Here is a 57,671-nt window from a genome sequence, read left to right as displayed (position 1 = left end):
CGATGTAGCAGTTGCTTCTACTTCCTCTGCACTTATCTGCGCTTCCGGTTCCTCAACAGGAAGCGATGTAGCAGTTGCTTCTACTTCCTCTGCACTTATCTGTGATTCCGGTTCCTCAACAGGAAGCAATGACGCATTTGCTTCTACTTCCTCTACACTTAGCTGTGCTTCCGGTTCCTCAACAGGAAGCGATTTAGCATTTGCTTCTACTTCTTCTACACTTAGCTGTGCTTCCGGTTCCTCAACAAGAAGCAATGACGCATTTGCTTCCACTTCATCCACACTTAGCTGCGCTTCCGGTTCCTCAACAGGAAGCGATTTAGCATATGCTTCTAATTCCTCTGCACTTAGCTGTGCTTCAGGTTCTTCAACAAGAAGCAATGACGCATTTGCTTCCACTTCATCCACACTTAGCAGAGCTTCTGGTTCCTCAACAAGAAGCGATGTAGCACTTGCTTCCACTTCATCCACACTTAGCTGTGCTTCAGGTTCTTCAACAGGAAGCGATGCAGCATTTGCTTCTACTTCCTCCACACTTAGCAATGCTTCCGGTTCTTCAACAGGAAGTGATGCAGCATTTGCTTCTACTTCCTCCACTCTTAGCTGTGCTTCCGGTTCTTCAACAGGAATCGATGTAGCACTTGCTTCTACTTCCTCCACACTTAGTTGTGCTCCCGGTTCTTCAATAATTAGCGATGTAGCACTTGCTTCTACTTCCTCCACACTTATCTGTGCTTCCGGTTCCTCAACAGGAAGCGATGTAGCACTTGCTTCTACTTCCTCCACACTTAGTTGTGCTCCCGGTTCCTCAACAGGAAGTAATGAAGGACTCGCTTCCATTACCGCTACACTTAGTTGAGCGCCAGGTTCCTTGATAGTAGGTGACGAAGACTCTGCTTCTAGTACTGCTGTACTTAATTGAACGTCCGGCCCCTTAACAATGGATATCGAGACTCTCTTATTCGTGCCCTGTGAATGATTCTTTATATACTTTGGTGTTGATTTATGTTTGAAGTTCCCATTCTTCTTTCTCATCTATCCTAGTCCTCTCGTTGTGGATTCGATGCCCTCAGGTTCACTAAGCTAAAGCCTAAATCAATTTATTCAAGGGGGCCCATAAATGTACCTTGTTTTAAGGGAAGCTGCGCACGCAGCTGCAGCCAAGACCGTGATAATTGTTTTTCTTACTTATAAAAAAATAACCGCCCCAATGAAAAGGACGGTTATTGGCTATATATTTCGCTGTTTTCGTTCAATCAGGATTGTCTTCTTAGTGCTTGGCCGCAGCGGGCACAGTAGCGGGCATCCGGAGGTGACTGCGTTTTGCATCCTCCGCAAATAAGAGGCTTGGCTTTCGGAGCATCCGCCGCAGCGGCTTCGATCAGCAATTCATTCTGTAGAAGCGGATTCAGTGACGTAATGGCATAGCTTTCTTCCATCGTTCCTTCACGAAGGAGTCCGTACAGAAGAAGCAATCCTCCCGCTCCGACGGCAACCATCGATAGCACTCTCCATAAGCCTTCTACGAAATGGAAGTCCCATAATGTATGAAGTGCCACGGCCGATAACAAGAGAGCTGCGGCCAGCCCTTGCCGTCGGCGCACGAACCGCGTCCTCTGTACAGCATGGCGCCTGTTTAGTCCGTACCAGACCCCGGTGGCGGCGATGGCCGTCCAGGTTCCGTGCCCAAGCGGAGAGAGCAGTGCTCTAACCCACAATACCGCAAGCATCTCGCCGGTCGAGCCCTGCTCCAGATACGACCAGCCGTAAATCATGCTTTCAACGGCGGCAAAGCCCATCCCGGCTGCTGCCCCGATCACGACGGCATCCATCAGAAACCGCATTCGTCCTCCTCTGAGGAGTATCGCGCATAAGATCAGCTTTGCGCCTTCTTCAATCAAGGCTACCGATAGAGGCACGCTCAGCACTGTAAAGCCACCAGCAGCCCTATCGACACCGAAGAGCCATTGCCGCTCCACTACCCAGGCAAGAGGCACCGCAACAGCCGCCGACAAGACGAATATCCATGCCAGACGTACTTTGGACAATCCAAGCTGCTGTGAGCTTCGAATATAGGCTACGTAAGTTATCGGCCCGACCAGCCCGCCTGCCAGCAATGCCGCCATTTGCCATAGCTGGTTATGCAGCCAGACGGCCATGACCGTGCAGACAGCGAAAAGACCCCCAAGCAGAAACAGCAGATCGATCCATCTGGTCGATCGGATAGCGCCTGCTTTCTCCACAGTCAGCAGGTCGTGTTCCATGCCCGATTCCATCTCATCTCCCTCTGCCGCCGCAAAAGAAGGAGCTATCGCGAGATCCGGACGCCGGATTCGCATCACCTCCGCAAATTGCCGTCTCACTGGTGCATAATGCTGCCAAATCGCCTGAAATTCGGCGCTTCCCATAACGAGCAGCTCGCCGTCTTCCATGGCAGTGACCGTCACTGATTGAGGCTGCTCCGCCAGCAGCGCGATTTCTCCAAAAAAATCTCCCGTCTCCATGACCGCGCGTTGCTCAGCCGAGGTTATCTCGAATCGCCCGCCGCTTACCATATAAAAATTCCCCTTGGCATCGCCTTCCCTCAAAATGGTTTCCCCTTGCGCCACATTCCTTCGCATTGTAATTTCCGCTAATCCGCGCAGCTCGGAATCGGGAATGGACGACCAGATTGATGCTTTGCGCAGCAAGCCGTGCTTCATGCGAAGCTCTGCCGCATACATTAAGCTTTCATGGAAGAAAGGACTTGCTTCGGCAAGCTTCTCAAAAGCTGTGCGATCCAGTCGAAGCGCTGTAACTTGGCCTAGAGCCCTAATGTCGGCTGTCCGCTTCTCATTGCGGATTAATGCGATCTCACCGATCAAGGCACCATATCCGAGCTCCGCCAACATGACTTGTTGTCCAATAAGGCTGCGGGTATGAACCTGCACTTTTCCATCCAGTACAAAATAGCAGTCGTTGCCCTCCTCAGCTTCGCGCATCAGCCACTCCCCAGCGGAGAAGCAGACCGTTTCCATGGTGGATGCTGCATTCTCAAGCTCCGTCTCCGGGACCCCGTGCAGCAGCGTATGGTTCCTTAAGAAGCCCAAGATATCGAAGGACATTCCGATTTCCAGCCTTTCTCATATATATCTTTAGCACTGTATTGAATTTAAACATTCTGATGTCGAAAAAAAAAGAAACCTGCCGAGGACAGGTTCCCGTACTGCTTCATTATCTCATATTTCCGACAATGTTGCCGCGTTGTTCAGCCATTTTTTTAATGAAATTGCTCATGGCATCAAAGGCTTCGTTTCTCTTGTTCGTCAGACTTTGCAAGCGGAGCATATCCATTTGCTGGGTGCTGTTTAAGCTGTCAATTTTACTGCGAAGTGATTCCAACGCGCGGTCTACATCGGCTTGAGTCCATTTATTCGATGACGGTACCGAGATACCGTTCTCGGTTAATTTTTTCTGCAAATCTGCATCTAATGTCACACTGTCACCCGATTTTTGCGGACGGCTCGATTTTAGTTTGCTTAAGCTCTCATTCAATTTGGCAATTTCGTTATTTACTTTTTGTATTAATTCCATTTGCGCTTTCATCTGCTCATCCAATTGCTTGCTTTTATCCGTTTGAACCTGCAGTAATACAGTTTCTAAATCGGGATTGGAAACTTGAGTCGTAACCGTTCCTGGAGTGATGGACCCGATCGCATTCTGAGTTGCTTGACCGCCGACCGCTGCCTTTACCGAGCCGTATGCCGAGTCGTTCATCATTAATCCTACGCCGCCCACAATCCCGATCACGAAGGTTCCTACAATAGATAATGCCATTTTCTTATTCATCCTTGATTCCCCCCACTCGCCTCATTGTTTGATTATATCACTGAAGCTCCCCTTAAGTCTGTTAAGTGCACCACATACTGCAAAAATGGGCGAGGGCTGCGTAAGACGGCAAGAAGGATAGGTGGGTTCGGTTTATAGCCATAAATTACAAAATAACGTCAATAGTAACGTTTTCAGCTGATATCGTGAATTCCATCAAAGGACCATCTACTAACACATGAAGTTCAAATCCTGTTTTTGTAAGATAAACCTCATCATAAAGCCAAATACTACCTAGGCTCAAGTTTTTAGGCTGTAGCTTCTCCACTCCTGTGAAGGTTAGCCTTACATCCGTTAAATAATGATAGCCGCCTCTACAATCCAATGTCAGGATAAAGATGTCCTTCGAAGGCGTCTCAATCGAAGTTACTCGTGCATCGTGTAAGGACTTTTCAAACAACTGAATAACGCTGTCAGGGAGTGAGCTTTTTATGGAGTCATAGTAGCTCCGATAGGTCATCCCATTTGCTTTCGTTCGCGCATCATACTCCGATCGCCATTGGCCAGCCATTTTTCTAAGCTCTTCAGAAGGAAATTGTGAGTTTAACGTTCCGTCTTGAATATAGGGGTGAAAGAATGCCGGGAGGTATTTGAGTAAATCAGTTCTTTTATACTCCAAGTTGTTCTTACAAATTTCTTTGAAGTCCAAACCTTCAGATTCATACCAGGCGATGTTATCTTCCCATTCTTCCTTCGTTTCATAAAAAGTCAAAAAGCTTCTTATTTGCGCTTCTTCATACCACTCTTTAGTGAAAAATTTCATTAGTTCCTCCTAGTTGATCACTCGCTGCTACGGCTTATGTCCTATGTTGGTTTGCACTAAACCGCCCGCAGCATATCGCAGCTGCATCTCTATATCGTACATTGAGAATGAAATAAGACCAATCGTCCCAACGAATTAAGCCACCGCCCGATAATATTTATTAGCAGCCGGCCGAAACATGAGAATGAACGCAATGATAACCGAGGCCAGATGAACCATTCGGCTTATCCCGAACAGAATAGAATATAATGTCATTCCGTCGAGGGCTTTTTCAAGCGAATTCCCTTCCAAAATCCACTTGACTGGATCAATAACCAAGGATAGAGTTCCAATCCCGCCAAGAAGTATTGCTAAGACTATACGTGCCCAGTTTCTCCCGCGGTACATCTTCACAATGATGTAAATCAGAGCGGCAAAAATTATCGTTCGGATCCCAACTGCGATGAATAGACTATTTCCTGGCCCAGAATTGATTTACAGCTCGATCCAAGTCCAGTTTATGGCTGGATCTAAGTTCAGGAAAAACTATCATGAATAGGAATTAATTGTATTTATTACTATTTGCCTTTCTAAGTTCACTCTTGATATTTTCCAATAGATATTACATCACGTTCATGTACACTTAAAATATGTGAGAGCGAAACCTTATCGCCATCCCTGAGTAATAGTCCAAACCGGGAGTTCATTCCCGACCAGCCTTCGACTCCATCTTTTTCATAATTCCCTGATACGTATGCAAGAGCATTCTCCTTATTTGACCAAAATTCAATCCGCTTGGTGTTTATGTTGTTATCTAATTGGCCGACCAGCAGCAATAGGAAAAGCTTTTGATACTCTGTGTTAACCTGCCTAACCGTTTGAATGGTATCTGTTGCATATACTGTTGCTGCTGCAGTTAAAGCAATGCCGCAGATTAGACCTAAAATGAATTTTTTCAAAATAGGTTCAACTCCCATCTTAAATGACTTATTTAAGAAGACGTATTACACAAAATTGCAAAATGGAAAAAGTATTGAACTAAACCTACGCAACAAAGCTGCCGTTCATGCGGCAGCTTTGTCATGTATTGCGCTATTGCACCCGTTCAACAATGTTTTGTTTCCAGGAAAGGTCTTTCATTCTCGACAACCTAGTCATAATTGTTATTACCTAAATCCGGGCAAGCTTATCTGGGTTTCGAACGGCATACATTCTGGCAATCTTTCCTCGGCGGAGTTGCATGAATAAAGCGGCCACGGTTTCCCCCCTCGACCGGATAACAATACTGGTCTCACCGTTCAGAGGGGTGAGCTCGAAGTGAAAATCGCCCTGAAAATAGGACTTTAAGCTCCTGACTCCATCGAGCAAGACTCGGGCCACTTGATCGCACGTTTGTACCGGATACCTGAACGCAGTTGCTTTCCCTCCTCCATCGGCAATGAACATGACGTCTTCGGTTAACAACGACATCACATGATCGACGTTCCCTTGCTCGAGGGAGGTGAGAAACCGTCTGACCCATTCCAATTCGACCGCTTCAGCCGAAACCGGCTCCTCCTCGGATATGCCCATTTTGCTTCTTGCCCGGCTCAACAGCTTTCGACAGTTCGCCTCTTGCTTACCGAGCAGTCCCGCTATTTCGGGATAATCGAAGCCCAACGCCTCACGCAGGACGAAAACCGTCCGCTCTGTCGGCGTCAGCCGCTCGAGCAGCACGAGCATCGCGTATGACAGCAGATCGCGGCGGACGACCGTTGTCTCGAGCGGGTCCGTCTCCGGCGTCCGAACCGGTTCAGGGAGCCACGGACCGACGTACATCTCTCTCTTTTTTCGTGCCGACTTCTGCAGATTGAGACAGTGATTCGTTACCATTTTGCACAAATACGCCTTCGGCTCCTCCAGACGTTCGGGATGTACGTCACACGCCTTAACAAACACGTCCTGCACCGCATCTTCCGCGTCTGCTGCAGAGCCTGTCAACTGATATGCCAGCGTGAACAGCAGTGCTCTATATTGATCGTACAGTTCCTCCATACGCCGACTCACCTTTTCCTGATAATGGTAGCTAGTAGTTATCGTAACATACTGCCTTTATCCCATGCCAGCTTCCTGATTTTCCATCCCAGCTTTCCCGTCATGATGAAATTAAGTCCCCATTTGCGTGCCCATACAAAACCGCGGTTCTCCCCCAATCCGATGCAGAAGAAATCCAGTATCGAGCTGGCGGATTTGTGAACCGGGGCCGGGCGGCCCTCCAGATCGGCCATTACGATTTTCCCCAGTCTATCTGCTTGAAGCACACCTTCTCCTGCCCTCATCAGATCTGCCTTGCCGGTTGTCGGGTCGACGATTCTCGCACAGTCGCCGATGCTGTATACGCCAGGCGCCCCTTTGACGCGATAGCACTCATCCACCAGCACTTGACCTTCGGGAGTAAGCGGCAAGCCCATGCTTCGAAGAGCTGGATTCGGGATCAGACCAATTGTCCATATACATAGGCCAACCGGCAGACGATCGCCGTTACTGAGCTTCACCGCTCCTGCTTCCGCATGTATCACCTTGCGGTTGTAAAGTACTTTCACGCCACATTCGCCGAGGAACTGATCCAATTTTTTTCCGACATTTTCGGGGCCTTCCAGGAACAATCGTTTCTGTCCACTCAGCAGATAGACAGAGACATCGAACGAGTTCAGTCCTAGCGACGATGCTTCCTTCTGCATCTCAAGCGCCAGCTCGGAGGATGTTTCAACGCCACTGATGCCTGCTCCTGCAACTGCAACCGTCATCAGCCGCTTTCGTTCCTCAGGGTTCGTCTCAGCAGCAGCTTTCCGCAGGTTGGCGCGCCAACGCTCCTGGATGTCTATCGCGGCTTGCGGGTCGGTCAGGGCAATGCCGCCCCGATCGGGTTCCGGCTGCTGAACGATGCTGCCGACCGATACGACCAATAGGTCAAACCGCATGAGGACCTGATTTCCTTGCGCATCCTCATAACGAATCTGTTTCCCCCCGCTATCCACGGACGTAACCTTCCCTTGCACGAATTCGACACCTTCCGAGAACGAATAGTGCGTCCAGGGGATCATAATCTCTTCCTGGCACACGGCTGGCCGAAACAACAGCATTTTACGCAAATGACCGGGCTGCTTGTCGATCAGAACAAACCGGATCTGCCGTCCGTTCGTCATGCCCCGGGTCTCTTCCTTTATTGCTTTGAGCGAATGAAGCCCAACATGGCCGCCACCGACGATTACGCATGTCAAATCGTTCATCTTTCCTCAGCTCCTTAACGTTTTGCACATATAACAACGTAAGCCTCTGATTTGTGACATCGGAAACGAACGAATAAAAAATCATGCATGGATTCGTCTTTTACACAACCTATCATGGTAACTTTATTAGCTCTAGACCGTCTAACTTTTACGACACACTTCAATGGAGGAAAAGTATGTGGAAGATACTGTTTGTATTACTTGGAATGCTTCTAAGTATGTCAGGTTGCAAAGAATCTACCAGCACTCATATAAAAAAAGCAACTCCAGAGATGCAAAGTACCAATAAAACTGAAGTTGGATCCGAGGTAAAGTTTAGAGCTTACACGAATCATGTTCCGGTCAATGCGGAAGTGATGACAAATGATAAACGTAATCAGCTTAACCCCGTTACCAAGGAATTAGTTTCTTTATTAGACGACTATGTTTATGCATTCAATAAAAACGATCTTAAACAAGGAGGGGACAAATTTTCTTCTGTAGACACTCCGGCAAGTGAAATTATGCCAGGTAGTTGTGTCATTAAAATAAGTGCAACGGATCATTAAAGTAATTGATCAGTATACCGTTGGAATCGTGGCGAATGTCGAGGCACGCTATAAATCAAATGATGAATCGCCCTTCTGGAAGGGGAAGCAATGGTTTATGTTTACTGTCAGTGGGGATGGCCATTTCATACTTGGATACTGGAATTCTCCTTCAGTAGATCCCCTTTTCTTTAATGATAAAAACGTTCAAGACGTTCCTTCAATGCCATAAATAGATACTGCATCCCATACTCTCATCAGTTGAGTTATCGCAGCTTCAAAGACCTCGTAAGGAACACCGTCCCGGGCTTGAGTGGAAATTCCTCGTAGAAATGTTTCAAATAACATAACCATCACGGAGATATCCGTAGATTCGGGCAGTTCCCCGTTACCTACGGCTCGTTCTATACATTCTTTTATCCAACCCCGGACCCTCTCTCTTTCCTTGGACAGCAGGTCGCGGATATGTTGTTGCTCGGGCGAACAATTTACGGCAGACAACACTAACAGGCAACCTAAAGGATGGGAGTTCTCCGTCTGCATCCGTGCTGATTCCCGCAATCCCAGTTCCATTGCTGCTCTAGCTGTCAAGCTTGTATCCCTGAAAGTTTCCGAAACATGTCCATAAGTAGATATATATCGATCCACCGCTTCGCGGAACAGCGCTTCCTTGGATTCAAACGCCGCGTAAAAGCTCGCGGCCGATATATCCCCCATCGCCACCCGCAACTGAGCCACTGAGGTGGATTCAAAGCCGTGTTCCCAGAAAAGCAGCATGGCGGTCGCAACCGCCTCGTCGCGATTAAATGCGCGTGGACGTCCCGTTCGTGGCATAAGATGATCTCCCTTCATTAATTTTATAATAATCGATCCATAATTCGTTGACAAGGGAGCGTGGGTAAGCTTAACATATAGAATGATCGATCTATAATTAGACTCGGCTTAACTGCTAATCTCGGTTTTTTCTCAAATCTTTTGTAAGGGATGTGTGGACAGATGATAACCTTTAGAGACAAAACCTATCGCTGTACCTCGGAAATTGTACTTGACTTAGTCAGCGGTAAATGGAGAATATCCATATTAAATGAATTGTCTAAAGGTCCGGTACGGTTTAATCAGCTGCAGCGGCTGCTACCCAATGCGACCCAACGCATGCTTACGATGAAACTAAGAATGCTGGAAAGCGACGGACTCATTATCCGCAAGGTTTATCCGGTTTCGCCGCCAAAAGTGGAATATCGCTTGTCCGAGCTGGGCGAACAATTGGTTCCCATGCTCACGATGTTATGCGATTTTGGCAGCACCTATATCGACAGCTTTCCCGATGAAGTATCGTATTCCGATCATAAGCATGCCTAATATGAAACCTTTAAGAGGTACCCAGGATGAGTACCTCTTAACCTTATATTCCGCGATCACAGGCTTCCTTCGTATTGACTGCGCAGCTCGTGCTCCTCTTTAGATGTCCTGCGAGTTCCCCGATCTAAACGATAGTTGATCGAAGCCAGCACGGATGCCAAAACAGCTACAATTCCCCCCGACCAGGAAAGATCGTTAAGCTCCATGTTCGTTGTGACAAACCCTCCCAAAACGGATCCCATGGCAATCCCGACATTGATGGATACGGAGGTTAAGGACGAAGCCAAATCTCTGGCCTCGGGAACATGCCGATCGGCCCAATCAATGAAATACAACTGCATCGTCGAGTTCATAAGGTAAACAACGAGAGCTATAAATGAGATGCTGACAAGTCCTCCGACAAGCGAGCGGGAAGATACATATAGCGACGCGAGAATAACGGCCTGAGCCAGGAATACATAGCGAATTGTTCCCATCCCGCCACCGGCAGCCAGCTTCCCCCCGATTAGCGTGCTGAAAATGGACACGACACCATAAAGTAAAAAGACGAGGCTGATATACCGTGCCGGCACAAAAAGCACATCCTGGAGCAAAGGGGCTAAATACGTATAGACGCTATACGTTGCTGCAATGCTTAACGCAGGGATAAAGAAAGCAAGTACAACTCTGGGATAGGCGAATAATCGGAGTTGCTTTTGGAGTGAACTTCGTGCCCCCTTCAGTCTTCTGGGAATGGTTACAAGGCTCACTAGCAATGAAACGATTCCCAATAGCGTAGTAAACCAATAAGACATATGCCACCCTCCCCATTGCCCGATGAAAGTGCCAAGAGGGACGCCTAGGACACTAGCTACGGTGAAACCCGTAAAGATGATGGAGATCACCGGTCCTCTTTTTTCCAGAGGCATTGTTTCACTGGCTACAGCCATCGCAAGCGCAATCAAGACGCCGGTAACCACGGCCGTGACCACTCTAGAAGCTAAAAGCAGAGCATACGACCCGGACATCGCCGTGACCATATTCCCGACAATAAATACACCGATCAAAATAAGGATGAGCGGATACTTGGAGAATCGGCTGAATAACGCCGTGAAGATCGGAGTACCTATGGCAAAAGACAGGGCAAAAGCCGACACCAGGGAGCCTGCGGCAGATATGGCGATCTTCATGTCCGAAGCCACTTCGGTTAATAATCCGACCATCACAAATTCGCTGGTTCCCAGGACAAAAGTCAATAAAAATAGAGTAAACGTCAGCAGCTTGTGTTGTCTAGTCAATATAAATCTCCTCCTGCTCCTATCCGGATGGACAATAAATCTCTTTTGGTTTATAGACTTACAGCACTAAAAATTGCGTCCCGAACCCTTTGCCGGAAACATAAGCCGCTTCCAGCTCCTCTTTATCTCCTTTGTCCAATAAAACCACATTTTCGGGATACAGTTTGCCTAGTAACGCCCATAATACAAGTTCATTTCCACCGCTAGGAATAAAATGAATGCCATCTATATTCGTCACCAATCCGGAATGCGCGAGAATGTCTGCCGCTAGGTGCCAGCTAACGGAATTTCGTTTAGCCAATGCGGCATCGGCATTGTCGTTTCTATTCGGACCGTAACCGGCATCAGTCAAACCCGAGCTGACGACACTTTGCGCATATCGGATAATCGATTTGTGCGTCAACCTTTTCCCGAGCAATTGTGTTAAAAAGATCTCCCTGGCCGGCTCCAGAAAACGCAGTCCTTTGAAGCCCGCATGTTCCTTGACTTCAAACGGAACTTCCTCCCAATTGGCAAACGGAAGCAAGGCATCCCGCAGCAGAACGAATTGGTGCAGATATTCATTATAAATCTGCATGATCTTTGGACCGCCATAGGGACCCCATACCTGAGCGATGGCTTCCGGGATCAGGGGGTGGCCATAACAGTGACTGCGAAATTCCAGCTTTCCGAGCGTTTCCGGTCCATACTTGGCGAGCGCGTTTTTCTCGGAATTTATTTCCCTGGCCCAGCTTACCAATCGCTCGCCGATGCGCACCGCCTGCGCCGTAATCTCGGCGCCAGCTTTATCCTCGAGAGCCAATGGCCCCAGTGGCAAAGATGACAAACGTCCTGAAATCGCCAAATTGGCTTGAAGGCTGTCCAAGAGCACCGTCGGATCGCCGTTCATCGGTTCGCCAAGCTGTATCAGTATTGCCTCAAGCATCTTATCGAGCTCCATAACGACCTCTTTTGCCCGGTATACACCGGCAGGCAGATTCCAATCCAAGGCCTCATTCACCCCCTGTCTGATGGAGTCGCCAGGATATTTGCCGATTAGAGACCCCATATCGATAGCCTTCCCCCATACAATTCGCTTATCTTTCAAAGTAACTTGGTATTCCTGCATACCTTCACACCTCACCTATGATTTCTATAAACGACCGTACCGCTCTGCGAAATATGGATCGATCGTTCTGTATGTTAGGTTATCAGAATCCCCTACCCTTGAGTAGTACGCACTTTTTTGTATGATCCGATTACTCTTGTAAGGTAGGATACATTTTGATACTGGGATTGCGGGGATTCATCGGTGGAAAAAGACAAAGGCCCGTGACGTTTAACGCCACGAACCTTTGTCATACATATTTCCTTCTCCATTTTACAATTTCTAACAATATGGGGAGGTACGATCATGAAGCCTCGCAAGGATACGCCTTATCTGGACTTGTTTCAGATTATTGGCCTTAAGTTAAAGAAAAAAGCGGACGATAGCATAAAAGAGTTAGGATTAAACGCTCAACAAGGAAAAATAATTGGCTATATCTATGAGAATCAAGAAACTGAATTAATTCAGAGGGATCTTGCCGATCGGTTTCATCTGCGCGGGGCAAGCATTACAAGCATACTTCAAGTTCTTGAGCAAAAAGGATTTATCGAGCGTAAAGTTCCAGCCAATAATGAACGGCAAAAAAATATTTATGTTTTACCAAAAGCCGTTGAATTGATTGAAGACTTCTACGACTCCTTCCAAAAGGTGGAGGACGAGATCGTTCAAGTCCTTACCGAAGAGGAGAAGCAGACCTTAAAGGAATTGTTGATCCGAATTAATGAACGCTTATAACTGCGGTTGTAATCTCCTGGACGATCGCTGGAGTTCCTTGTTTCATTAGGCTATGTAATCAGGATGAATAGAACGAAGGCAAGTCAAATTGTTCGGTAGACAAGGGGAGTTGTAGCTGATGAGTGACTTTAATAAAGAAAAAATACCGAAGGAAGCGATCCAAGCATTTAACGTTGTAGAGGAGCTGCTTGGCAGTGCAATAGTCGGGGTATATCTATTTGGTTCTGCAGTAACCAGTGGCTTACGCATTAATAGTGATGTAGATGTCCTCGTGGTTGTAAATCAAAGTTTGACTGAAGTAAGTCGCAGAAAACTAACAGACAGACTCCTGTCTATATCCGGAAAGGTAGGAAATGCTGATTCTGTGCGACCGCTTGAAGTCACGGTAGTAATTCATGAAGAAGTTGTCCCCTGGCGATTTCCGCCAAAACATGAATATATCTATGGCGAGTGGCTCAGGGATGAGTTTGAGAATGGACAAATTCAGGAACCAACTTATAACCCTGATTTGGCTATTGTTTTAGCACAAGTGAGAAAGAATAGCGTTTCTCTTTTTGGTCCTGATGCTTCTGATCTACTTGAACCCTTGCCGATGACACATATTCGAAGGGCGATTATAGAATCTTTGCCAGGATTAATTGAGAGTACCAAGGGCGACGAGCGAAACGTAATTTTAACCCTTGCCCGAATGTGGCTGACAATGGCTGTCGGCGAAATCTCATCAAAGGATGTAGCTGCTGAATGGGCCATACCTCAGTTGCCAAAAGAGCATGCGACTTTACTCAACCTAGCAAAAAGGGCCTATCGCGGAGAGTATGTTGATCGTTGGGAAGGGCTGGAAAGCGAGGTAACCGCACTCGTTAATCATATGAAAAACTCTATAGAGTCTTATTTTTAACGGCAGGCTTTGAAAGACTGAAAAACATGTGAAAATAAGAAGAAGATCGGAATGCCTTTATAAAAAGCACTCCCGGAGGTTGCCCGGATCACACATCTAGATTGCCGCTGTTTGATTGAACGTTACTTCAATAAATTAAACAGGACGTATTGAGTAAAAAGACATTTCAATCTCATCCTCAGTCACTGTATTAGAGTGAGTACCTGCATAGTGCATGCAGAGACTATTTCATCCAATGTCCCTTGAATTAGGTCACCGTCTTTTGAATGAAAAATAAATAATCCTTTATCGTACGTAACATTTTACACATTGAAGACCTAGCAACATAAATGCCTTTGCGCCATTATAACATACATTTCATCCCATTCAGCAAGCTAGCATATAGCTTAATCGATCCTTGTTAACAGGTCCTCAATTTTTTCAGCAAGTTCTTCTTCTATTTCATCTTTAGTCAATTCGGAGAACACCATGCGGATACAACCCTCCATTCCTCATATGACAAACATATAGATACCCAGGCTTTCATTTAATTCAGCGGTTTTTTGTTTGTTATAACCTTATAGGTGTCATGCAATCCTAGCTACTCATGAAATTGTTCTACTGAGGCATATCGCTCAATTATATTATTATAGAAAAGGAGGTTAATTAAGTTGAAGAATAGTACAAATTCAGGTAGAAGGTCTGCAATAATTTCTGGGTTGTTATTAATAGCCGGGTTGGTTACAGGTATATTTAGTGTTGTTCCTGTTATAGATGGAGCAGACTACCTTGTCAAGGCTTCTACAAATGAAAATCAGGTGCTAATAGGAGCCTTTTTCCAATTGTTAATGGTTGTTGCCTATGTTGGTATTCCTGTTTTGATGTATCCGATTTTAAGTAAGCATCATAAAGATTTAGCTCTTGGATCTGTTGCTTTCGGCATCATTGCGGGTGTGTTTATTATTATGGGTGTAATCACTCTTCTGTTGCTACTGACATTAAGCCACGAATTTGCAAAAGTTGGAGCTCTGAATGGTTCGTATTTTCAGATCCTGGGTGAATTGTTACGGGAAGTACGTGATTTGGTGAACCATGTGGCAACGACACTGGCATTTGTTTTGGCTATGTTCTTGTTTAACTGCATATTTTACCAAACAAAAATCGTCCCACGTTGGTTGTCCGTTTTAGGTCTTGTCGGGTCTATGTTGTCCATATTGGCAAGCTTACTATTTATGATTCGCTTCATCGGTCTGGATGCAACCTACATGATGTTGAACATTCCAATAGCCTTTCAACAATTGGTTTTGGCTATATGGCTAATCATTAAAGGATTCAACCGGGTGGAACAGGATCCAGTATTCCTTTAAGATGAGCGCTCTAGAAAAGAAGGTGAAACGGAAATGAATAAATCAGAACGTTTTTGGGACAGAACCGCAAGTCAATATGATCAAATCGAGATGAAGGATGAACAAACTTACCTCCAAATCATACAACGAACGAAAACGCATCTCAAAATAAGCAACGTGGTGTTGGATTACGGCTGTGGAACTGGATTAATATCCAATGATATTGCCGAAGACGTAAAAGAAATTCATGCGATTGATATATCTTCTAATATGATCGCAATTGCCGAAAAAAAGGCAAAAGAACGAAACATCACAAATATAAACTATGCTCACACAACCATTTTTGATGAAAGGTATGAGAAAGGATCATTTGATGTCATCTTGGCCTTTCATGTTCTGCATTTATTGGAAGATGAATGTATCGTTCTACAAAGAATGAATGAACTGTTGAAACCAGGAGGATTATTAATTTCTGCAACACCATGCGTGGGAGAAAAGATATTTCTAAGAAACTTGTTATACATTGCAGGTAGAGTTGGTTTAATGCCGATTATAAGATCATTTAAAATACGCAATTTAGTCGATACAATTGAGAAGGGGAATTTTTCAATTGTCGAAACGGATTGCTTGAAGAAAAGTTCTCAAGAATATCTCATTGTTGCTAGGAAGTTTTGATAAAGGAGCCTTTGCAGTCGTTTTGCCAAATATTTCGTCGTAACTTATATCACGGTTTACCGAGTATGAGCTTACACTAACCTCCCCATTACTTCAATGAATACTAAATAGGAGCTGCTCTCGCGGCATCTCCAAACTATCGTCTCCCGTTACTAAACCCTTCAACATCTAAATCGAATGAATGGTATTTCAACTCCTTTTTCAAAAATATAATCAGTCGGTATGGGAAGACGTGCCTAATCGAAGAGCATTCACATTAGAGGGCATAGGATTGGAACCGGGAAAAACATATGAACAGAAAGTGACTATCAACGATCTGGAGCCAGGAAAATACCGAATTATCAAAGAAGTCTCCATCATGGATATACATGATACTAAAGAGGCTTTGACAGCGGATTTCGAAGTGGTTTCACCCGAGCATTTTCCAAATCGTTAACGAATCCAATTAATGTTTTCATTAACATCTATACGTTTTCGTTCACTAGATGTAACGTTATCCTGCCCAAAAGCTTAATGAGGCTACCGATCAATTTCGCGGCAGCCTCACTTCGAACTTTGCTATTGAACTAACTACACCATATCCCGATTTTACCAATTAAACGCGCCACTCCTCAGGAAGCAGTTGCATGTATTTGGGCTGTAAATACCGATCATCGACAAGCACGAGAGAACCACGATCCCGCTCCGATCGAATCAGCCTGCCGCCCGCTTGCAGCACCTTGTTCATGCCTGGAAAAACATAGGCGTAATCAAAGCCGTCCCGTCCTGTTCTGTTGTAATAGTTTTTCATCAGATCACGTTCCAGTCCGATTTGTGGTAGTCCCACACCAACGATAATGACACCGGTCAGCCGGTCCCCTTGAAGATCGATCCCCTCCGAAAATATGCCTCCCAATACGGCAAAGCCGACTAACGTTCGCTCCCTTCCCGCCTGGAACGCGTCCAGAAACCGCTCCCGATCCTCTTCCGACATCGTATGGGTCTGAACAAGGATATCAGCGTCCGGCATTTCCGCTTCATACGCGGCCACTCCGGCCTTCAAATATTCAAACGAAGGAAAAAAGACCATGTAGCAACCATTACAACTGCCGATTTGCTCGCGAAGCAGTGATCCCAGTCTAGCCATCGAGCTTTCACGGTCCCGGTATCGCGTCGATAACGCCACGATGCTCACCTCCCATTGGTCCTTCGAGAAGGGGGATGGAATCGCAAACGTATAATCGTCCTCCCCCGCACCGAGTACATCCATGTAGAAGCCGAATGGGGACAGCGTTGCCGAGAAAAAAATTTTGGCCCGATAGCCATTGCTCATATGTCGCAGCAGCTGGGACGGATCTAGGCATAGCAGCTTGACTCTGACCTCGCTGCGCTCGACTTCGGCATAGGTGACGAACCGTTCGTCCGCCAACTTCGCGATTCGAAGGAAGCTTTGTACCGCGAAATAAACATCCTTCAAAATCGTCAGATCTTCTTCCCCGCCTGCAACAAGCGTCTGCTCGGCTGCTTCGGTGAACGACTCTAACCGTTCAAGCAAGCTTTGCGGCGGGCCGTCAAGCAGCGAATGCTTCCGCTCCCCCACCTTCTTGCGCAGTTCGATGAATATTTCATTCAAGGCCTTCGCCGCCTGGGCAAGCTCTCGTTGCTTGCCCTTGCTTTCCCGCTGAAGATGGAGAAAACCGGATTTTATTAGCTCCGCAGAAAACATGTCCCTTGCCCGGTCGACCAAATTATGCGCTTCGTCCACCAATAGAGCAGTTTGCTTGCGCTGCTCCTGCAGCAACCGCTTCAACGACACACGCGGATCAAACACATAATTATAGTCGCAGATGACCGCATCCGCGGCGTATGCTGCTTCTATCGACAGCTCGAACGGACATATCCGGTGTTTGCGTGCATAGTGTTCGATCACCTCGCGGTCCATCAATGCCTCATGCTCCAGCATGTCCAGCATCGCACCGTTAAGCCGGTCATAGAAGCCATCTGCGTATTCACAGTACTCCTTCGAGCAGCGCACCTCATCCTTGAAGCATACTTTTTCCTTCGCCGTCAGGGTGACGGTCTTCATCCGTAAGCCAGCATCCGCCATAGCGCGCATCGCATGCTCCGCCGCAGTCCGGGTTATCGTTTTGGCCGTTATGTAGAAGATCCGTTGAAGATGCCCTTGCCCGATCGCTTTAACAGCCGGGAACAAGGTCGAGATCGTTTTGCCGGTTCCGGTCGGAGCTCTTGCGAATAAATCTTTCCCTTCGGCGATCGCCGTATACACAGCACCGGCCAACTTACGCTGCCCTTCCCGATAGGCCGGATAAGGAAAGGACAGGCTCCGTGCGCTCTCGTTCCGTTCCTGTTCGTGCTTAGCCATCCATCTTGCATATGGTGTGTATACCTGCAGCATTCCGAGCACTAGACCTTCTAGCTCCTCGGTCGTCTGCTCCTTCCGAAAATGAATTTGTTCGTCAGTATCCAGCTGTACATAGGTCAATTGCACGCCCAGCTTCAATAAGCCTTCCTTCACGGCATACATATACGCATAACATTGTGCCTGCGCCCAATGTTCGGGATGCGCGTGTTCCTCAATACGTTTTATATCCTGCACGGTGGACTTAATTTCCTCAATGGTGACAAGCTCGTTCTCCGGGAATCGGATGCCATCGCAGCGCCCTTCCAGCCGAAAACGCAAGTCCCCGCATTCGATTTCCTGCTGCAGCGGTACTTCCTTGAGGTCCGAATCTCCATACGTCTTTTGCAGCTTCTGATGCGCAAGCGTCCCTTCTGAGAACGTAGGTGCTGCATGAAAGCCTGACTCCAGACTGCCTCTGCGAAACGCGTATTCGACCAGTGCACGTACGGAAATGCGAATAATCGGTAGCATTTGCTCTCACCCGAAATCATGTTAATTTACACATTAGCATACCATGTTTTGCACCGAATGCAAACAAATGTTCCTGTTGATGTAATCGGATTCTCCGAACATCCGGGTAGCAATGTGCCCCTTCATCGGCAGCTGGGAAGCATTGACTCCTACAAGCACATTCGATATGGCTACCGCGGCTGTGAGAATACCTGCAACCTCTTGATCTCGATCATTGCGCTGCTCGCACTCGCTGTGCGGCATTCTTTTATGGGATCTTAAAATGATCTGGTATAATGGAACGGAAGAAACAATGAGACAGAAAGGACTGAACAGCAATGCCATTTCAGACCTATTTCCCCCGGCCTCCTTTGTCTTCCTTCATCGCATACTTCTGGTCCTATACAGGGAAAAATCCGCCGCACTCGAGAAGGCTCACCCTACCGGACGGCTCGATCGATCTCGTCATTGATCTGTATGATCGTAATACTCGTATACACAATCGATATGACAGCGAGACGACACTATCAGCTTCCGTGATTAGCGGGCCTCACACCGATTATTATATAACGGATTCTTCAAGCGAACGGTCCATGATTGGCGTACATATCAAGCCCGGCGGCGTTAGGCCGCTTCTAAAGCTGCCTTCTATTGCGTTAAAAGATACGCACGTCTCGTTGGATGATTTATGGGGGATAGCGGCTACAGATCTGCGCGATGAGCTGCTTTATTCCAACACGGTGGAAGATCGATTTCGTATCCTTGAAAAATACTTTCTGTTACGAAGCGATTGGTCGAGGCCATCGCATTCAGCCGTTCAGTTTGCGATTGCCTCCTTTCAGCAGCCGCAATACACCGAATCCATTACGAACATGGTTGAACAGGTTAACATGAGCGCCAAACGATTCATTCAAATTTTCAAGGACGAAGTGGGACTAACACCCAAAAGGTTTAGTCGTTTAATGCGTTTTCAAAAGGCGGTACGTCTAATCAGACAGAGCAAGGATATCGATTGGGCCGATCTTGCCATGTCTTGCGATTATTATGATCAGTCCCATTTTATTAAAGAATTCCAGTCCTTTTCCAGCCTCAATCCGACCGAGTATCGCGCTATAGAAAGCCTGCACCCCAATCACATTCCACTCACGGACTAGATCTCGGGAAAAAATATACAATACAGTGTCTCCTTCGTTCCCTTACAATGCAGAAAGCAGCTATTACATTCTGTAGATGGAAAGGGGAGATCAGCTATTATTACTCCATTTAAAATCAATGTTCCGCAATCAGATCTTGAAGACTTGAAAACGCGGCTGGATCATACACGGTGGCCCGACGAAGCGGCCGGCGAAGGCTGGTGTATGGGTGCAGATCTCGGTTATATGAAGGAATTAATCGATTATTGGCGAACGCAGTATGACTGGCGTATTCATGAAGCCAGATTAAATGCCTTACCACAATACAAGACGGTTATAGAGGGTACGACCCTTCATTTCGTGCATGTTAAAAGCGAAAATCCAAATGCGGTGCCGCTATTGCTCGTTCATGGCTGGCCCGACAGCTTCTACCGATTTCACAAGATGATCCCTCTGTTATCCGACTCCTTCGATCTTGTCGTGCCTTCGATTCCCGGTTTTGGATTTTCGGATCGAAAAACCACAGCACCGAAGCGAGTCGCCCACCTGTTTGCCAAGCTGATGACAGAAACACTTGGATACGAGGGCTTCGCGGCTTGCGGCGGGGATATCGGCACTGGCATCGTGACCATGCTATCCATACATCACTCCGACGTTGTGAAAGCGATCTTGTTGACGGACGCTGGTTATCCAACCGGAAAAGAGGATAGTACTGAAATGTCCCCTGCCGATCGGCAGTTTATGTTAGACACCCAGGCCTGGGTTCAGTCAGAAGGCGCCTATCTGAAGCTGCAAGCTACCAAACCGCAAACGCTTGCCTATTCACTTAACGATTCGCCGGTTGGCTTGGCATCTTGGATCGTCAGCATGATCCGTTCGGGAGCTGGCGACAAGACCGTAGATGATGCATTCGGCGGAAGGGACGAACTACTCACGAATATCATGATCTATTGGCTGACCGAGACGGCCGGATCTGCCGCACGCATGTATCGGCTAATTGTAATGGCCAATCAAGCGAATGAAGATAACGCTCCGCTGATCACAGCGACACGAAGCGTACCGGCAAGTATCGTGCTCTTCCCGCGCGAAATCCAGTTCCCCGCAAGCTGGGCTGAACGTTCGGTACATGTGAGAAGCTATAACAAAATGCCCCGTGGCGGTCATTTTGCAGCGCTGGAAGAACCCGAACTGCTGGCCAATGAACTGATACGATTTATCCCTATACATTATTCTGATTCGGGAGGAAGCTCATAATGGAATCCATGAGGGAACGAAGCATTTCCTATCGACGTATGCACAATCTGCTCATAGCTGGCAGGAAGATGGACAATTGCGAACATGTTGTCCAGCACCTCGGCGCCCTGCAGGCGCAAGATTATCATCAGGCCCTGTGGGCTGTTGGAATGCGTACGCAATCTGTTACTGTGGCGGATATTGAGCAATCCATCGAGGATCGTAAGATTGTTCTGACTTGGCCGATGCGCGGTACGATTCATTGCGTGCATCCGGAGAACTTAAGATGGATGCTCCAACATTTGGCTCCACGTATTTTGGCACAGGATGGGCGAAGACAGGCGCAATTGGAGCTTAATCAGGAGATCATCGAGCGCTGCAGGCAGATCATTTATGATGCCCTGCAAGGGAACAAGCGGATATCTCGTCCCGATCTTATGCAATTGCTGGAAGATAACGGATTTCACACGAAAAACCAGCGAGGCTATCACCTTCTATGGTATCTTGCGCAGAGCGGCCACATTTGTCTCGGGCCGAGGGAAGGCAAGCAGCAAACCATTGTTTTGCTAGATGAGTGGGTGCCTGCCGCCAAGGAGTTATCCCGGAGCGAAGCGCTCGCCTTGCTTGCGGAACGATATTTTGCGAGTCATGGGCCGGCAACCGTACAAGATTTAGCCTGGTGGGCTGGGATCACACTCTCTGACGCAAGACAAGGCGTAGAAGCTGCGCAATCCCGGCTGGTGTCGGAGAAAATCGGCGGGCAGGAATATTGGACAACCGATAACGCCCCGGCATTCGTAATGGATGAAGAACCGAGTGTTTATCTGCTTCCGGGATTTGATGAATATTTGCTTGGCTTCAAAGACCGGAGTACGGTATTAAACGCCGCGCATGCCCGCCATGTTGTCCCGGGCAATAACGGGGTATTCATGCCCACCATCGTTATCGACGGCCAAGTCTCCGGCTTATGGAAACGAACCATTAAGAGTAAAGGGATCGACATCGAATTTCATCTATTCGCACCTCTAAAGGACAGAGAAGAGCGCGTGATCGAGGCTGCCGGGCAATATTGCAAGTTTATAGGACTGCCTCTAGCAACAACATCCTTTCAACTGGTGGAATCATAGATGATCAAGGAGGAAGTTATGAAATACGCTTATGTTTATGTACTGGATACGATGGCGGACTGGGAGCTTGGCTTTGTTACTGCAGAGCTCAACTCCGGTCAATATTTCAAACATCGCGGGAGTCGCCTTCCCGTACGAACTGTCGGAGCTTCCAACCGTCCTATCACGACAAAGGGCGGGCTGACAATCGTGCCGGAACTGACAGTAGATGAGATCACTCATGAAACATCGGCGATATTGCTTTTGCCGGGTGCCGACAATTGGAAAGATCCCATGAATGGGCCAATTATCGAAAAAGCAAAACAACTGCTGAACGCCGGTGGCAATGTTGCTGCCATATGCGGGGCGACACTTGCGCTTGGGGATGCCGGGTTGCTAGATGACCGTCAGCATACGAGCAATAGTCTGGAGTATTTGAATTTATTTAGCCCCTCGTACAAAGGCGCTGCTCGATATAAAAACGAGAAAATCGTGACAGATGGCAATCTGATCACAACCGGTTCAGCCGGCGCACTAGAATTAGCGCGCGAGGTTATCGCGCTGCTGGACCTGTTTGCGGAAGAGACGTTAGAAGCTTGGTATAACTACTTCACTTCTGGCGACCCTAAATATTTTTATGCGATGATGGAGACGCTGCAAGAGAGTAATTCATAACTTGAAGAGGGTGACTAAGACGTTGGTCTTGGGTCACCCTGTTTCTATTCTGCAATTGTCATGAGATAAATAAAGTGACGCAGACTGGACGCCTCCGTTTGCTGAGGGCCATCGTTCCACGACACTTCCCCGAACTGGCCTCAGCTAGGTTCAAACCTGCGTGCCGACTCTTGGCGGCCTTGCTCATGGAGCCAGCGTACATCATATCATGAATTGCAATTGCTGGTTAAGGCCGGATTCACTCCGATAGAAACGCTTCAGTTGGCTACCTCGAAACCGGCCCGTCGGTTCGGTCTTAATGATCGTGGCCGTATTGCCGAAGGTGCACGCGCTGACCTGGTACAGGTCCATGCCGATCCGACAACCAATATCTCGGACACCCTTTCCATTAAAGCCGTATGGTTCAAAGTTGTAGCGAGGCCGTCGATTGAACCTCTTTCCATGACCTTCCGCCGTCTTCAGATTGTAAAAAAAACTCTTCTCCCCGAACCCAGCCAATCTTTTCATCTACAAATTTTAATTCTGCAGCATTCCGCAATTGAGGCGACCTATTCAGTACTTGCCAATGTCCCCCGCCATCCGATGTCCCGTAAAGAATTCCTGCTTCTGAATCAATCATCCAAAAATGTTTAAGATCCAAAGCCGTGCTTGGACGAAAACCTTGCGGGGCGCTGCCGTCTTTTGCAGTAACGATAGGGGCACCATCTTGGGACACCGGCGGGCTCCAAGTAGCTCCACCATTTTCAGTTGTGAACCAAACGATGCCAGCTTTTTCGTTATTAAGGGTCCTGTAAGAAACCGGCAGTACACCTTCCTTCTTAGCATTTCCGAAGAACTGAGGAGGATGCTCGGCGATAAACGCAGCTTCTTTGATGTCTTGAGGCAAATCTAAGGGCAGTCGCTTCCAAGAGGTTCCGCCGTCAGATGTCGCGTAAATCTCCGGCTGGTTGTCCTTTGAATTAAAAAAGGAAATGAACCCATGCATCTTATCGGAAAAGGACATCCCTGATGGGGTGGAAACGAGAACGCCGTCCGGCGCGATTTTACTGAGGTACTTCCACGTCTGCCCACCGTCTGTTGTCTGATATAAAGCGGTTTTTACCGGCCCGCCCGCCGGGTCGGAAATAAAAGAAATGACCCCTGTCTTCTCGTCAGCAAAGTAGAGATTAAACGCCGTGTTTACCCCCGGAACAGACCAAGTATCTTTTGTAGGAAGCGTGGTGGAGTTCCAAGAATTACCTCCTTCAGCCGTACGATATATAGTCCAATTCGATTCATTATCGGCAGGGCGGACAATGAACCAGGCCAATCGCTCGTTAAAAAGGAACGGTTCAAATCTTGAATTGTCGTACCCCTGCGGTGTCCGGTCTATCCATGTTTGACCGCCATCATTCGTACGTTTTACACTCGTTCCGAACGCCCAGCCGTTGTTCCGGTCAATCATTCGAATCAGTGCCGACGACTTTTCGATAATAGGGGTTGCCGCAAGAGATTGGCCAGGCGGCATGGAGGAGCTGTCCGATCCGGTGTTCGATAAGAGAGATATTCCAACGACAAAAATCCCCAGTGCCGCGGCTGCTACTCCGCCCAAATATCGCTTGCTCCTGGAAGGAGCTTGCTTCTCCATTCCAATCCTGCTTTTGGTGTCGGCTGAAAGTTTGCCATGAAAGTGATTTCGCTTAAAGGGCTCTATTCCTGCTTGCTTATACCAATCCGGTTTACTCATGGACCCCGACCTCCTGAAGCTTTTTAAAAACCTTAGTGCGAGCACGGTGCAGGCGAGACTTTACAGTTCCTTCCGATACCCCAAGCACCCCTGCCATCTCCCGAGTCGTCATTTCATGCCGAATATCCAGCAAGAGAACTTCCCGAAAATTCAGTGGCATCTCCAAAATGATCCGCCAAATAACGTTCGCAGCTTCTCGATCCATAAACTCGTTTTCAGCTGATGTTACGGTTTCTTTGCGCCTTATCCATTCAAGTAGGATTACACGCCGCAGAAAGGCGGAATTTCGGTAATTATAGGACAGATTACGAGTGATTTTAAGCAGCCATGTTTTCACGGTGGACTCTCCTCGGAAGTCCTTTACACCGCGAAACGCCCGCAGAAATACTTCTTGAGAGATATCATCAGACGCATGGCGATCCCGAGTTAAAAAGTAGGCGTAGTTCCAAACATCCTTTCCAAAATCCCGCATCAAATGATCCAGTGTAAAGGACTCGATGTTGGATGATAAGTATTGTAGATACTCGTATTCCTCCACTAAGTTCCCCTCCTACTGAAACAGACAGGGCATCCCCATTCCGGGTTCCCGAATCGTAAAAAATTTAGGACAAATGGGCAAAAGCAGCCGATCGTTCCGGCCGGCTGCCTCCGTAATTTATTGAGCTCTCGTACCCGTTTATATTTTGTAATAACTTGTATCACCATGTTCTAAGCCAAAGAGCTTGCTGCACTCATTCTGTGTTCAACATTCCAATCTGTTTCGTATTTGTTGTAACACTCAAGATACTTCACCTATCAACATTTATTAAATACTTCGTTGGTAAAGTATCAAATCCCTTTGTTAATGACGTAAATCTGCCCGTTAGCGTAACGCGACTGCCGATCGATGCCGGCAGCCGGGTCTTAGTAGTTTTTTGATCTATCGTCTCCTATTAGGTGAGCCTCTTCCATCCTCTTCTGCTCATAAAATGAAAAAGCCGCATTACATGCGACTTCTAATGAAACTATGTTCTTATCACCTGACAATCGCCATTACTGGCAATGTTAAATTACATTGCAATGTGAAGATCGTCAACCTAGACATTACGTTATGATCTACGTAATCTCTTGTTTGAATTTGTGTAGAATCTTCCCTCTAACTAATCCTTTTCCAGTAACAACTGCAAACCTAAATTGTAGCATTTTATCAACTTTTCACATTTGATAATCACCTCTTTGCTATCCTCTTTTTATCCTAGTCTCTTCAAAAGGACTCTTCCAATTATTCCAATTAAGCTAACACGGCATTCGATTGAAGCAAAATCTGCTGCAGCTTCTTTACGTCCACATCTGCGGCGGATAAGTTCTCTGCGCTGGCAAGAGCAGCGGCTGCTCCCGCAGCCTGGCCGGTGGCCATGCAGCTCGGAGTTAGCCTGGTTGTGGCTAGTGCCTCGTGAGAAGTAGAGATACAGCGCCCTGCTGCCAGAAGGTTCCGTATCTTTTGCGGTACAAGACAACGGTACGGAATATCGTAAGCTCCGTCTCCGCCAATCCATGCGGCTGTAACCCCGCTGCCTTTGGGATCGTGAATATCGATCGGATACCCGCTTCTGGCGATTACATCATCAAACCGTTTTCCCGACACAACATCCTCAATGGTCAGACTATACTGCCCGTTAATGCGTCTCGTTTCCCGGATCCCGATTTGTGTTCCCACCGATGAGATGCTTGCCTTGGCGAAACCGGGAACCCAGTTTTGCAGAAACTGGGCCATCATCATCACCTGACGGCGGCCCTCCTCCTCGGCCTTCGTCAGATCCTCGATGTCCGTGCCGTCCAACCCCTGTACACGGGTGCAGTTCACCAATACCTCATCCTCTGCGGGGCCGGTAAAGAAAAGAACCTGGTCCCGATTAATAGGGACATTGGCCGCTTTCCACTGCGAATAAAACCCTTGAACTCCTGTCAATGGAATGTGATCCAGCTCATCAAAAGGAGTTTTCCGATAAAAATTGTCCGGGTTCTCTATCATATTGCGGCGAACGGCCTCCAGGTCCACTCCGCGCATCCGGAATTTCATCGTCATCGGCTGGGTGCCGTGATCTCCTTCACGCCCTTGCAGCGTAGGAGCCCCGGATAAATAGCTCACATCCGCATCTCCAGAGGTATCGACGAACATCTTCCCACGGATTTGGTAGTGCCCCGATTTGCCCGTCACTTGTACGGATCGAATTCGGTTGTCTTCCACTTCAACTGCATCCACAAAGCTGTGCAGCAGCAGCCGCACGCCCGCTTCCTTGAGCATATCGATGGCAACCAGCTTGTAAATCTCGGGATGATACGGTGTTACCGTGTGAACGAATCCCACTGTGTCCCGAAGATGGCCGGGTGAGCCTCCTTGCGCCATTAACCGTTCGACCAGCTCTTGCGCAATTCCCTTAATGACCTGATTGCCTTGCTCGGTATGAAAGGTCATCCACGGATAGACGGAGGCGGCTGTCGACATCCCTCCCAAAAAACCATAGCGTTCGATTAAAATGGTGGATGCCCCTAGTCTTCCGGCAGCGATGGCTGCATTAATGCCGGCAGGCCCGCCTCCGACAACCACGACATCAGCTTCTAAAATGCGGTTCATCTCGTTCCTCCTCTATTCCTTTAACCCAGTCATTGCAATGCCTTGAATAAACTGCTTTTGCGCAAAGAAGAAAACCAGCAGCAGCGGCAGCGTTACCATAACGGAAGCACTCATCAGCAGGTTCCACGCCGTGCCGGCCTCGTCTGTAAACAGGGAAAGCGCCAATGGTAGCGTCATCAAGCTCCGATTGTTGATAAAAATAAGCGGATTGAAGAAATCATTCCAGGTTGTTAAAAATGTAAAGATCGTCAGCGAAGCGATCGCCGGCTTGGCCATCGGAAGCATGATTTCGAAGAATGTGCGCATTCGCGAGCAGCCGTCGATCATAGCGGCTTCCTCCAGGTCCTTTGGCATGGCAATAAAATACTGCCGCATCACAAATACGCCGAAGGCTCCCTCCGCGCCGAAAATGGGCAGAGCGATCAAGGGAACATGCGTGTTGTTGAACCCTAAATCGCGCATGAACAAAAACATCGGGATCGCGGTTGCCTCGGCTGGAATCATCATGGTGCTAAGCAATAACAGGAACACGAGATCTCGCCCCTTAAATGGGATCCGGGCAAAGGAATACCCGGCCAGCGAAGCAAAAAAGGCGGTCCCAACGGTTACCACAACCGCAATATAGACACTGTTAAAATAATATAAGTGAAAAGGCGTGTTGTTCAGTACTTCCGTGTAGTTCGCCCAACGGATCGCAGATGGAATAAACTCCGGCGGGAATACGAATATTTTGGCCGGTTCCTTAAGCGAAGTCGACACCATCCATAAAAACGGGATCAGCATTACAACCGATATTAAGGTTAGCACCAGATAATGCAGCGCGCCGGCGATCCAATTCGATGATTTCAAGACTGCACCTTCAGCTTTCATGGAACACCCACCTTTTTCTAAGCTGCCACTGAATTAGTGTAAAGATCAGGATGATGAAAAAGAGAATATAAGCTAGAGCCGACGCATAACCGAACTCGAAGAGCTTGAACGCTTTTTCCCAAATATAGTACACCAGCACTTTCGTGCTTCCGCTTGGTCCGCCTTGAGTCATCACGTAGATCTGGCCGAATACCTTCAACGAACCGATGACAGTCATGATGACCGTCAAAAATATCGTGGGCGTAATCATCGGTACCGTCACTTGAAAGAAAGCGGTCCGCCGGCCTGCCCCGTCGATTTTGGCCGCTTCGTAAAGCTGAGCCGGAACCTGCTGCAAAGCAGCGATAAACAGCACCATATTGAGCCCGACGTTCTTCAGCACGCTGGTGACAATAACGGCAGGCATAGCCAATTGTGCATTGTACAGCCAGGCAGGGCCTTGAACGCCAAAAAACAACTGAATCAGCTGGTTAATAAAGCCTGTGTCCGTCGCAAACAGATACTTCCAGACGATCGCCCACACGATGAGCGAAGTCATGACCGGCACGAATATGGCGGTGCGGAATAGACCCATGCCAGGCTTTCCTTTTGCCAGGAGCAGCGCAAGCCCCAAAGCCAGAATAATATTCAGCGGCACCAGGCCCGCCGAGAAATAAAATGTGTTCCCTAGTATTTTCCAAAATTCGGTATCTACGATGATTGCTTTGTAATTAGCAAAACCAATAAATTGTGCATCACCAAGTATCGGCCAGTCTGTCAAGCTCATGTAAAAAGCCATAACTAAAGGAGCAATAAGGAAGATGATAAAACCAAGAACCATCGGCGCTACAAACAGCCATCCGGTGATAGCAGCTTCCCGGGATAAAGGATGTTTCCTCTTGATAGCTGCAGCTAGTTCGCCACTCATATTCGTCCCCCTATCTGTCGATCGCATTGCGGAACACGTGAACCATGCGCCGGATTTCGTCCTCATGTTTTCCTATTGCGACAGCTCCAACCAGCAGGACTTGAATACCGCAATCTTTTAGAGCAGGAATATCCTGAGGAACGATTTTACGCTGGGAAGGAACGATGACGGGCAAACCGGCATTCTCTACCAACCAGCGGTATTTTAACAAATCGGCAAAACTAAGCGGTGATCCGTACTCCTCTCCCGGGACGATGGACGTTTCCAAAGCTTCCAGCATGGAAAAGGATTTGGCCGCATCCAGAAAGCGGAGGTCAAATCGGTTATCAATAGCAAAAGTGGACGCCAGCTTGCCTGATTTCAGCAAAAAGGACGGCAGGTGCCAAGCATAAATGGAGTAGAAGTCAATCCCAAGCTCGGGTAGCTCCTCTATTTCATCGGGAAGAATGGCCTCTATAGATCCTCCAGGCACTATACCTAAAGGACCATGGAACAAGGAACGAATCTCCCTGAACGTGTCCCTGTACTCCGATAGTGCTCCAAAGCTGGTCCCGCTGGCACGGTGACCCACATTCATATGCACCTTCAGCCCGTCCGCACCTTCTTCGATTGCTGCTTTCGCCAATCTCGCGTCATTCTCCGGAAGGCTGACGAACAATTGCAATTTGGTTTGATGGAGAGAAGTCTTCAAACGATTCATCTGCGGGTTCTCCTTTTCTTTTTGTACAACCGCGGTCCGCTTACAACGAACCGCGTCGCACGTTACCTATTTCAAAAGTGGGGTGATCTTGGTTTCCATCGTTTTTACGATTTGTTCCGGCGTTGCCGTTTGGCTGAAAAGCTGATCGAAGCCTGCAAGCAATTCGTTATCGATTTTCTCCCAATTGACGTGCCCCGGTTGAACGATGGCCTTCGGCATTTCATCAATTACGGCTTGCTTAATGTCTGCCGCATCAGGGTTTCCTGGCTGCTTCAGAAAATCATCGGAGCCTAGCACGCTCTTGCGCGGAGGTACGAAGAACGTTTGGGTTGCCTTGATACCTTCCTCACTAGCCAGGAATTTCATGAATTCTTCGGATTCTTTAGGATACTTGCTGCCTTTGAACATGACATATCCGGCTTGGCCGAGCATCGGTACAGCGCCTTTCGGACCGGACGGCATCGGAGCGATGCTCCATTTGAAATCTTTAATCGTCCTTGCTTTGGACACATAGCTGTATACATCGAAGAACATGCCGATTTTACCGGATTCGAAGCTGACCTGTTCACCTGCTTTAGGGTGGGATTGATCGACGAACATCATGGTTTGCAGCATTTTCAGCGTCTCAATTCCGTATTGATCATTCCATGTAAATTTGGTCATGCCTTTATCGAACGGGCCGCTTCCGTTGGACCAGGAGTAGCTGGACAGCAAAATATATGTTTTCCAATCGCGGAAGAAGTTCGCTCCATAGATTTTGTTAGCCCCTGTGCCACTTGAAAGTGCCTTAGCGTCTTTTACGAATTCATCCCAAGTCCATTTGCCTTGTTTGGCAAGATCATTAGGGGAAGCCAGTCCTGCTTTGGCGAACAGGTCCTTGTTATAGAACATAACGCTAGGCGGCGTCGAGAATGGCAACCCATACAATTTCCCGTCTTTGGTGAACAAATCCAGAGTGGACGGGATAATATCATCCATCTTAAAGGAAGCATCCTGCTTCACACTGGAAATGTCCTGCAGAATCCCATTGGCCATAAACTGCGGAACCATACGCTCGGATAACCAAGCGACATCAGGAAGCTCGCGTCCTGCTGCCAATACCGAAATCTTCTGCTGATAATCCGGAAAAGGGACAGATTGCAGGTCCACCGTAATGTTCGGATGGGTTTGTCTGTACTTATCGATTAAAGTCTTGTACAGATCGAGGTGGGCCTGATTTCCCCAAGTTAAAAATTTGAGCTGAATAGGCTTGCTTGTGTCAGGTGTCGCACTGCTGCCGGTTGGCGCTGCACTTGGTTGTGTTCCTGAACCGGAATTGCTGCAGCCGGCAACCAGAACCGCGAGTATGGCCGATATACTGAGCATGATATTGGCCTTACGTTTCGATGCGTTCATTCTGTTTCCCCCCATTTAGTGATGATCTTGATAGTCCTATTATATTGAAAGCGCTTTTACAAAATAAATCACTTCACATTTGGGTTTGGTACGTTTTGTATAGAAGATCTAAAATTCTCCTTCTTCCCTATATGCGCCAGGAGTCTTGCCCACCTGTTGTTTGAAGAGCAGCATAAAATGCTTCGGGCTTTGGTAGCCGGAGAGCCGAGCCACATCGTAAATCTTCAGGTCGGAATTCAAAAGCAAATATTTCGCACGCTGCATTCGGATATCCGTGATAAAATCGGACAAATGGATTTTGGCTTCTTGTTTAAACAATTGGCTGAGGTAAGCCGGATTCAGATTCACGTACTCTGCAAGAACCTGAAGCCGCAGGTCTTTATCGGGATTTCCTTGAATGTACTCTTTGACCTTGCGGATTAGTCGTCGGCTGTCATTTTTCAGAGGGAGCTCATCCTTATCCGCTGCTTCCCCAGGCAAAGACGCATTTCCCTCCTTGGGCACCAAGCCCCGCCGTATTTGATCCAATACCGAAACCAGGGCCAAGCGGTCAATCGGCTTCAATAAATAATCGGTGACTCCGTATCGGAGCGCTTGTCTGGCATATTCAAAGTCGCCGTATCCGCTAATGATCAGGATCGGCATCTGAGGATAACGTTCCCGTACTTTGGCGGTTAGCGTCAAGCCGTCCATTTCACGCATCCGAATATCCGTGATGATGAAATCCGGTACTTCCTTTTGCAAATAATCCAGCGCTTCCCGCCCATTTGCAGCTTCCTTGGTGATCTGGAAATCCGTGGACACTTGGGCGATTAAGTTTTTCAATCCGTTTCGGATGATTTCTTCATCTTCAACCAGCAGAATTTTGATCATATTCATTCATCCTTTCCATAACAGGTATTGTAATAGTAAATGCGGAGCCTTTTCCTGGACTTGCATCAATGTCCAGCTCGTATTCTTCTCCGAACATCAGAATCAAACGATGATAAATATTCCGCAAAGCGAGCCCGTGTTCTCCTGATTCCAAAGGCAATGTCGAGGCAAGCGATGCGCGAAGATGCTCCAGCTGTTCATCTGTCATACCGACCCCATCATCCTTGACCGTAACCAGCAGATAATGTTCAAAGCGAAGAGCGGTGATCCAGATCGTACCTCCTTGCTCCTGTTCGCCGATTCCGTGATAGATCGCATTTTCAACTAAAGGCTGTAGCAGCAGCTTCGGAATGGAATAACGCTCAATCCCTTCTTCCAAGTCAAATACGACACGAAGCCGGTCCCCGTAACGCATCTTTTGGATTTTGACATACGACGCGACGGAGTCCAATTCCTCTTTTAACAGGACCATCCGATCGTACTTATCTACGGTGTAGCGAAGCATTTTGCCGAGTGCGGTCACCATATCGGATACCTCATAGTTCTGCTTTCCGATCGCGATCATGTTAATGGACTCCAGCGTATTATATATAAAATGAGGATTAATCTGACTTTGCAGCGCTGCGAGCTCGGCCTCCTTTTCCTTCAGTCCAATTTCATATACTTCTTTGACCAAGCGGTCGATCTCCTCCGTCATCCGGTTGAATCCTCTGCTTAATTGACCGATTTCGTCCTGTGATTCCACAGGGACAGTTTGCTGGAAGTCTCCCCGCTGCACGAGCATCATCTTTTTCTTGAGCCTGTCTAGCGGTCGGCTGATGTGGTATGAAAAATAGATAGCAAGCAGCCCGGCAGCTACCAAAAACACTATGGCCAGCAGGACCGTAAAATTACGTAATGTTATCGTATCCTTGAGAAGCGAGCTTACTGGTATAAAACTGATCACTTTGAGTCCAGTAAAATCGGAATAATCGACCACAGTCAAGAAACGTTTGCCCTGAACTGTAACGTCCTTGGCAAAGCTTTCATTGGGCAGCTTCGTTTCGAGCAAGATTTGCTCCATAGTTGGGTCCTGCGTACAGCTTCTTTCATTGTAAAATAGCTCATTGTTGCTATCCATTACGGAGAGGCTGCATTTCTCCTCAAATTTCACGTTCGATAAAATCTGCTTGAATACGTCCATCTTCATATCAATTTTAATCAGCCCGAGCAAGCGATTCGTATTCGGCTCACGGATCAAGCGGGCGACGGAGAAATACTGCTGCGGGTTGTTCTCCATGTAGTAATCCGGATTATGCGGAGGAATGATGGCCCAGGCGCCATCCGCTTGACTGACTTTGGTGTACCACGCTTCCTTCCGCACATCCACGGAGAATTGCATTCGGGTCGAATCCACATTGGTAAAAATAAAGCCATTATTGGCAATGACCTGTATCCCTCTCACCTCAGAACGGTTATAAGCCAATCCTGATATATAGAGAAACATTTTTTCCATTTCTTCTAGCGTGGGACGCGTTTGCTGATACGCCGGCATGCTGTATTTGTCCAAAATAGACAATACCTTTTGGTCATAGAGAGGCATCAGGGAAAGACGCTGCATTTCTACTAAGGTCCGATCCAGGTTGCGATTGATTTGGCCGGCAATCTGAATCGTCGAGTCAGCGGTCCTCCTCTCGATGGTGCTGGAGAACTCGTAATAGGAGATCAATCCCTGTAAGGTCAATGGTATCGTGATAAGCAGGATGAAGATGGTTACTATCTTTTTACGTAAATTCATTCGGGCAAAAAAGGGGTGGAACGTTCGCCATTTCCTGTTCATTGCTGCATCTCCTCATCCATACCATGGTCCTATTATTTTAATCGTTGCCCTATTGTTCGAAAATAGCTATTTTTATGAGTGACATGAACTTAAAGCAAGTTGGGCAAAAAATAGAGATATCCGAAAAACAAAAGGGTCTGACATACGCCAAATCGATCTACATAATAGGAAAGCTGCCCGTTACATCAATGAAAAAGGCAGCTGATCGTTTGACCGGCTGCCGCTATATCATGATTCAACTATCGTTATCCGTCATTGCGCACTGCCCTTGCCCTGCAATCTAGACAACCAGACTCGTTCCGCGACCGCGACGTGCTGAACCAGCTTCAGAAGGTACTTGTTCTTCGTCTCGCTCTCCTCGAGCGCATCCAAGATGCGTCCGTCCGCCTAGTGCAGGTGGTCCATCTTGCAAGTGATCGTCTTCATTTCGGTTTCCCCCTCTTCGTCTCATCGATTACTTGAACCTACTGTGCCCGTTAGCTTAACCCCGAAATCCATCGGGTGGACCGAGGGCTCCGCTAGGAGCCGCAGCGTGAATACGGCGTTATCTGATGTTCGTCTCTTCACTGAGATTCCCTAAAAGTTACTTATTCCAAAACATTGTGTAGCTTCCTTCGCTTGCGTTGCTTGTCAAAACTATATCGTACTTTCCTTACCTTTATGCCTTAAATTCTATGTTTCCATCCATCTTGTTATTTGTTTCCATTGCCCACTCAATAGTTTTGTCTTCATTTAAAATTTGAATTTTCAGATCGCCCGAACTAAGTCAACACTATAATCTGCATTAAATACTTGATTTTCTTTGAACCTAACATGGTTAGCATACCCTATCCGCTGATTGAACCATCGAATGCCGTGATGCCATGCTGGACAATACAACCACGGCAATGATAGCGATGAGTACGCCGAGTACCCCGAACCAGGTAATGGATGCCAAAGAAACACGGTTAACGATCAGCCCGCCGATTCCTGCGCCGACAGCCATGGCAAGCTGCATCATGGAACTGTTCAAGCTCAGCATGACGCCCGAGGATTCAGGAACAAGCGAAACCAGGTTAAATTGCTGTGCGGGAGCGGATGACCAAGCGGCAAAAGACCAGAGGATCAAAATGGCGAATACGGCAATGACAGAATGTCCGACTAAGGATAGCAAAATCAACGAAATGACGTGAAGCACCATCCCTGAAACGAGCGTGTTTTTGATGCCCCGTTTATCCGCACTATAGCCGCCGACTTTCGAGCCAATCAAACTGGCAATGCCGAACATGAACAGAGCTGCGCTAATCAATGATTCATTTAAATGAGTCACCTTTAGCAGAAAAGGGGATAAGTAAGTATAGGCGAGGGAATATCCTCCCAACCAGAAAAAAGTAATCGCTAAAGCAACCAATACCTGAGGTTTTTTTAACAAAGCAAATTGTTTGATCAAAGGGACAGGCTTGTCTCCCTGCATACGTGGTATAACCGCAGCAATGACAAGCATAGCCAAGCCCCCGACAATTGCGATAGCGAGAAATATCGCTTTCCAGCCAAAAGCCGAGGCTACCATTCTGCCGAGCGGGACGCCGATGATGAGCGATGCGGTAATGCCCATGGTGACGTTGGCGATGGCGCTGGCCTGCTTACCTGGCAGAGCGATTTTGGCGGCGATGCTGAGCGCGTTAACGGTGACCACCCCGGCGCCTAAAGCCGTAATGATTCTCGCAGCAATGAAGAAACCGAAGCCGGACAATATAAATGTCAGCAGATTTGCAGCAATAAAGAGGCCTAGCGAATAAAGTAGGAGCTTACGCCGGTCCATTTTGGCTGTCAGTGCCATCAAAATAGGAGTCCCGACCGCATAGGCAAGGGAATAAACCGTAATGAGCTGGCCTGCTGCCGCAACGCTTGTTCCCAACGTCTCTGCGATTCGGTCTAATATCCCGGAAACGATGTAATTGGATGTTCCAACTAAAAAGCTGATCAAGGCTAGAACGTAAACTTTCCACGTGCTCTTCATAATTCACTCTCCTGTTGTGTTTTTTAGAACTATATTTTTGTCGATAACAAAACCGCCATGGCTGCATGTTAGCAGCTGAAGGAGCCAGCGCGGGGCTTGCCGTGCTCCCTTATTCGCGACGGTTGTGATACCGACATGGTTCTCTCCTCCTTTTGGAAAAAACTGTTTCAATGCAACATTAGTTGCTTGAACAACACTTGTTGTATTTGTATGTTATAATAACAACCAAATGGTAAGCAATCGTCAATAACCATAAACCGTTGTATAGACAACACCATTTCTATAATGTCGTATTACTAGGGGGATTTTAACCATGACAATTAAAAAGAATGAAGCTGATCCTCGTGTGTTACGTACACGGCGACTTCTTCAAGACGCTTTTGCTTCACTAATTCAAGAAAAAGACTTTGAATCAATAACCGTTAGGGATATTGCAGAGCGGGCTACTGTTAACAGAGCGACTTTTTATGCGCACTTTTTAGATAAATACGAAATTCTTGAGGCCAGACTAATGGAATCATTTATGACAATCATAAATGGTAGAATAAGCGGGCACGAAGTATTGAATGAAGAAACAATTCAGAGTATTTTTCTGGGGATATGCGAATTTCACAAGAGTCTAAGCACTATGTGCAAAAGAAGAAATCCATCGCTTGTATCTGTATTTGAAATTCAAATAAAGGAAAAAATTCAAACGATACTTCTTTCCTTTATTGACAAAGACAAGATGCAATCGAATCCAAACACGCAATTCTCAATAAATACAGCTACTATCTTGTTAAGTTGGGGGATGTATGGGGCGGCTTACGTTTGGAACAAAGAGGGGTGTCTAATAAGTGCGGAATCATTCGTTAAACAGTCTTTGCCCTTAGTGATGAACGGAGCCAAAGAACTGCTGGGATAGTTCCTGTCGCTATTGCTCTATCTGCCCTTTATTTGAGCGATTCATCTAATGCTTTGATTGGATCACGCTGAAACGTACAACTACATGCAAGACATGAACTGCCGTCACTTATAATACGGTTCATCGCAACAGTTAAAAGGAAAAATGAAAAGGGCGCCGCTGCAGGACGCCCTTAAATTTAATCTATGTGTTTGCTGTCATAACCAATTGTATCCAATCCGCGGACAACTGAAAAGAGAATCGCCCCTGTCATCGGAGGCCGTTTATCAGTTCTAAATTTTTGCCGCCATTTTCTTATCCGGTTGCAAGACCTGTTTGCCTATGCCCGACTTAGTTAGCATCGGCAATAATGATCTCATCCAGGTAAAGACTATCACCCGAAACTCCTGACGGGCTATATATCTCGAGATGGACATTTGCAGTCCCGTTCGGCGCGGTAATGTTAGCGACAGCCTGCTGCCAGTTCGTCGATAAACTACTCAGCGGTATAAGATCGGTTTGCATTAGTGTCTGGCTTCTATCAAACCATTTAACCCTGAGCGTCACCTCGGATATAGATCCGGTACCTTGCTTGACCCAATAACTCACCCGCTTATTGCCAGCGCTCGACGTAAACCCTGGCCAATTTGCGGCTACTACGCCCCAACCCCATGGATCCGTTACGTCTACTCGAAGGCTGCCGGCCCCACGATGCGCTTCGTATGTCGATGCCGTAACAGAAGCGGAATACCAGGACTGCCACTGACCGGCCGAGGCTTCACCGCCAGCTGTGTCGGCATCAAGCACATTAGGTGCATCGCCTACTACCATGTCATCCAGGTAAAAATAATCCCCTGGTTCCCCCAATCCGATAAAAGAAACGAGCACGGTCGATGCTCCTTCAGGTGCATCAACCAATGCAGACGATTGCTGCCACGCGGTCGTCAGAGCAGGTGATCTGAGTTCGTTCGTTTGCAGTACCTTCTTGTTGCTATCCAGCCATTTTACAATCATCTTGGGTTGTATGCTTGTCCCCGAACCAAGCTTTCCCCAGAAGCTGAGTTTCTTCAATCCTGCTGTCGTTGAAAATCCAGGCCAATTCGAAAGCACTCCCCAGCCCCATGGGTCGGTAACATCGATACGAAGACTGTGCTTTCCGCTATTCATCTCATAAGCAGACTGCGAGACTGTTGCAGAGTACCAGTTCTGCCACTCTCCGATAGAACCTTCTAGAGTAGCCGTATCCGCGTCCAGATCATTTGCAGCAGGTGCAGCAGGCGGCGTGCCGCCGCTTGAACCGCCAAAGTCAGGATCACCGTTGAATGTGCTTTTCATATCTTGGCTAAATGGCACAGATCTCCAAGCATTAAACGACACGGCTTCTCCGTATCCTGTGGCAAAGCGCCAATTGCCAAAGTATTGATTATCATGGAAGCGATTATTGTTCCCGAACATCACATCATTTTGAACACCAGCAACGGTATAGGGCGACCACGGTATATTATCGGCTCCTGTTGCAATCAAAGCCTGTACACCGCAATAAGTCCCCGCGCATGGCACAACATTCTCGTCAAAATGAAACTCGTTGTTATTTACCTCAATCTCGCTTGCATGCCAGCGGCAGTCGGTCCTGTATGGTTCGGCGGCAATATCGGTATAGCAAGGATGCGTCTCACTAATCGGATTCGGGTAATCATAGTTGTGGGAGTCGGGAATAATCGTTGGAATCACGAATGGCGTACAGTATCCCTTACTTGTATTGCCGTTTGAATTACAGAACCGGTTTGCATTTTCATAGATAGAAACGCCCGAGAAATTATTGATGAACGAATTATTGTAGATTCGGATCTTTGGCGCCCCGCTTACAGTCGAAGCAAGACGTGCATCACCGCCCGATTCGGATAGGTAAATGGCTGGGCCGGGCGATCCTTGATTGTTATTTCCGCTTGCCCATGCATTGCGGCTGATCGTATTGTTTCGGATCGTAGCGTTGTAACTAATTTCGTACCAAATGCCTTCACCGTCGTTATGGTCAATCCAATTCCCTTCAATCAGGAAATCGATGTTATTCGTATCTGCCCACAGACCGGTTCCTTTGTTATCGTGTATGTAGTTGTTGGTAATCTTCGCGCCTTTCACATCCCAAAATTTGCCGCCGCCTGTACAGCCGCAGCCGGGAATCTGAGCTTCCCAATTATCCGTATTATTGCCGGCAATTTCGTTATGGTCGAGCACGATATTTTTAATGGCAGAGTCCCCTTCAATCGGAGGTTTATACATACTAAAGCCATACTGACCGTTATCCTTCAAGCAATTGTAACGGACAACATTATCAGTGCCTAGAAATACGCCTGCGCCGTCATTATTGAAAATCGTATTATATTGAATAGTCCAACCGGTACCGGCATCGTGGTTGACGACGCCTTCGTTATTGTTATCATTGCCCCGGCCAAAGTTTGTGATGGTGAGATGCTGAATGGTTACGTTCGGCACGTCGCCCGTGAATGCATACAAATTCATATTCCGTCCATCGAGAATAGCGCCTGGAGCTCCAATATAGGTCGTGTTGGCCTTCGCATTAATTTGACCATAAATATCATCTGCAAGCGTGTGTGTTCCTGACTCAAACCAGAACGTAGCCCCTGGCCGATTGAAATCGAAGTCGCTATTATCCCCTGCCGGCACTATCACAGCCCCATCAGGAGCGACGCTTGGACCACTTAATAAACTTGTATCGCTACATACAGCCGCTGGCGGAGAAGTGGGCCAAGAAACATCAGCATAGGCATCATTGGCGAAGGATGGCATAATGGTTCCGGTGAAAAGAAGCGTCAACAGCACGACAATGAACATAGTGCTATGACGATGACGAATGGCTTGCATTTGGCACTCTACCTTTCTTGGTCATAGTTTCCTTTCATAGTGCCCTTCTTTGACACAATTCGTCAATGATTATAAAGCCTCATTCGTTGGGCGGGTTTATTGGTCCTTATTTTCCCTTTACTTCAACAATTAGCAAAAGGTTTCCGTGGCGCTTGTTCCAGACATAATTTCGCTATCGTACCCTAGCATAATCAATTAACTCAGAACCTCGACAGTAAATCCACCAGGCGCCTGTACATAGAACGTCCATGCGTGTGAACGTTGTGGTGGTTCCACATCAAACCCATCATCCTTCATGCGTTGATTGATTTCGTTCACCCGATCCTCGCTTTCTTGAATGAAGCCGATATGAAAGGTGTTGGGATAGCTGACTTGATTACCTTTCATCAAAGTAAGTACTAACCCGCTATCGTCAAATAGTACAGCGAATGTATTGCCGCGTGTGTTCCCAATTTGCAATCCGAAATATTTCACCAAAAAATCAATTGTAGCTTTAACGTCGCTGACCGTTAGATTGAGATGGTTTAATTTCACAAGAGCACTTCCTCTTCTATAAAGAATTTATTCGTTCAATAACCACACTTTAACACAATATCTGCTAATCTGCTCTTTCGTATTATGAGTTCAGCCAGTTGAACTCTTTTTCCTTAAGGGGTTTAGTAGAAGGATTCTGATGTCGTTCTGAGGGCAGGTAAAGAGAAAATATCGGAGAAGATTGCATCTATATGTATGCGCCGGGAGAGCGATAGGCAATGGATAAGCTACAAGGAGCAAGATCCACGGCGATCTTACTCCTGTTTGTTGTGTTTTGGTGCTTTGGCATTTGTCTGGGGATTATCCTCAGCAGGAAATTTTCAGCTATATTACAAAACAAGTTCATAAAGCTGAAATTTCCTTGGAATACCTATATCAATATAAGTAATATCTACGGTGTCCACATACTCAAATCCATACGACATATACATTTTCGCAGGTATATCGTTGCCCTTGAGACAATCTAATCTTATAGCTTTTTGCTTTTTGTCCTTTGCGGTCTTAATTGCATGCTCAACAAGTCTCTTTGAATATCCACGACCACCATATTCCGGCAAAACACGCAGTGCGTGAATAATCATCACTTCATCTTTTGATGCATTAATATGCCAATGTACTGATTGATATGCGTCATCACAATCATGGCTTAAGATATACGCTGCGACAATTTTTTTATCCTCTATACCAATGAACTGACAACCTTCCTTTATCGCAGCTTCAACCATGGCTTGTGATGGGAACCCACCTTTATTTCCATCAGGCAAAAAACTTTTCTGCCCAAGCACTTCACACATCTCATTGTAAAATAACATGATTTCCGTCAAGTTATCTTTTGTAGCTTCTACTATTTTCATTCTCTACCTCACTTTCAAATGTTAATAACTCCGCAAGCTCTGACTTTGAAAGCTTCATATACCGTCTCCGGATCTAGTGTCTTTTGAATAAACGAAGAAGCCGCTTCTCTTTTCCCATCCTGCAGCAGACCAGAAAAGATTGCCCGTAAAATTGTTGTCTATTACGAAAATATGGCACTTATCAATTCCTTGCTCTGCTAAACTCTGTAAGCTTTTGCTCACCAATTTAAGTCCGAGTTTTCGCTTGCGAAAATCTGGATCAACTGCTAAATGGTAAATAAATCCTCTTCGCCCATCATGTCCTGCGAGTATCGTACCGATTACTTTGCCGTCAGTTTCAGCTATGTAGCTTAACCCTGCGTTCCGCTTTAAGTAAGAATCAATACTTGATCTTGAATCGGCTTCGCTTAAAGCAAGACCTTCAATTTCGCTCCATAAACGGTATGCCTGATCGTAATCACTAATGGTCATTTCTCTTACATCAATCATTTTTTTGCCCCCCATGTTAGCCTTGATTCAATTGTATAAAAAAAGTATAAAATAGAACTGTAGATTTATCGAATGAATAATTTTCGCTTAATACATGAATTGTATTCATGTGGAAAAGAGGTTCTATGCTTAACCATCTTCAACTCGAAGTTTTTCTGAAAATCGTTGAGACCGGGAGTTTTACAAAAGCAGGTGAAAACCTGAACATGACGCAATCAGCAGTAAGCCACTCCATAGCTTCATTAGAAAAAAACTTAGGAGTGAAGTTATTTGAACGGGTCAATCGAACAATGAGATTAACCTCAGCCGGCAACGTGATCCTACCTCATGTCAGAGAGATATTTAATCAGGATTCCATTATCCTACAAAAAGCAAACAAGTTGCTGAATGTTGAGTTCGGTACAATTAAAATTGCTTGCTTTCCAAGTTTTATGACTAAATGGCTCCCAAATCTAATGAGATTGTATAACCGAAGATTTCCTAAAATTGATTTTCAAATTATAGAGGGAGATTATAACGAGATTACGGACTGGGTTAAAGACGGAAAAGTTGATATTGGATTTTCAATCGAGTCGGCAGACTTATGTTTTGAAGCATTTGTACGTGATTCTATGCTGGTCGTTTTGCCAGAAAATAGTCCGTTAAGTCATCTGTCTGATGTAAAATTAGAGGATATCGCCAAACTTCCTTATATCAATGTAAAAGGATACGAAAAACTATTGGATGAAATTTTGATGGGTACGGGGGTACGACTTAATGTGAAATACAATTTACACAACACTTATTCTATCATATCAATGGTTGAAGAAGGATTTGGTGTAACCATCTTGCCTGAGCTGGCTCTTCCGCGTTATCAAGCAAAAATTCATGTGAAACCTCTGCAGCCGGCTTTCATTCGAACGATTGGATGTATATTTAGATCAGCTGAAACGTTATCGCCCGCAGTTAAGGCTTTTCTATCGTTTATTACTGAACAACTCAATTCGGGAGAAAATGACAAATCAGATGAGACGAATCTTAACAACAATCAGACTACTGCCGAAAAAACACCTTAGTTTTTACTGCGCTATGATGGTTGGTTTATGTTGACTACGCTGCATATTAGCACAACGAGGCTGTCCAAAAGGCAACCGAACATATTGATCAGCGCTATTATAATACCTGCTATGAATGCTCCGCAGCGTGAATACAGTGTTAGCTAATGTTGCTGACTTTATCAAGTTGCTAAGACTTCAAAACGAGCTATTCCCGCATGCCAGTGAGTTCCATGCCGCAATCTGGGCAATGGAACCGCCCTGCATCCCCGAGGGTGTAATTGCGCATATTTGTTTCGGCCTTGCACCAGCTCCAAACGTAATCACAGCTCTAACCTGCACAGGGCTTCCATTCACCTCGAATACAAGATCCGCATGGCCCGTGCAATAGCAACCGTCATCATATTCGGCACGAACGTTACTGAAGGATAGTAGTCGAACCCCTTCTTCTTCAGCCAGCTGCTTCCAAGCGCTTTCCTTACTGCCCGCGGTCTTCTGCCCTTCCCAGCCAAACAGTTCCGCAGCTCTGTCGTAGTTTTGCTCCTGGACTGCTTTCAGGAATGAAACGGTTTGCTTTTGTATAGCTATTGGGTTCCAAAACAAGGTCACTTTGTATAGCAAAAACATGATGCACAACAACAATCCCAAATAACCTACCGATTTCACAAGTAGTGGATTCATCTCTGTCCTCCCTCCATTCTATACTGTAGACGAAACGTACAGGGAAAGCGTTACGCTAATCTGCCCGGATTTTGGATATATACGTGTCATGGGGACCGGACCTATTTAGGAAAAAACGAAAGCTGGCTCCGTCGGGGGCCAGCTTATATGTACGCTAGTAATCTATTATTTGAATCGATTCGCTTCAGGATCTTCCGTATCATATTCGATCTCGGCTATCGCAGACCACAGCTCGGCAGGAATCGGGAATTGGGCTAGCTCTAACGTCTGAGCGACCCGCTCCGGCTTCGACATGCCTACGACCGTACTCGTGACGCGGGGATCACGCATAGAGAACTGAAGCGCCGCGGCTGCCAGAGGAACATTGTATTCCTGGCAGATCTTCGCAAACGACCGTGCACGCTCAACCAGTAAAGGAGGTGCATCGCTATAAGCATAGCGGGAGTAGGCATCCGGACCTTTGGCCAGCATACCGCTGCCATAAGGGGCTGCGTTAATGACTGCAACACCCAATCGATTGGCGATGTCAAGTAATGGCTCAGCTGATCGATTGAGCAGCGTGTATCGGTTATGGGTCTCAACCGCGCTGAACTCTCCGGTTTCTACATAACGAATCAGCATGTCAACGGGACCGCCAGACATCCCGATGTGCTCGATGACTCCTTGATCCTTGAAGCTTTTCAATACCTCAAGAGGGCCGCCCGGTCCCATAACATTTTCAAAAGTCGTATGTTCGGGATCATGGATGTACACATATTGCAGACGATCTAGTCCTAGGCGCTCGAGGCTTCCTTCGATGGAACGTTTGATTTGCTCACCGCTGAAGTCACCTGTCTTTAAGCAGCGGTCCGCTTTGGTTGCAAGCACATAACCCGCCGGGAGTCCGCCATTCTCATTAATGACCTTACCGATACGACGCTCACTCTCGCCATCTCCATAGGCCGCAGCCGTATCAAGGAAATTGATGGGACTAGCAAAAGCAGCACGAATCGTTGCTAACGCAGTCTCTTCTGGCGCGCTAAAAGCAAAGGTTTCAGGCATATCTCCAAGTGGAGCCCCACCTACACAAAGCGGAGAGACAAGCAGCCCCGTTGTGCCAAGTGGCCGATTTGAAAGCAACTGTTCCGACATAGAATGATTCCCGCTTCCTTTTATAAATTTGAAATCCTTTACAATTCAATAAGTATAGATTACCTAATCTTATTCAATTTCGTCAATTATTGAAAAGAAATATTCCTTGCGCATTCATTTGTAGTATAAACAAACACGATATCCATTCAGCTGCTTATATATTGTATATTCACTGAATCAAAATAAAACATCTTCACCTAAATCGCGTCTAAATGGTATACAAGTATAAGGGAGGAACCGAAATGAGGATGATGAGGAAAGTCATCGCCCTTGCAATCGCTGGAAGTTTATCTATTTTATCTGCAACAGTTACCACTGCGACAAGTCCCTTACCGGTGACCAAAGCTCCCTTTCCGGTTCAATTTAATGGCGTTTCCATTAACAATCAAACTGCACAATACCCCCTATTGCTTTATAAGGACATTACGTATGTTCCAATGACCTGGGATTACTGCCAATCGCTCGCGCTACAAGTTTACTGGAGCCAAGAAAACGGACTTCAGATTACCAAATTACCTCCAAAAGGGATTGCCGTCAAACCAGAGGCTGCTTCTCATGTTGAAAAATTACAAAATGCCTCTTTACCCACTTTCCCTATCACAGTAAACGGCAAGCCCATCAACAATTCTAATGAACCTTACCCCATATTGGTGTATAAAGATATTACCTACTTCCCGCTGACCTGGAGGTTCGTTCATGACGAATTTGGATGGGTAACGCACTGGGACAGCACCGAAGGACTGCGAATTGAAACGGATCAAGAACAGATTCTTACCGATATACTTTATGAAGATGATTCCTATCTCTACCTGGATACAACAACTTCGGGATTTATTAAAATCGCCAAGGACCTGCAAGCGGACCCGATCCTTCTTAACAACAACGAAGTCGAGACAATAAAGAATTTTGCCTCTACATCATCGGGCGTAATAATCAATACCTTTGAAGGCGATAAGGATAAAACAATAGAGCGGGTTGAAAACATGGTCCGGTACCGTGGTATCGACATCATGGATCTTGCAGCTGTTCATTCTGTTCAAAACAAACCACTAGGGTTTGTGACTACTATTGGAGCAGATACCGAACTAATTGTAATCGGTGCCCGAAAAGACGACGCAAATTCCGAAAAGTGGTGGCAAATGTACCCGGTGTTTTACAGCTTTATTCTTACTAAGGGCCAATCACCCAAGCAAATTCCCGGTATGACACAGCTTCCAAGTCGAATTATGAATAAGAAGGATGGATCTATTTGGATTGTTAGCGACGCCGATCTCAAGACCTTTAGACCTATCAATACAGCATCACAAGTTGGTCTAATTGAACCTAATGGGAATATTCGTGGATTCAATGCTGAATTAAATAGTAACGATGTCGAGATCGTCTCACTTCAAGAAAATCGAGTCATCCTAAAAGCATTTAGCAATCGTTTTAGTGCAGATTTAGTTAAAGAAACAAACGGTTTTTATTCCGTGGAAAAGAATTTCAGCATGAATAAGCTATCTGATCTCTCTATACATTCTGCCTATATAGATTCGACAGGCAACCTATACTTTGTCAATAAAGGAAACGCAATTACATCTGTCAATGCGAATGTAACATGGCACAGGTTCGATTATGAATTGAAAAAAATATTAAGTGTTGAGTGATCGCATGTTCGGAAACACCGGGAGTCTGTCTTTGAAACACCTATCACTTTGGCAAATTAAAGCTGGCTCTGTTGGGGCCAGCTTTTAGTGTACCAAATCCACCTATTAAGTCATTTAGGTGTTGTAGGCAAAATTCCGTAGACCACTAAATAGAAAAGCATCCTTTCGTATTTCCTCAGATCCTTCTTCTCTTCAGCTATATGCCTCCTCAACATTTCACCACGGCTAGGAACAGATACGGTGTAGTAAGGAGTCAGACTTCTATGTAACCATCGTTTAGCAAGCTCCTCTTCTGGCAATCCTAGTAATTGTTCCTCGTAGATCCGGATGTCTCGCCTGGTATCGTTAATTAGATGCAGCAGAAATGATTTCAGGATGTCAATATTCTCTATGTACTCTACCAGCGAGCCATACCAAATATCCAGCTCCTTGTAAGGGCCTGTTTCTCCGTGAGGTCGGTAAAGGACATTGCTGCCTGTTTCGTCGGCTTTTATGGTTATGAGGAGATCGAAGAATTGGGCATTAGGTTCTATGTCTATGTATTTCTCGATGGCTTGTAGAGGTATCTTTGAAATGAAATATTTCAGGGGGATCACCTCGCATTGAGTGTCGTTACGCTATTGCGTACCAATAATAGTTTTATTATATGGTACGTTTTTGCGTATAGCAATACCTAAACCTATGCACGGTTGGTGATCCTTTTGGGCAAAAAAGTCATTGTCAACATATCCAAACTAGCGCAGAAGCATAATATTTCTCTTCGGGAGCTTTCTAGGCTATCTGATGTTCGTCACGCTGCATTAAGCGAGCTTTCTACTGGCAAGAGGGAAAATATTAACTTTAATCATATCGAAAGAATTGCCGAGGCACTAAATATCCAGGATATTAGGGAGATTATAGATTTGATTGAGGTTGAGGATTGAGAGGAAATAAAAAAGCTGGCGTTTGTGCCAGCATTTAAGCAATGATTTGTATGCTAATGGTGAACCTCTTTATTCGGGCTACATTTAAAGTATTGAATGGATGCTTGCTACTTCACGAAATAATATCATTAGTAAATGCCATCTAATATGTCTTACTAATGCCCGAAAAATATTCTCAATTAATTACAAATAAAAATTTTCATCCATTAGTAGGCTCAACGTATCTAATGGTTTGAGGTATACTTTATCCTTACTAAAGTTCATACGGGGAAATTTAATTGAGACGTTTATTATTCTTTCGTAGTCTCCGTTATCGTAAATACTACAAAATAACACATGAACCTCTTCATTGTTCAGCCCTGTCAGTTTTGACACTGTTTCGTATGTCAGTTCGACTGGATTTAAATAAAGGTTTTCTTTCTTACTGTAATGCTCATTAATCGCATCAATGTGGCTTTCTATAAATGGTTTAAGTATCGTTATAGCTAGCTCCTCAACTTTTTCCAATGGCAGCAGGTGATATTTCACCGGAGGAGTTATATTGTACCCAATTGCTTCATTTAAGGTTCCTAACTCATAGATATAATTGCTTTCTCTTCTCTTCAAAACCGTTGGTTCACAATACTCAAGTGCTTCAAATTCAAACACTCCTTCACCTAATACAATAAAGTCATTTTGCAATCGTGTATTAATATGAGTGTTTTTCTTAAGTTGAAGTAGATGCTTTTTAAGTCGTTCTTTCACGTCCATTGAATGGCCGATATATATTTTCTTGTTAACTGAATTTAAAATTTTATATATTCCAGGTTCGTTTAACATAGAACCATCTCCTATGAATGCTTTCTATTATTTTACGTTCTTTCATTACGCTTCTTATTATTTTCGTCCATTAAAATAGAGCTTGATTAAGCTCATTAATACAACTCACCTGTGTATCTCCTACACTATAAAATCAGTAAGAAGTATTAAACTAACTGCCTTATACCAGCACACTATTAATTTAAAAGCCACAACAAAAAAACTTTTTGTGGCATATGCTAAGCAACATACTAAAAAAAGAATTAAAGTTACCTGCATAATCCGTCTTTTTAAACGAATCCAAAACAATCCTTCTGTTGCACTCCAACTGGATGGCATGAACATTAGCCAATGCCATATTTCCCTACTTTTCATCCTAAGCCAGGTGATCTCGTAAGGAAGAAGACGTTTGCCAAAAAAACGAATATAATTGTACCTATTAAGTATTAAGAAATGAGTTCTGTAGAAATGTGTGCCGAACAACTTTACGTTTTTTACTCCTCTTCCAGCATGCTCCATAGAACTAATCTCAGTATGAAATTCGTTCCAGTACTTTTGTTTTTTTTGCTCTATTACCTTTTCAAACTTTACGCCTCTACGTGGTGGAATTATATCCTCTTTGAAGCAAATCTCATCTGCCTTGTAATCATTATCATAGAAGATTACCTTGCCTGAAATACTTTTAATTTCATATTCGGTAGCATTCCGAATACTTATTTCCCTCAGAATTTTCCACTGTCCATCATCTAGAATATCACTATCAAATACTATAGTTGTAATAGGTTTTTTTTCTTTTGATTCATATCGCTTTGGTTGGTAATATTCCTCTCTTTCTTCCTTAAATTTTGACTCACTAATTCTCAATACTATTATTGCGAAGCTAAAAAGAATAAAGAAGAGAATTAAGCCCCACTTATTTTCTAATAAGATTTCACCGCTAGTCTTTAGTGCAGACGTAAAGGTGACAGGCTCCATAAAGAATAATAAGGTTAATAAGAGGACTAATAAAATTGATATTAATGTTTTCTTACTTATACGGGCCTTTTTGCTATTTTCGTTCTCCCTTTTTTTAAGGTTTATTTCTGGGTAGTGTTTGTTTAGCTCAGAAAGATCAGTAGCTAAATCTTGAACGAGATCTTCCCAAAATAATAGCTGAATAGAGAACTTGTGATTCGTCTTACGTTCTTCTGATAGTTCATTTATTTTCTGCTGAAGTTTAGCATCTCTCGGTGCAGTGGTTGCTATGTAATATATATCAAGATGGGGTAAAAATCTTTCTGCTTTCAGAACTTCTTCAACTACAACATTTGGCATCAAATTCCCCTCAGTCAATTTACACTGCACACCTGCTCTTCTTCCTAAGTCATCATTTCCGTATATATCAACCCCATGCTGAGCTTGCCCACTTCTTCCAATTCTGCTTATATTTTTATTACTCCAACGTATCCGTAGACAACTTGCAACTATTTCTTCAAATTCACTCCAGTCTTTTGGAGCCGGTATTAGTGAGTTTGCCATTGTAGGCATTTCTCTTTTTCCCCTTCCCACTATAGTTCGACTACTTCCACTAATTCGCCGATTCAATTTAACTAAAAGTAAGTATCAGTACACGTAGTGTACATATCCAAATTCGGCAAAATATACGGGTGTATGAGTAGCTTTAGCATTTAACCAGTTCAATTATGCCTAAGACCCGATAAAAATGAACCCGAGAGACAAGAAAGCTTTTTTGTCCTCGGGAGGTGACTTAAGATGAGTGAGATATTAGAAGTGTATGAAAAACTCGTTACTGAAGAAAATCGACTGTACAGACGCATTAAAACGCTTGACATCATGCAGTCTTACATCATGCAAAGTGTGCATAAACACGGCACGCAACTAGACACTTTAACCGTCGAGGAGGCCCTAATGACCATCCACTGCATGCAACAAGACTTACAAATCGAGCTAGTCCAAGCTCGATTTGGAAAAAAGCATCCTAGCCCATAGACATAACAAACTGAAGGAAGCCGATAAGTAAAACAGGTAGCTTACGAATATTGCTGATAAGAAGCTAGTGGTACTTGGACGCTTCCCACTAGAACATCAGCCACGAGAAGCGTAAACAACTTGTACATACGCTAATAAAGGAAATCACAGTGACTGAGGATAGGAAGATAGATCGGATTAAGTTGAACTTCAATACACAACAAAAAGTACTTATCTAAAATACATTCAAATGAATGGGCAACTCCTGCTGCCCATTCATCCATTAGTAATCCAATGTATCTATACCCTCAATGACAGAACTAATCTTCTAGTTTACCTTCTCCAGCAGCAACTTCTTTCCCTGTTGAGGAAATTTCAGAAAATGCGGCTTCTTTGCCCACAGCATCCTCAAGTTCCTTCAGGTTTGTCCATTCCAAACAACCAACTGGAGTTGGTTTAGTATGGTCAATTAGGGCAGCTAATAGTTCCTCTATTAGTTTAAAACTAGTAGCATCTTCTGACATCTTCATCAAAGCATTGTAGGGCTTCTCATTTTTTACCTCTTTTTGAAAAAATGCTTTCTCGAGATTTGGTACTGATGCAGCTAATCGAATCTTTGTTTTATCTTTATGTAAATTTATTGCATCTAAAATATTTTGATTGGTTGCCCAAGCAGAATTTTTCTTAAACTCTTTTGTTAACGGAGTATCACTGTCATGAAGAACAGAATATTGGGTTCCAAAATGGTTCAGTATTTTAATCAATGATACAATTGTCGCTTTTCCACGCGCTCTAATAATATGAACATCATTAAATCTTTCTGGTTTTTGTGAAACAACATATTTAAACGCCGTATACTCTGTATCACCCTCAACAATGACAATGCGACCACCAAAGAAGAACTCTGCAACATATGGGTCACAAACATTCAATAATTTTAACCGTTGTTTATCATCATCATCTAGTTTTGCTCTATCAGGTCGAAAAAGAGTAGTCCCATTAATTTCTCCACCTTTGCCTCGCTCTACTCGAATGATTGTTGTATTGTTTCGAGACAAATCAATAAATGCAGGAGAATGAGTTGTGACCATCACTTGCCAATTCCCAGATTGCGGTAAGTCATAGAGTACTTTACATGCTTCTCTGATTGCATTAGGGTGTAGACAAAGCTCTGGTTCGTCAAGTAACAGTACATGAGGTCGCTGTGTGCTAGAAGAAGTATCTTTTTTAACTGCGTTCTTTCTTCCTGTACTCTTCCCAGAACCAGTTTCAGATATATACCTTAATGCTGCCCAAAGTAATGTCCTTCTTGCACCGCTTCCTTGTCGTTCAATAGTACTCTGATACCCATCAACAGGACCCATAAGTAACTGGGGATTAGTCTTAAACAGATTTATACTTTTTTCAATATCTTCCTCAGGTCTAGCATTAAATCTAATCTTATAATTCGGGAAGACTTTCTCGACTATCGTAGAGACCTCAGTTTCAACTTTCTGTATCTCCTCTTGCGATTCTTCTACGATCTTCGTCTGAATTTCTTGGATTTTTCGTAGAAGCAGGGAATAATCTGTTTCTTCACTTTCTTCCTCACTCTTGATAGTCTGTAACAGTTTAACTCTTTCGTTTAGTATCGACATTAACAAGTCTACAATTTCTTTCGTCTGTGTTTGGGGATCAGAAAAAGCATCCACTCGATGAGGTTGAGGTCGTCGGGAATTAGCTACATTTGGTGCTCCCCATGGAACTTCATCATCCCAATCATTTTTTTGAATATCAAATCCCTGCCTTTTTCCTGCACCGGGATTTGACCAAACCCACCTTTCTCGGACAAACTTCTCACCATTAATTTCTCGAATCCATCTTTCTCCTGGAGAATTATCAAAAACCACAGTTTGCAATTCAATTTCGGGCAACGCATCTTGATTAATCTTTGAATTAGGGAAATCATCCAAGGAAAGATGGCCTTCATTTGACCCATGGGACATAACCACTTCATAGGCCCTAAGAATTGAGCTTTTTCCTGCATTATTCGGTCCTACTAAAACAACTATGTCATCTAACTCTATCTCAACTGGTTGACTACCTATACATCTGAAATTTTTTATAATTAACTTATGTAATCTAGGGCGAGAACCTAATGATGGTGTATCGACAGGTGCAGTCTCTAAGATGGTTTTTGTTTTACTGCTTCTTGCCACAAAAAACAACTCCTCTCAATACTTTGGGTTTTTATCCTGATATTAACAATAGCTAATAACCCAAAATAGTGCAAGAGAACTAATTTGCTTTTCTTTGTAGCTTGAAGGTGATGATTTATCTTCCGTTGCCGTCACTTATGATACGGTTCACAGTAATTAATCTTAATGAAATAAGCTAATAGGAATCAGCCCAATATTATAACAAGTCTGATATGAAAGCTCTAACTTTCAGTTATCACAAAAAGAGCCATCCCCAAAGGATGGCTTCCTAACTTTTATCTAACTTCCCAACCCTAGGAATCGCCTCCTGCGCTCCTAGTCGGGTCACTGCAATAGCCGAGGCCCTCTCCCCGCCTCGTCTCCCCAATTTCTTGGATGCGGCTCGTGCGCATCACCATATCGCTGCCCAGGACAGCATTGGCCTATAACTCTCTCACTCTAACATCGCTATAATAAGCTCTCGCCACGCCGAGCGTGCTCACGCCGTACATGCCATATCCCCATGTATCGTCCGTATGCGTCAGCACTTGCTCGCCGTTAATGCTGAGCGTGATCGTATTCCCTTGGGCTGTTACCTTCAAATCATACTCCTGATTGAGCTGCCAAGCATAGCTGGCCGATACGAGCTTCTTGTACCCGAAGTCATTGATATAGATCGCGACTTGGTCCTTCCCGTCGAAGCCTGCGTGGTAACCGCGCATAGCGCCCTGGACGCGGATGGCTACGAGATGCGAGTCGCCGATCTGCGGGTTGATCTTCACCGACACGGAGTAATCCCGTGCGAAGTAGCTGCCTGTATACGCCTCGCTGGGCTCGGCGGTCATCAGGTACATCGTGCCGTCGACCAGGCTCCAGGCGCCGTGGTTGTGGGCGAATGGCGTCACGCAGCCGAAGTCCACCGACTGCTTGCCGAAGTCGATGCGGTAGTCCGCTTTGCCGTAGATGCGGAACTCGTCGATGAAGACGCGGCCGAGGCTCTTCGGCTTGCGCGTCGAGTAAGCTTCGAGAACGATGCCGACTTCGTCGATCAGCTCGCCTTCGGAATCCGGGATGTCGAACTCCACATGAATCCATTCTTGATTCACAAGCTTGATATAGCCTTGGACAAGCTCCTTCTTGCTCTTGGCCAAGCGGACGTAAGGGGCGATGCCCATCGTTTCGTTGCCGCTCCATTGGTCGAGGTAGATGTTCATCGACACTTTCTGGCCGGAATAAGCGCGCGGCGCGAAGGTCGGCGAGTACCGCTCGTCGCTGAAGTCGTCGCGGATATAGAACGGCTTGTAGAATACTTTGGATTTCTCCCCGCGGACCATACGGTCAAAAACCACTTCGAGGGAGCCGGTTCCCTTGAACGCTTTTTCCGTAGAATGGCGCGCTTGGCAGAAGAACGGATCGGACACGCGAATGTTATGCGTCGAGCCCGGCAGTTCGAAGTCGAAGTAGACTTCGTTCTCCTTGAAGCTGTCCAGAAGCTCCTGCGGGCAAGGCTCCTTCGCCAGACGGTAGCCGAGAATGGTCAGCTCCTTGGCATAGCTCGGAATGTCCAGAATGTTGAGATAGCCGGAAATACCCGACATGACGATAGAGTCGTTGATCGGCTTGCGGTATTTGTCCGCGATGCCTTCCAGTCCGACGGCTACGCCAAGCACGGTACCGACGTTGCCCGCGTTGCAGTCGGTATCCCAGCCGCACATGGTCGCGATCTCGACGGAGCGGTTGAAGTCGCCTTGGCCGTAGATCATCGCGAGGAAGCAGACACCTGCATTCGGGATGATATGGCAGACGCCTTTATATTTATCGTAGCCCCAGTCTCTTTCCAGCATATCCCGGCAGGCGCGGAAGTCGTCCGGATGCTCGGCGTGGAACGCCAGCACGGCTCTAGCCACCTGCGCGTAGAGTGAGTCCGCAGGAATCTGCGCAAGCCCCGCTTCCATAATCTCGTTAATATCCGAGGTCAAGAACGCTTGGGCAATCGCCGCGCAGAAGAATCTCGCGCCCAGCACGCCTTCGCCGTCATGGGATACACGGGCTGCGGCTTCGCCGAAGTCGGCGGCCTTCTTAGGGTTGCCTGGATTCACCAGCCCCCAGGTATCGATAAAAATTTGCCCGCCGATCTGCTCGGCGATGATGAGTCCGTTCTGCTCGATGGAGCCGGATTGCGGTGCCGGGATGCCGTTCTTCAAGTTAATGAAGGCGGTATGCTCGGTGCTGACGCCGTAGCCGCCCCACCAGAACATCCCGACGCCTTCACGGGCATAGTTCAGCCATGCGCGAGCAACATCGTTCGGGGTCACATCCCGATCGACGGCGTCGTCATAGAGTGCGCGCAGGAAGTAGTAAGGGCCGTTCGCGTCGTCGTCGGCCGCGAAGTTTTTGAATTCCTTGACGTAATCGGTAATTTCACCGTAAGTATTTCGAATACGTTCATAAGTCCAGATGGTCGGCTCGACCGGGGCACCTAACCGGATGCCGATATTCATGCCGAGATAGCCGGAGTATACTTTTTCCAAATAATTGGTAGGAATCATGATAAGTCCACCGCCTTTATTGTATTGAACGAAGCAGCTGTTGCCTGCGCTCGCTAAACTGCACATCTTCTTGAATGATGGCCGAAGCCGCTTCGATGAATCGGTCGCACTGCGTCTGGAAATCCTGCTTATTCGCTTCCTCCAGCGCGGCGATTTCATCACCTGGAATTGCCTGCACACCCTGCATCGCTCCGAGAATCGCGCCGATCATGACGCCGATGGAGTCCGTGTCGCGCCCGGAGCTGACGCCATCCTTGACCGCTTCCAGCAGATCGCCGTCGTGCAGCACGATGTAGCCGAGCGCCAATGGCAGCTCCTCGATGGAGAACAGCCGGCTCGGCGTGTAATGGTTCGACGGGATGCCGAGCTTGTCGATGCTGCGGTTGACGTCGTCACCCATCGGGGAGTACGGAGCCATCGCTTCGTGCAAAGCCTGCACGACCTTGCTACGATCCTGCTTCACCGCCCGCAGCTCCAGCGCCTTCGCGCATACATCGTGAATCGCCCGCTTCGTCCCGTCCTTCGCATAGTGAAGCGCCGTGTCCACGATGTCCTGCACGGTCGCGCCCGGCTCGAACGCCTTGGCGACGCAGGCCGCCAGCACGCCCGCCGCTTCCAGCCCATAGCTCAGCTGATGGCCGGAGGCGAACAAAATCGCTTCATCGTAAGCCGCCTTCGGATTGCATGCATTCACCATGCCTATAGGAGCAATGTACATAGCCGCTCCGCAATTGACCATATTGCCGTAGCCGCCTTCGCGCGGCTCGCAGTTCGCCAGCACATGGCGGTTGAAAATATGCTTCTCCGGATAAAACAACCGATCCAGGATCAGCGCTTCCCGCCCGAATTCGGGAATATATCTCGGGCGGAACGCGATTTCTTTGACGAATTCATTGGCCATATCGTACGCGTCCAGATGGCGGCGCTCCGTGCAGTACACATTCATCAGCGCCAGCGTCATCAGCGTATCGTCCGTTACGATGCCCTGCCCTCTCATTCTGCCGAGCCTTGATGTCTCCGGCCAATCCGCCTTCCACCACTTGGTCTTGACCGTCTCGATCCGGCCGTATTGCTCCTTGATCTGGGTATGGGTCATTTTCTCCACAACCGCCCCCATCGCATCGCCGAAGGCGGTACCGAAGACGACTCCTTTGACCCGGTCTGCAAAAGATATCATGAGCCTGCTCTCCCATCCATACCGGGAGTGCGAAGCCGGCAGCCCCACACTCCAAGCTTTTTTATCTGATTCTGCCTTGCCGCTTCTAAGCTACATCAACGGTTTTACTTGATCGTTTTGTTGGCGTACTCCGTCATTTCCTTGCCGCCAGCGGCGTTCCAATCCTGTACGAATTTATCGAAATCGGCAATCGATTTCTTGCCTGTAACGACGTTCGCGGCGAATTCCTTATACAACGCGTTGCAGGCATCCCACTTGGCAGCCAGCTCGGCAGGGATGATGAAGCTGTTGTCCTTGGAGGACATGGATGCCATCATCTCCAGCGACTTGGCAGCCGGCTCGGACAAGTACGGTGTCGATGGATCGAATTCTTTGTCCGGCTTGAAGTTCACGGTCGACTCGACAAAGCGCGCATACCATTCGGCGAATTTATCCGTTAATTTGATTTTGTTATCTACAATCTTGTACTGCTCGCCCTCTACGCCAAGCTTATCGAGCATTTGTCCTTTGGGGCTAGCCAGGAACTCCAGTACGGCGAAGGCCATCTCCTTGTTCTTGGACGTTTTGCCGATAGCGAAGCCGCGGCTTTCCTTGCTGACATCAACCGGCGTATAGCCTTGGCCCTTGCCTTTGGCTGGAGGAAGCGGCATGATTTTCGCATTCGCGCCGTTTTGGGACATGGTTTTATTATTGTAGATATCGATAACCTTACCTTGCGTACCTGCGATAACGGCTGCTTGACCGTCGTAGAACGCTTTTTCCTTCGTATCCCATTTCTTCGTCAGGAACTCCGGATCGAGCAGGCCTTCTTTATACAGCTTCGCGTAAAATTCCAGTTTGTCTTTTTCGAACGAGGTCGTTTTGCCGAAAGCATACTTGCCGTCAGAGCCTTTAATCCACGTAGAAGTCAGACCGAACGCTTGGCCGAAGGTCGCATCGAGCTCATCCAAGGTGCCTGCGGTTGTGTAGGCGAACTTGGCTCCGTTCTTGTCCTTCACTTCCTTGAGGAAGGTATAGTAGTTGTCGATCGTCGGATTCGCGAGCAGATCTTTGCCGGAAGCGGTTTTGTTCAGCCAATCCTGACGAACCACCGGAACCGAGTTACTGGTCGGAGACAGCCAGACAAGATACGGATAGTTCTTCGTTCTTTCCTTGTTGTACTCATTCATGGATGCTTTGACATAGGTGGATTTCTCGATGTACGGCGTCAAATCCTCAAGAATTTTTTGCGTCACCGCGAACTGGTAATCCCCGCCCTGGAAGTAGATCAAGTCAGGAATGTTGCCGCTTTGCAGCAGCAGCCCCAGCTTCTCGGAGTAGGTACCGCTCTGTACGGGAACGATCTGCAGCTTCACATTTTTTCCTTCGGCCTTCATGCCTTCTTCAATGCCCTTGAGCAGCTTGTCGTCCGGGGTCAAATCTTTATCGACAATCGTAATGGTCACAGGCTGCTGTCCGGATGCACCTTGTGCCGAATCGGCCGGAGCCTTCGTATCGCCGGAGCTGCAGGCGGTCGTTACCACCATTAAGCCGGCTGCCATTAGGGTGAACATTTTTTTCATTTCTGTCTTCCTCCCCATTGTTCTGAATTGGAATTATTCTTTGACGCCGCCATCCATGACCCCTTTGGTGTAATATTTCAGGATGATCGGATACAGCATGAGAATCGGAACCATCGCGATAATAATTGTAGCCGCTTTCAACGATGAGAAATCGAGTTGGGCAATGTTGTTGTTCTTCAATAGATCGGCAGCGCCGACCAGGGTTGTCGTGTCGCGTTCGACGACGAATTGTCTTAAGAGCACCTGCAGCACCGTATTCTCCCGGCTCGACAGGAAGATACTCGATTTGAAGAACTCATTCCATTTGGCAATCGCATAGAACATCCCTATCGTTAACAGCGGAATGCGCGCAAGTGGCATGACGATTCTCATGAACAGGGTCATATGCCCAGCCCCGTCTATCTTGGCTGCTTCGATTAAGGAATCCGGGATTTCCTCCAGGAATCGCATCATAATGATCAGGTAATAGACGTTAATCATCCGGTACAGCACCATCGCCCAGAGGCTATCCAGCAAATGCAGGTCCTTGACGACCATATACTCCTGCACAATCCCCGGTTCAAAAATCATAATGATGATAAGAAAGACCATGATCGGCGTTTTGAAGGCCAGATGTTTGCGGGTCAATACATAAGCAGCAATCGTCGTAAAAAAGATACTCAAGCATGTGCCGACCACCGTAATAAACACCGAATTGAGCAGCGCTCTCCCGACAATCGG

Annotated in this window: 52 protein-coding genes and 1 pseudogene (2 of these 53 cut by a window edge); 17 read left to right on the top strand and 36 right to left on the bottom strand. The window is 46.4% G+C overall.

What is annotated here, in order from left to right:
- From B1728_RS19330 to B1728_RS19295, 7 genes are all read right to left on the bottom strand, one after another.
- A protein-coding gene (locus B1728_RS19330; RefSeq protein WP_079912036.1) for a hypothetical protein crosses the window boundary here: on the bottom strand, positions 1 to 1,035 show its 5' portion. The gene continues 555 nt to the left of window position 1, outside the view; the window shows 1,035 of its 1,590 coding nt (coding positions 1-1,035); its start codon is at positions 1,033 to 1,035; the stop codon falls past the left edge of the window.
- A 221-nt stretch (positions 1,036 to 1,256) separates the two neighbouring features.
- Positions 1,257 to 3,104, bottom strand: coding sequence for a cyclic nucleotide-binding domain-containing protein (locus tag B1728_RS19325; RefSeq protein ID WP_079912035.1), 1,848 nt, complete (start codon positions 3,102 to 3,104; stop codon positions 1,257 to 1,259).
- A gap of 109 nt (positions 3,105 to 3,213) precedes the next feature.
- Positions 3,214 to 3,828 carry a hypothetical protein gene (locus B1728_RS19320; protein WP_079912034.1) on the bottom strand — a complete coding sequence of 205 codons (615 nt, stop codon included), beginning with the start codon at positions 3,826 to 3,828 and terminating at the stop codon, positions 3,214 to 3,216.
- Between the two features lie 145 nt (positions 3,829 to 3,973).
- Positions 3,974 to 4,630, bottom strand: a complete 657-nt coding sequence (locus tag B1728_RS19315) for a DUF4085 domain-containing protein (RefSeq protein WP_079912033.1) — start codon at positions 4,628 to 4,630, stop codon at positions 3,974 to 3,976.
- A 575-nt stretch (positions 4,631 to 5,205) separates the two neighbouring features.
- Entirely contained in the window at positions 5,206 to 5,568 is a 363-nt protein-coding gene (locus B1728_RS19305) for a hypothetical protein (RefSeq protein WP_079912031.1), read from the bottom strand.
- A 211-nt stretch (positions 5,569 to 5,779) separates the two neighbouring features.
- The gene (sigJ, locus tag B1728_RS19300; RefSeq protein ID WP_079912030.1) at positions 5,780 to 6,643 is read right to left on the bottom strand and encodes an RNA polymerase sigma factor SigJ; all 864 of its coding nucleotides are present in this window, start codon (positions 6,641 to 6,643) and stop codon (positions 5,780 to 5,782) included.
- Between the two features lie 38 nt (positions 6,644 to 6,681).
- A complete protein-coding gene (locus B1728_RS19295) occupies positions 6,682 to 7,878 on the bottom strand; it encodes an NAD(P)/FAD-dependent oxidoreductase (RefSeq protein ID WP_079912029.1) in 1,197 nt (398 codons plus the stop codon).
- A gap of 176 nt (positions 7,879 to 8,054) precedes the next feature.
- On the opposite strand from B1728_RS19295, the gene B1728_RS19290 reads away from it, so the two are divergent.
- A complete protein-coding gene (locus B1728_RS19290; protein WP_079912028.1) occupies positions 8,055 to 8,426 on the top strand; it encodes a hypothetical protein in 372 nt (123 codons plus the stop codon).
- Positions 8,427 to 8,612: 186 nt separating this feature from the next.
- On the opposite strand, the gene B1728_RS19285 is transcribed toward B1728_RS19290, so the two are convergent.
- Positions 8,613 to 9,239, bottom strand: coding sequence for a TetR/AcrR family transcriptional regulator (locus B1728_RS19285; RefSeq protein ID WP_079912027.1), 627 nt, complete (start codon positions 9,237 to 9,239; stop codon positions 8,613 to 8,615).
- Between the two features lie 162 nt (positions 9,240 to 9,401).
- On the opposite strand from B1728_RS19285, the gene B1728_RS19280 reads away from it, so the two are divergent.
- Complete coding sequence (locus tag B1728_RS19280; protein WP_079912026.1) at positions 9,402 to 9,764, top strand: winged helix-turn-helix transcriptional regulator; 363 nt, start codon at positions 9,402 to 9,404, stop codon at positions 9,762 to 9,764.
- A gap of 56 nt (positions 9,765 to 9,820) precedes the next feature.
- On the opposite strand, the gene B1728_RS19275 is transcribed toward B1728_RS19280, so the two are convergent.
- Both B1728_RS19275 and B1728_RS19270 read right to left on the bottom strand, forming a co-directional pair.
- Positions 9,821 to 11,041: an MFS transporter gene (locus tag B1728_RS19275; RefSeq protein WP_079912025.1), complete on the bottom strand. Its 1,221-nt coding sequence runs from the start codon at positions 11,039 to 11,041 to the stop codon at positions 9,821 to 9,823.
- Positions 11,042 to 11,099: 58 nt separating this feature from the next.
- Complete coding sequence (locus tag B1728_RS19270) at positions 11,100 to 12,149, bottom strand: hypothetical protein (RefSeq protein WP_079912024.1); 1,050 nt, start codon at positions 12,147 to 12,149, stop codon at positions 11,100 to 11,102.
- Between the two features lie 285 nt (positions 12,150 to 12,434).
- Here B1728_RS19270 and B1728_RS19265 point away from each other — a divergent pair, with 285 nt between their 5' ends.
- The 5 genes from B1728_RS19265 to B1728_RS37350 all read left to right on the top strand — a co-directional run bounded on the left by B1728_RS19265 (position 12,435) and on the right by B1728_RS37350 (position 16,197).
- The gene (locus tag B1728_RS19265; RefSeq protein ID WP_079912023.1) at positions 12,435 to 12,863 is read left to right on the top strand and encodes a MarR family winged helix-turn-helix transcriptional regulator; all 429 of its coding nucleotides are present in this window, start codon (positions 12,435 to 12,437) and stop codon (positions 12,861 to 12,863) included.
- Positions 12,864 to 12,981: 118 nt separating this feature from the next.
- Positions 12,982 to 13,761, top strand: coding sequence for an aminoglycoside nucleotidyltransferase ANT(9) (gene ant(9), locus B1728_RS19260; protein ID WP_079912022.1), 780 nt, complete (start codon positions 12,982 to 12,984; stop codon positions 13,759 to 13,761).
- 650 nt (positions 13,762 to 14,411) lie between these two features.
- Positions 14,412 to 15,107 (top strand): DUF4386 domain-containing protein, encoded by a 696-nt coding sequence (locus tag B1728_RS19255; RefSeq protein WP_079912021.1) that lies wholly within the window; start codon positions 14,412 to 14,414, stop codon positions 15,105 to 15,107.
- A gap of 33 nt (positions 15,108 to 15,140) precedes the next feature.
- Entirely contained in the window at positions 15,141 to 15,761 is a 621-nt protein-coding gene (locus B1728_RS19250; protein WP_079912020.1) for a class I SAM-dependent methyltransferase, read from the top strand.
- A gap of 181 nt (positions 15,762 to 15,942) precedes the next feature.
- Positions 15,943 to 16,197: an immunoglobulin-like domain-containing protein gene (locus B1728_RS37350; protein ID WP_368665238.1), complete on the top strand. Its 255-nt coding sequence runs from the start codon at positions 15,943 to 15,945 to the stop codon at positions 16,195 to 16,197.
- A gap of 159 nt (positions 16,198 to 16,356) precedes the next feature.
- Here the strand turns inward: B1728_RS37350 and B1728_RS19245 are convergent, their stop codons facing one another.
- Both B1728_RS19245 and B1728_RS19240 read right to left on the bottom strand, forming a co-directional pair.
- The gene (locus tag B1728_RS19245) at positions 16,357 to 18,633 is read right to left on the bottom strand and encodes a helicase C-terminal domain-containing protein (RefSeq protein ID WP_079912019.1); all 2,277 of its coding nucleotides are present in this window, start codon (positions 18,631 to 18,633) and stop codon (positions 16,357 to 16,359) included.
- Positions 18,634 to 18,666: 33 nt separating this feature from the next.
- Positions 18,667 to 18,957 (bottom strand): hypothetical protein, encoded by a 291-nt coding sequence (locus B1728_RS19240; RefSeq protein ID WP_144027924.1) that lies wholly within the window; start codon positions 18,955 to 18,957, stop codon positions 18,667 to 18,669.
- On the opposite strand from B1728_RS19240, the gene B1728_RS19235 reads away from it, so the two are divergent.
- The 5 genes and pseudogenes from B1728_RS19235 to B1728_RS37245 all read left to right on the top strand — a co-directional run.
- Positions 18,951 to 19,766 (top strand): helix-turn-helix domain-containing protein, encoded by an 816-nt coding sequence (locus B1728_RS19235; RefSeq protein ID WP_079912017.1) that lies wholly within the window; start codon positions 18,951 to 18,953, stop codon positions 19,764 to 19,766. The two genes, B1728_RS19240 and B1728_RS19235, sit on opposite strands and share 7 nt — an antisense overlap.
- Positions 19,767 to 20,999: an epoxide hydrolase family protein gene (locus B1728_RS19230; RefSeq protein WP_306293542.1), complete on the top strand. Its 1,233-nt coding sequence runs from the start codon at positions 19,767 to 19,769 to the stop codon at positions 20,997 to 20,999.
- Positions 20,999 to 22,105 carry a winged helix DNA-binding domain-containing protein gene (locus B1728_RS19225; protein ID WP_256865425.1) on the top strand — a complete coding sequence of 369 codons (1,107 nt, stop codon included), beginning with the start codon at positions 20,999 to 21,001 and terminating at the stop codon, positions 22,103 to 22,105. The genes B1728_RS19230 and B1728_RS19225 overlap by 1 nt, the downstream gene beginning before the upstream one ends.
- Positions 22,106 to 22,759, top strand: coding sequence for a DJ-1/PfpI family protein (locus tag B1728_RS19220; RefSeq protein WP_256865424.1), 654 nt, complete (start codon positions 22,106 to 22,108; stop codon positions 22,757 to 22,759).
- Between the two features lie 160 nt (positions 22,760 to 22,919).
- Positions 22,920 to 23,173, top strand: a pseudogene (locus tag B1728_RS37245) (amidohydrolase family protein); the annotation flags it as partial.
- Here the strand turns inward: B1728_RS37245 and B1728_RS35820 are convergent.
- The 10 genes from B1728_RS35820 to B1728_RS19165 form a co-directional block, all read right to left on the bottom strand.
- Positions 23,163 to 24,485: a WD40/YVTN/BNR-like repeat-containing protein gene (locus tag B1728_RS35820; protein ID WP_144027923.1), complete on the bottom strand. Its 1,323-nt coding sequence runs from the start codon at positions 24,483 to 24,485 to the stop codon at positions 23,163 to 23,165. The pseudogene B1728_RS37245 and the gene B1728_RS35820 sit on opposite strands and share 11 nt — an antisense overlap.
- Positions 24,478 to 25,023 (bottom strand): RNA polymerase sigma factor, encoded by a 546-nt coding sequence (locus B1728_RS19210; RefSeq protein WP_256865423.1) that lies wholly within the window; start codon positions 25,021 to 25,023, stop codon positions 24,478 to 24,480. The genes B1728_RS35820 and B1728_RS19210 overlap by 8 nt, the downstream gene beginning before the upstream one ends.
- A gap of 732 nt (positions 25,024 to 25,755) precedes the next feature.
- Positions 25,756 to 27,099: an FAD-dependent oxidoreductase gene (locus tag B1728_RS19205; RefSeq protein ID WP_079912015.1), complete on the bottom strand. Its 1,344-nt coding sequence runs from the start codon at positions 27,097 to 27,099 to the stop codon at positions 25,756 to 25,758.
- A gap of 12 nt (positions 27,100 to 27,111) precedes the next feature.
- Positions 27,112 to 27,969, bottom strand: a complete 858-nt coding sequence (locus B1728_RS19200; protein WP_079912014.1) for a carbohydrate ABC transporter permease — start codon at positions 27,967 to 27,969, stop codon at positions 27,112 to 27,114.
- Entirely contained in the window at positions 27,959 to 28,876 is a 918-nt protein-coding gene (locus B1728_RS19195) for a carbohydrate ABC transporter permease (protein ID WP_079912013.1), read from the bottom strand. The genes B1728_RS19200 and B1728_RS19195 overlap by 11 nt, the downstream gene beginning before the upstream one ends.
- Positions 28,877 to 28,886: 10 nt before the next feature.
- Positions 28,887 to 29,576 carry a beta/alpha barrel domain-containing protein gene (locus tag B1728_RS19190; protein ID WP_079912012.1) on the bottom strand — a complete coding sequence of 230 codons (690 nt, stop codon included), beginning with the start codon at positions 29,574 to 29,576 and terminating at the stop codon, positions 28,887 to 28,889.
- 66 nt (positions 29,577 to 29,642) lie between these two features.
- Complete coding sequence (locus B1728_RS19185) at positions 29,643 to 30,971, bottom strand: ABC transporter substrate-binding protein (RefSeq protein WP_225948364.1); 1,329 nt, start codon at positions 30,969 to 30,971, stop codon at positions 29,643 to 29,645.
- A gap of 108 nt (positions 30,972 to 31,079) precedes the next feature.
- On the bottom strand, positions 31,080 to 31,844 hold the full coding sequence (locus B1728_RS19180; RefSeq protein ID WP_079912011.1) for a response regulator transcription factor: 765 nt from the start codon (positions 31,842 to 31,844) through the stop codon (positions 31,080 to 31,082).
- Complete coding sequence (locus B1728_RS19175; protein WP_079912010.1) at positions 31,822 to 33,663, bottom strand: cache domain-containing sensor histidine kinase; 1,842 nt, start codon at positions 33,661 to 33,663, stop codon at positions 31,822 to 31,824. Before B1728_RS19175 ends, B1728_RS19180 begins: the two co-directional genes overlap by 23 nt.
- Positions 33,664 to 34,480: 817 nt before the next feature.
- A complete protein-coding gene (locus B1728_RS19165) occupies positions 34,481 to 35,662 on the bottom strand; it encodes an MFS transporter (protein ID WP_079912009.1) in 1,182 nt (393 codons plus the stop codon).
- Between the two features lie 313 nt (positions 35,663 to 35,975).
- Between B1728_RS19165 and B1728_RS19160 the strand changes: the two genes are divergently transcribed.
- Positions 35,976 to 36,566, top strand: coding sequence for a TetR/AcrR family transcriptional regulator (locus B1728_RS19160; protein WP_079912008.1), 591 nt, complete (start codon positions 35,976 to 35,978; stop codon positions 36,564 to 36,566).
- Positions 36,567 to 36,896: 330 nt separating this feature from the next.
- Here B1728_RS19160 and B1728_RS19155 read toward each other — a convergent pair whose 3' ends face one another.
- The 4 genes from B1728_RS19155 to B1728_RS19140 form a co-directional block, all read right to left on the bottom strand.
- Positions 36,897 to 39,428, bottom strand: a complete 2,532-nt coding sequence (locus B1728_RS19155) for a right-handed parallel beta-helix repeat-containing protein (protein ID WP_079912007.1) — start codon at positions 39,426 to 39,428, stop codon at positions 36,897 to 36,899.
- Positions 39,429 to 39,623: 195 nt separating this feature from the next.
- Complete coding sequence (locus tag B1728_RS19150) at positions 39,624 to 39,962, bottom strand: VOC family protein (RefSeq protein ID WP_079912006.1); 339 nt, start codon at positions 39,960 to 39,962, stop codon at positions 39,624 to 39,626.
- A gap of 329 nt (positions 39,963 to 40,291) precedes the next feature.
- On the bottom strand, positions 40,292 to 40,816 hold the full coding sequence (locus B1728_RS19145) for a GNAT family N-acetyltransferase (RefSeq protein WP_079912005.1): 525 nt from the start codon (positions 40,814 to 40,816) through the stop codon (positions 40,292 to 40,294).
- Between the two features lie 54 nt (positions 40,817 to 40,870).
- Positions 40,871 to 41,305, bottom strand: a complete 435-nt coding sequence (locus B1728_RS19140) for a GNAT family N-acetyltransferase (protein ID WP_079912004.1) — start codon at positions 41,303 to 41,305, stop codon at positions 40,871 to 40,873.
- 125 nt (positions 41,306 to 41,430) lie between these two features.
- Between B1728_RS19140 and B1728_RS19135 the strand changes: the two genes are divergently transcribed.
- The gene (locus B1728_RS19135; protein ID WP_179136089.1) at positions 41,431 to 42,360 is read left to right on the top strand and encodes a LysR family transcriptional regulator; all 930 of its coding nucleotides are present in this window, start codon (positions 41,431 to 41,433) and stop codon (positions 42,358 to 42,360) included.
- Between the two features lie 177 nt (positions 42,361 to 42,537).
- On the opposite strand, the gene B1728_RS19130 is transcribed toward B1728_RS19135, so the two are convergent.
- Both B1728_RS19130 and B1728_RS19125 read right to left on the bottom strand, forming a co-directional pair.
- Entirely contained in the window at positions 42,538 to 43,020 is a 483-nt protein-coding gene (locus B1728_RS19130; protein ID WP_079912002.1) for a hypothetical protein, read from the bottom strand.
- Positions 43,021 to 43,185: 165 nt separating this feature from the next.
- Positions 43,186 to 44,151: an aldo/keto reductase gene (locus tag B1728_RS19125; protein WP_079912001.1), complete on the bottom strand. Its 966-nt coding sequence runs from the start codon at positions 44,149 to 44,151 to the stop codon at positions 43,186 to 43,188.
- Between the two features lie 242 nt (positions 44,152 to 44,393).
- Here B1728_RS19125 and B1728_RS19120 point away from each other — a divergent pair, with 242 nt between their 5' ends.
- Positions 44,394 to 45,797 (top strand): hypothetical protein, encoded by a 1,404-nt coding sequence (locus B1728_RS19120; protein WP_079912000.1) that lies wholly within the window; start codon positions 44,394 to 44,396, stop codon positions 45,795 to 45,797.
- Between the two features lie 110 nt (positions 45,798 to 45,907).
- Here B1728_RS19120 and B1728_RS19115 read toward each other — a convergent pair whose 3' ends face one another.
- On the bottom strand, positions 45,908 to 46,393 hold the full coding sequence (locus tag B1728_RS19115; RefSeq protein ID WP_079911999.1) for a hypothetical protein: 486 nt from the start codon (positions 46,391 to 46,393) through the stop codon (positions 45,908 to 45,910).
- Between the two features lie 105 nt (positions 46,394 to 46,498).
- Here B1728_RS19115 and B1728_RS19110 point away from each other — a divergent pair, with 105 nt between their 5' ends.
- Positions 46,499 to 46,720 (top strand): helix-turn-helix domain-containing protein, encoded by a 222-nt coding sequence (locus B1728_RS19110; RefSeq protein ID WP_079911998.1) that lies wholly within the window; start codon positions 46,499 to 46,501, stop codon positions 46,718 to 46,720.
- Between the two features lie 183 nt (positions 46,721 to 46,903).
- Here the strand turns inward: B1728_RS19110 and B1728_RS19105 are convergent, their stop codons facing one another.
- Positions 46,904 to 47,539: a GIY-YIG nuclease family protein gene (locus B1728_RS19105; protein ID WP_079911997.1), complete on the bottom strand. Its 636-nt coding sequence runs from the start codon at positions 47,537 to 47,539 to the stop codon at positions 46,904 to 46,906.
- A gap of 120 nt (positions 47,540 to 47,659) precedes the next feature.
- A complete protein-coding gene (locus tag B1728_RS36330) occupies positions 47,660 to 49,045 on the bottom strand; it encodes a hypothetical protein (protein ID WP_179136088.1) in 1,386 nt (461 codons plus the stop codon).
- Between the two features lie 225 nt (positions 49,046 to 49,270).
- On the opposite strand from B1728_RS36330, the gene B1728_RS19095 reads away from it, so the two are divergent.
- On the top strand, positions 49,271 to 49,507 hold the full coding sequence (locus B1728_RS19095) for a hypothetical protein (protein WP_079911996.1): 237 nt from the start codon (positions 49,271 to 49,273) through the stop codon (positions 49,505 to 49,507).
- Between the two features lie 299 nt (positions 49,508 to 49,806).
- Here B1728_RS19095 and B1728_RS19090 read toward each other — a convergent pair whose 3' ends face one another.
- From B1728_RS19090 to B1728_RS19070, 5 genes are all read right to left on the bottom strand, one after another.
- Entirely contained in the window at positions 49,807 to 51,684 is a 1,878-nt protein-coding gene (locus B1728_RS19090) for an ATP-dependent nuclease (protein ID WP_079911995.1), read from the bottom strand.
- 422 nt (positions 51,685 to 52,106) lie between these two features.
- Positions 52,107 to 54,212: an ADP-ribosylglycohydrolase family protein gene (locus tag B1728_RS19085; protein WP_079911994.1), complete on the bottom strand. Its 2,106-nt coding sequence runs from the start codon at positions 54,210 to 54,212 to the stop codon at positions 52,107 to 52,109.
- A 16-nt stretch (positions 54,213 to 54,228) separates the two neighbouring features.
- Complete coding sequence (locus tag B1728_RS19080) at positions 54,229 to 55,389, bottom strand: ADP-ribosylglycohydrolase family protein (protein WP_079911993.1); 1,161 nt, start codon at positions 55,387 to 55,389, stop codon at positions 54,229 to 54,231.
- A 104-nt stretch (positions 55,390 to 55,493) separates the two neighbouring features.
- A complete protein-coding gene (locus tag B1728_RS19075; protein ID WP_079911992.1) occupies positions 55,494 to 56,951 on the bottom strand; it encodes an extracellular solute-binding protein in 1,458 nt (485 codons plus the stop codon).
- Between the two features lie 33 nt (positions 56,952 to 56,984).
- A protein-coding gene (locus B1728_RS19070; RefSeq protein ID WP_079911991.1) for a carbohydrate ABC transporter permease crosses the window boundary here: on the bottom strand, positions 56,985 to 57,671 show its 3' portion. The gene runs 198 nt beyond the window's last position; only the last 687 of its 885 coding nucleotides appear in the window; its start codon lies beyond the right edge, outside the window; its stop codon occupies positions 56,985 to 56,987.

Source organism: Paenibacillus sp. 32352 (assembly GCF_002042965.1).
GTDB classification, from domain to species: Bacteria; Bacillota; Bacilli; order Paenibacillales; family NBRC-103111; genus Paenibacillus_S; species Paenibacillus_S vulneris.
Note: the sequence above shows the minus strand (reverse complement) of the source record. Positions and strands in the feature narration are given on the sequence as shown.

What these genes read in the sequence shown, in the direction of transcription:
- B1728_RS19265 (WP_079912023.1), top strand. Translation starts at nt 12,435, where the DNA reads ATGAAGCCTCGCAAGGATACGCCTTATCTGGACTTGTTTCAGATTATT.
- B1728_RS19245 (WP_079912019.1), bottom strand. Translation starts at nt 18,633, where the DNA reads ATGCTACCGATTATTCGCATTTCCGTACGTGCACTGGTCGAATACGCG.
- B1728_RS19075 (WP_079911992.1), bottom strand. Translation starts at nt 56,951, where the DNA reads ATGAAAAAAATGTTCACCCTAATGGCAGCCGGCTTAATGGTGGTAACG.
- B1728_RS19175 (WP_079912010.1), bottom strand. Translation starts at nt 33,663, where the DNA reads ATGAACAGGAAATGGCGAACGTTCCACCCCTTTTTTGCCCGAATGAAT.
- B1728_RS19155 (WP_079912007.1), bottom strand. Translation starts at nt 39,428, where the DNA reads ATGCAAGCCATTCGTCATCGTCATAGCACTATGTTCATTGTCGTGCTG.
- B1728_RS19140 (WP_079912004.1), bottom strand. Translation starts at nt 41,305, where the DNA reads ATGATTGATGTAAGAGAAATGACCATTAGTGATTACGATCAGGCATAC.
- B1728_RS19320 (WP_079912034.1), bottom strand. Translation starts at nt 3,828, where the DNA reads ATGAATAAGAAAATGGCATTATCTATTGTAGGAACCTTCGTGATCGGG.
- B1728_RS19120 (WP_079912000.1), top strand. Translation starts at nt 44,394, where the DNA reads ATGAGGATGATGAGGAAAGTCATCGCCCTTGCAATCGCTGGAAGTTTA.
- B1728_RS19220 (WP_256865424.1), top strand. Translation starts at nt 22,106, where the DNA reads ATGATCAAGGAGGAAGTTATGAAATACGCTTATGTTTATGTACTGGAT.
- B1728_RS19085 (WP_079911994.1), bottom strand. Translation starts at nt 54,212, where the DNA reads ATGATTCCTACCAATTATTTGGAAAAAGTATACTCCGGCTATCTCGGC.
- B1728_RS19080 (WP_079911993.1), bottom strand. Translation starts at nt 55,389, where the DNA reads ATGATATCTTTTGCAGACCGGGTCAAAGGAGTCGTCTTCGGTACCGCC.
- B1728_RS19190 (WP_079912012.1), bottom strand. Translation starts at nt 29,576, where the DNA reads ATGAATCGTTTGAAGACTTCTCTCCATCAAACCAAATTGCAATTGTTC.
- B1728_RS37350 (WP_368665238.1), top strand. Translation starts at nt 15,943, where the DNA reads ATGGTATTTCAACTCCTTTTTCAAAAATATAATCAGTCGGTATGGGAA.
- B1728_RS19145 (WP_079912005.1), bottom strand. Translation starts at nt 40,816, where the DNA reads ATGAAAATAGTAGAAGCTACAAAAGATAACTTGACGGAAATCATGTTA.
- B1728_RS19250 (WP_079912020.1), top strand. Translation starts at nt 15,141, where the DNA reads ATGAATAAATCAGAACGTTTTTGGGACAGAACCGCAAGTCAATATGAT.
- B1728_RS19160 (WP_079912008.1), top strand. Translation starts at nt 35,976, where the DNA reads ATGACAATTAAAAAGAATGAAGCTGATCCTCGTGTGTTACGTACACGG.
- B1728_RS19180 (WP_079912011.1), bottom strand. Translation starts at nt 31,844, where the DNA reads ATGATCAAAATTCTGCTGGTTGAAGATGAAGAAATCATCCGAAACGGA.
- B1728_RS19195 (WP_079912013.1), bottom strand. Translation starts at nt 28,876, where the DNA reads ATGAGTGGCGAACTAGCTGCAGCTATCAAGAGGAAACATCCTTTATCC.
- B1728_RS19105 (WP_079911997.1), bottom strand. Translation starts at nt 47,539, where the DNA reads ATGTTAAACGAACCTGGAATATATAAAATTTTAAATTCAGTTAACAAG.
- B1728_RS19225 (WP_256865425.1), top strand. Translation starts at nt 20,999, where the DNA reads ATGGAATCCATGAGGGAACGAAGCATTTCCTATCGACGTATGCACAAT.
- B1728_RS19205 (WP_079912015.1), bottom strand. Translation starts at nt 27,099, where the DNA reads ATGAACCGCATTTTAGAAGCTGATGTCGTGGTTGTCGGAGGCGGGCCT.
- B1728_RS19280 (WP_079912026.1), top strand. Translation starts at nt 9,402, where the DNA reads ATGATAACCTTTAGAGACAAAACCTATCGCTGTACCTCGGAAATTGTA.
- B1728_RS19240 (WP_144027924.1), bottom strand. Translation starts at nt 18,957, where the DNA reads ATGGCATTGCTGTTCAGTCCTTTCTGTCTCATTGTTTCTTCCGTTCCA.
- B1728_RS19185 (WP_225948364.1), bottom strand. Translation starts at nt 30,971, where the DNA reads ATGAACGCATCGAAACGTAAGGCCAATATCATGCTCAGTATATCGGCC.
- B1728_RS19135 (WP_179136089.1), top strand. Translation starts at nt 41,431, where the DNA reads ATGCTTAACCATCTTCAACTCGAAGTTTTTCTGAAAATCGTTGAGACC.
- B1728_RS19315 (WP_079912033.1), bottom strand. Translation starts at nt 4,630, where the DNA reads ATGAAATTTTTCACTAAAGAGTGGTATGAAGAAGCGCAAATAAGAAGC.
- B1728_RS19125 (WP_079912001.1), bottom strand. Translation starts at nt 44,151, where the DNA reads ATGTCGGAACAGTTGCTTTCAAATCGGCCACTTGGCACAACGGGGCTG.
- B1728_RS36330 (WP_179136088.1), bottom strand. Translation starts at nt 49,045, where the DNA reads ATGCCTACAATGGCAAACTCACTAATACCGGCTCCAAAAGACTGGAGT.
- B1728_RS19235 (WP_079912017.1), top strand. Translation starts at nt 18,951, where the DNA reads ATGCCATTTCAGACCTATTTCCCCCGGCCTCCTTTGTCTTCCTTCATC.
- B1728_RS19285 (WP_079912027.1), bottom strand. Translation starts at nt 9,239, where the DNA reads ATGCCACGAACGGGACGTCCACGCGCATTTAATCGCGACGAGGCGGTT.
- B1728_RS19325 (WP_079912035.1), bottom strand. Translation starts at nt 3,104, where the DNA reads ATGTCCTTCGATATCTTGGGCTTCTTAAGGAACCATACGCTGCTGCAC.
- B1728_RS19095 (WP_079911996.1), top strand. Translation starts at nt 49,271, where the DNA reads ATGAGTGAGATATTAGAAGTGTATGAAAAACTCGTTACTGAAGAAAAT.
- B1728_RS35820 (WP_144027923.1), bottom strand. Translation starts at nt 24,485, where the DNA reads ATGAGTAAACCGGATTGGTATAAGCAAGCAGGAATAGAGCCCTTTAAG.
- B1728_RS19130 (WP_079912002.1), bottom strand. Translation starts at nt 43,020, where the DNA reads ATGAATCCACTACTTGTGAAATCGGTAGGTTATTTGGGATTGTTGTTG.
- B1728_RS19290 (WP_079912028.1), top strand. Translation starts at nt 8,055, where the DNA reads ATGTGGAAGATACTGTTTGTATTACTTGGAATGCTTCTAAGTATGTCA.
- B1728_RS19200 (WP_079912014.1), bottom strand. Translation starts at nt 27,969, where the DNA reads ATGAAAGCTGAAGGTGCAGTCTTGAAATCATCGAATTGGATCGCCGGC.
- B1728_RS19165 (WP_079912009.1), bottom strand. Translation starts at nt 35,662, where the DNA reads ATGAAGAGCACGTGGAAAGTTTACGTTCTAGCCTTGATCAGCTTTTTA.
- sigJ (WP_079912030.1), bottom strand. Translation starts at nt 6,643, where the DNA reads ATGGAGGAACTGTACGATCAATATAGAGCACTGCTGTTCACGCTGGCA.
- B1728_RS19295 (WP_079912029.1), bottom strand. Translation starts at nt 7,878, where the DNA reads ATGAACGATTTGACATGCGTAATCGTCGGTGGCGGCCATGTTGGGCTT.
- B1728_RS19270 (WP_079912024.1), bottom strand. Translation starts at nt 12,149, where the DNA reads ATGCAGGAATACCAAGTTACTTTGAAAGATAAGCGAATTGTATGGGGG.